40 protein-coding genes and 1 pseudogene are annotated in these 55,460 nt (G+C 71.2%); 13 read left to right on the forward strand and 28 right to left on the reverse strand.

Going from position 1 to position 55,460, the window contains the following annotated elements; genetic code table 11:
* Positions 1–108: 108 nt before the first annotated feature.
* The 7 genes from AB0P24_RS37915 to dxr all read right to left on the reverse strand — a co-directional run bounded on the left by AB0P24_RS37915 (position 109) and on the right by dxr (position 9,710).
* The gene (locus tag AB0P24_RS37915) at positions 109–1,815 is read right to left on the reverse strand and encodes a proline--tRNA ligase (RefSeq protein ID WP_365802185.1); all 1,707 of its coding nucleotides are present in this window, start codon (positions 1,813–1,815) and stop codon (positions 109–111) included.
* An 88-nt stretch (positions 1,816–1,903) separates the two neighbouring features.
* The gene (locus tag AB0P24_RS37920; protein WP_365802187.1) at positions 1,904–2,434 is read right to left on the reverse strand and encodes a GNAT family N-acetyltransferase; all 531 of its coding nucleotides are present in this window, start codon (positions 2,432–2,434) and stop codon (positions 1,904–1,906) included.
* Positions 2,435–2,579: 145 nt separating this feature from the next.
* Positions 2,580–3,428 (reverse strand): GNAT family N-acetyltransferase, encoded by an 849-nt coding sequence (locus AB0P24_RS37925; protein WP_365802189.1) that lies wholly within the window; start codon positions 3,426–3,428, stop codon positions 2,580–2,582.
* Positions 3,429–3,681: 253 nt separating this feature from the next.
* Positions 3,682–4,839, reverse strand: coding sequence for a flavodoxin-dependent (E)-4-hydroxy-3-methylbut-2-enyl-diphosphate synthase (gene ispG / locus AB0P24_RS37930; protein WP_181806674.1), 1,158 nt, complete (start codon positions 4,837–4,839; stop codon positions 3,682–3,684).
* 208 nt (positions 4,840–5,047) lie between these two features.
* On the reverse strand, positions 5,048–6,958 hold the full coding sequence (locus AB0P24_RS37935) for a recombinase family protein (RefSeq protein ID WP_365802191.1): 1,911 nt from the start codon (positions 6,956–6,958) through the stop codon (positions 5,048–5,050).
* A gap of 179 nt (positions 6,959–7,137) precedes the next feature.
* Complete coding sequence (locus AB0P24_RS37940) at positions 7,138–8,430, reverse strand: site-2 protease family protein (RefSeq protein WP_365802258.1); 1,293 nt, start codon at positions 8,428–8,430, stop codon at positions 7,138–7,140.
* A gap of 8 nt (positions 8,431–8,438) precedes the next feature.
* Positions 8,439–9,710 (reverse strand): 1-deoxy-D-xylulose-5-phosphate reductoisomerase, encoded by a 1,272-nt coding sequence (dxr, locus tag AB0P24_RS37945; protein WP_365802193.1) that lies wholly within the window; start codon positions 9,708–9,710, stop codon positions 8,439–8,441.
* A gap of 190 nt (positions 9,711–9,900) precedes the next feature.
* On the opposite strand from dxr, the gene AB0P24_RS37950 reads away from it, so the two are divergent.
* Positions 9,901–10,359, forward strand: a complete 459-nt coding sequence (locus AB0P24_RS37950; RefSeq protein WP_365802195.1) for a lamin tail domain-containing protein — start codon at positions 9,901–9,903, stop codon at positions 10,357–10,359.
* Between the two features lie 33 nt (positions 10,360–10,392).
* On the opposite strand, the gene AB0P24_RS37955 is transcribed toward AB0P24_RS37950, so the two are convergent.
* Positions 10,393–12,327 carry an acyl-CoA dehydrogenase family protein gene (locus AB0P24_RS37955; protein WP_365802197.1) on the reverse strand — a complete coding sequence of 645 codons (1,935 nt, stop codon included), beginning with the start codon at positions 12,325–12,327 and terminating at the stop codon, positions 10,393–10,395.
* Between the two features lie 724 nt (positions 12,328–13,051).
* Here AB0P24_RS37955 and AB0P24_RS37960 point away from each other — a divergent pair.
* The 3 genes from AB0P24_RS37960 (at position 13,052) to AB0P24_RS37970 (ending at position 17,503) form a co-directional block, all read left to right on the forward strand.
* Entirely contained in the window at positions 13,052–14,065 is a 1,014-nt protein-coding gene (locus AB0P24_RS37960) for a LacI family DNA-binding transcriptional regulator (RefSeq protein WP_365802199.1), read from the forward strand.
* 64 nt (positions 14,066–14,129) lie between these two features.
* Positions 14,130–16,190, forward strand: coding sequence for a TIM-barrel domain-containing protein (locus AB0P24_RS37965; RefSeq protein ID WP_365802201.1), 2,061 nt, complete (start codon positions 14,130–14,132; stop codon positions 16,188–16,190).
* A 125-nt stretch (positions 16,191–16,315) separates the two neighbouring features.
* Complete coding sequence (locus tag AB0P24_RS37970) at positions 16,316–17,503, forward strand: sulfotransferase (RefSeq protein ID WP_365802203.1); 1,188 nt, start codon at positions 16,316–16,318, stop codon at positions 17,501–17,503.
* A gap of 47 nt (positions 17,504–17,550) precedes the next feature.
* Here the strand turns inward: AB0P24_RS37970 and AB0P24_RS37975 are convergent, their stop codons facing one another.
* The 7 genes from AB0P24_RS37975 to AB0P24_RS38005 form a co-directional block, all read right to left on the reverse strand.
* Positions 17,551–18,264 carry a hypothetical protein gene (locus AB0P24_RS37975; RefSeq protein WP_365802205.1) on the reverse strand — a complete coding sequence of 238 codons (714 nt, stop codon included), beginning with the start codon at positions 18,262–18,264 and terminating at the stop codon, positions 17,551–17,553.
* A gap of 35 nt (positions 18,265–18,299) precedes the next feature.
* A complete protein-coding gene (locus tag AB0P24_RS37980; RefSeq protein ID WP_365802207.1) occupies positions 18,300–20,504 on the reverse strand; it encodes a glycoside hydrolase N-terminal domain-containing protein in 2,205 nt (734 codons plus the stop codon).
* The gene (locus tag AB0P24_RS37985; RefSeq protein ID WP_365802209.1) at positions 20,501–22,486 is read right to left on the reverse strand and encodes a beta-galactosidase; all 1,986 of its coding nucleotides are present in this window, start codon (positions 22,484–22,486) and stop codon (positions 20,501–20,503) included. Before AB0P24_RS37985 ends, AB0P24_RS37980 begins: the two co-directional genes overlap by 4 nt.
* The gene (locus AB0P24_RS37990) at positions 22,483–22,845 is read right to left on the reverse strand and encodes a hypothetical protein (RefSeq protein ID WP_365802211.1); all 363 of its coding nucleotides are present in this window, start codon (positions 22,843–22,845) and stop codon (positions 22,483–22,485) included. Before AB0P24_RS37990 ends, AB0P24_RS37985 begins: the two co-directional genes overlap by 4 nt.
* A gap of 259 nt (positions 22,846–23,104) precedes the next feature.
* Entirely contained in the window at positions 23,105–24,049 is a 945-nt protein-coding gene (locus AB0P24_RS37995; RefSeq protein ID WP_365802213.1) for a carbohydrate ABC transporter permease, read from the reverse strand.
* Entirely contained in the window at positions 24,046–25,086 is a 1,041-nt protein-coding gene (locus AB0P24_RS38000) for an ABC transporter permease subunit (RefSeq protein ID WP_365802215.1), read from the reverse strand. Before AB0P24_RS38000 ends, AB0P24_RS37995 begins: the two co-directional genes overlap by 4 nt.
* A 27-nt stretch (positions 25,087–25,113) precedes the next feature.
* On the reverse strand, positions 25,114–26,802 hold the full coding sequence (locus AB0P24_RS38005; protein WP_365802217.1) for an extracellular solute-binding protein: 1,689 nt from the start codon (positions 26,800–26,802) through the stop codon (positions 25,114–25,116).
* Positions 26,803–27,152: 350 nt separating this feature from the next.
* Between AB0P24_RS38005 and AB0P24_RS38010 the strand changes: the two genes are divergently transcribed.
* A complete protein-coding gene (locus AB0P24_RS38010) occupies positions 27,153–30,002 on the forward strand; it encodes a glycoside hydrolase family 3 C-terminal domain-containing protein (RefSeq protein WP_365802219.1) in 2,850 nt (949 codons plus the stop codon).
* Between the two features lie 157 nt (positions 30,003–30,159).
* On the opposite strand, the gene AB0P24_RS38015 is transcribed toward AB0P24_RS38010, so the two are convergent.
* The 5 genes from AB0P24_RS38015 to AB0P24_RS38035 form a co-directional block, all read right to left on the reverse strand.
* The gene (locus AB0P24_RS38015) at positions 30,160–31,608 is read right to left on the reverse strand and encodes an aldehyde dehydrogenase family protein (RefSeq protein ID WP_365802221.1); all 1,449 of its coding nucleotides are present in this window, start codon (positions 31,606–31,608) and stop codon (positions 30,160–30,162) included.
* A 169-nt stretch (positions 31,609–31,777) separates the two neighbouring features.
* Positions 31,778–32,275 (reverse strand): hypothetical protein, encoded by a 498-nt coding sequence (locus AB0P24_RS38020; protein WP_365802223.1) that lies wholly within the window; start codon positions 32,273–32,275, stop codon positions 31,778–31,780.
* A 31-nt stretch (positions 32,276–32,306) separates the two neighbouring features.
* Positions 32,307–32,642 (reverse strand): hypothetical protein, encoded by a 336-nt coding sequence (locus AB0P24_RS38025; protein ID WP_365802225.1) that lies wholly within the window; start codon positions 32,640–32,642, stop codon positions 32,307–32,309.
* Between the two features lie 36 nt (positions 32,643–32,678).
* Positions 32,679–34,244, reverse strand: a complete 1,566-nt coding sequence (locus tag AB0P24_RS38030) for a PucR family transcriptional regulator (protein ID WP_365802227.1) — start codon at positions 34,242–34,244, stop codon at positions 32,679–32,681.
* Positions 34,245–34,383: 139 nt separating this feature from the next.
* Positions 34,384–36,570 carry an ATP-binding protein gene (locus tag AB0P24_RS38035; RefSeq protein ID WP_365802229.1) on the reverse strand — a complete coding sequence of 729 codons (2,187 nt, stop codon included), beginning with the start codon at positions 36,568–36,570 and terminating at the stop codon, positions 34,384–34,386.
* 303 nt (positions 36,571–36,873) lie between these two features.
* Between AB0P24_RS38035 and gabT the strand changes: the two genes are divergently transcribed.
* A complete protein-coding gene (gabT, locus tag AB0P24_RS38040) occupies positions 36,874–38,208 on the forward strand; it encodes a 4-aminobutyrate--2-oxoglutarate transaminase (protein WP_365802231.1) in 1,335 nt (444 codons plus the stop codon).
* Between the two features lie 222 nt (positions 38,209–38,430).
* Positions 38,431–39,273, forward strand: coding sequence for a phosphatase PAP2 family protein (locus AB0P24_RS38045; RefSeq protein WP_365802233.1), 843 nt, complete (start codon positions 38,431–38,433; stop codon positions 39,271–39,273).
* Between the two features lie 191 nt (positions 39,274–39,464).
* Here AB0P24_RS38045 and AB0P24_RS38050 read toward each other — a convergent pair.
* The 7 genes and pseudogenes from AB0P24_RS38050 to AB0P24_RS38080 all read right to left on the reverse strand — a co-directional run.
* Positions 39,465–39,893 (reverse strand): annotated as a pseudogene (locus AB0P24_RS38050) (hypothetical protein); the annotation flags it as partial.
* Between the two features lie 93 nt (positions 39,894–39,986).
* Positions 39,987–41,414, reverse strand: coding sequence for an FAD-dependent oxidoreductase (locus AB0P24_RS38055; protein WP_365802235.1), 1,428 nt, complete (start codon positions 41,412–41,414; stop codon positions 39,987–39,989).
* Between the two features lie 30 nt (positions 41,415–41,444).
* Complete coding sequence (locus AB0P24_RS38060; protein WP_365802237.1) at positions 41,445–42,245, reverse strand: ABC transporter permease; 801 nt, start codon at positions 42,243–42,245, stop codon at positions 41,445–41,447.
* Positions 42,246–43,178, reverse strand: coding sequence for an ABC transporter permease (locus AB0P24_RS38065; RefSeq protein WP_365802239.1), 933 nt, complete (start codon positions 43,176–43,178; stop codon positions 42,246–42,248). It abuts the gene before it with no gap.
* On the reverse strand, positions 43,178–44,323 hold the full coding sequence (locus AB0P24_RS38070) for an ABC transporter ATP-binding protein (protein WP_365802241.1): 1,146 nt from the start codon (positions 44,321–44,323) through the stop codon (positions 43,178–43,180). The genes AB0P24_RS38065 and AB0P24_RS38070 overlap by 1 nt, the downstream gene beginning before the upstream one ends.
* A 7-nt stretch (positions 44,324–44,330) precedes the next feature.
* The gene (locus tag AB0P24_RS38075) at positions 44,331–45,566 is read right to left on the reverse strand and encodes a spermidine/putrescine ABC transporter substrate-binding protein (protein ID WP_365802243.1); all 1,236 of its coding nucleotides are present in this window, start codon (positions 45,564–45,566) and stop codon (positions 44,331–44,333) included.
* Between the two features lie 52 nt (positions 45,567–45,618).
* A complete protein-coding gene (locus AB0P24_RS38080; protein WP_365802245.1) occupies positions 45,619–47,154 on the reverse strand; it encodes a gamma-aminobutyraldehyde dehydrogenase in 1,536 nt (511 codons plus the stop codon).
* Positions 47,155–47,363: 209 nt separating this feature from the next.
* Between AB0P24_RS38080 and AB0P24_RS38085 the strand changes: the two genes are divergently transcribed.
* Complete coding sequence (locus AB0P24_RS38085; RefSeq protein WP_365802247.1) at positions 47,364–47,936, forward strand: NADAR family protein; 573 nt, start codon at positions 47,364–47,366, stop codon at positions 47,934–47,936.
* Between the two features lie 122 nt (positions 47,937–48,058).
* On the opposite strand, the gene AB0P24_RS38090 is transcribed toward AB0P24_RS38085, so the two are convergent.
* Positions 48,059–48,790, reverse strand: a complete 732-nt coding sequence (locus tag AB0P24_RS38090) for a DUF4190 domain-containing protein (RefSeq protein ID WP_365802249.1) — start codon at positions 48,788–48,790, stop codon at positions 48,059–48,061.
* Between the two features lie 37 nt (positions 48,791–48,827).
* Between AB0P24_RS38090 and AB0P24_RS38095 the strand changes: the two genes are divergently transcribed.
* The 5 genes from AB0P24_RS38095 to AB0P24_RS38115 form a co-directional block, all read left to right on the forward strand.
* Entirely contained in the window at positions 48,828–50,024 is a 1,197-nt protein-coding gene (locus AB0P24_RS38095; protein ID WP_365802251.1) for an adenosine deaminase, read from the forward strand.
* Positions 50,025–50,056: 32 nt separating this feature from the next.
* A complete protein-coding gene (locus AB0P24_RS38100; protein WP_365802253.1) occupies positions 50,057–50,752 on the forward strand; it encodes a glycerophosphodiester phosphodiesterase in 696 nt (231 codons plus the stop codon).
* 445 nt (positions 50,753–51,197) lie between these two features.
* The gene (locus tag AB0P24_RS38105) at positions 51,198–52,373 is read left to right on the forward strand and encodes a serine hydrolase domain-containing protein (protein ID WP_365802255.1); all 1,176 of its coding nucleotides are present in this window, start codon (positions 51,198–51,200) and stop codon (positions 52,371–52,373) included.
* Positions 52,374–52,593: 220 nt separating this feature from the next.
* On the forward strand, positions 52,594–53,322 hold the full coding sequence (locus AB0P24_RS38110) for a response regulator transcription factor (protein ID WP_365802260.1): 729 nt from the start codon (positions 52,594–52,596) through the stop codon (positions 53,320–53,322).
* Between the two features lie 350 nt (positions 53,323–53,672).
* Positions 53,673–55,460: NAD-dependent malic enzyme (locus tag AB0P24_RS38115; RefSeq protein WP_365802256.1), on the forward strand; the 1,788-nt coding region annotated here is incomplete at its 3' end.

The following is a 55,460-nucleotide window of genomic DNA, read 5'->3' on the forward strand; positions in this document are numbered from 1 at the left end:
ACCGATCACCCCCCCCACATCGCCACCACAGTTCGGTTATTGAGTGACGGGAGTACTTTGGTTTGATATGCGGATGTGTCCCGGGCGGCCGCCGCGGCGGGACTCGGGTCAGTTCGCGGTCAGGCGGGCGATCGCCTCGTCCACCGTGAGCTCCTCGCGCTCGCCGGTCTTGCGGTCCTTGAGCTCCAGGACGCCCTCGGCGGAGCGGCGGCCCGCGACCAGGATCTGCGGTACGCCGATGAGCTCGGCGTCCGTGAACTTCACACCCGGGGAGACCCCGGCCCGGTCGTCGACCAGGACGCGCAGCCCGGCCGCCCGCAGCTTCTCCGAGACGTCCAGGGCGAGTTCGGTCTGCACGGCCTTGCCGGCCGCGACGACGTGCACATCGGCCGGGGCGACCTCACGCGACCAGACCAGGCCGTGCTCGTCGGCGGTCTGCTCGGCGAGGGCGGCGACGGCGCGGGAGACGCCGATGCCGTAGGAGCCCATCGTCACACGGACCGGCTTGCCGTTCTGGCCGAGGACGTCCAGCTTGAGGGCGTTGGTGTACTTCTGGCCCAGCTGGAAGATGTGCCCGATCTCGATGGCGCGGTCCAGCTTCAGGCCGGTGCCGCACTTCGGGCAGGGGTCGCCGTCCTGCACGACGACGACGTCGACGAACTCGTCCACCTCGAAGTCGCGGCCGGACACCACGTTCTTGGCGTGCGTGCCCGCCTTGTTGGCGCCGGTGATCCAGGCGGTGCCGGGGGCCACGCGCGGGTCGGCGACGTACTTCACCTTCTCGCCGAGACCCTGCGGGCCGACGTAGCCGCGGACCAGGTCGGGACGGCCCGCGAAGTCCGCCTCGGTGACCAGCTCGACGCCGGCCGGGGCGAAGTGCTCCTCGACCTTGCCCATGTCGACCTCGCGGTCACCCGGCACACCGATGGCCACGATCTCGCCGTCGACCTTCACCAGCAGGTTCTTCAGCGTGTCGGAGGCCTGGACGCCGAGATACGCGGCGAGGGTCTCGATGGTCGGCGTGTCCGGGGTCGGGATCTCTTCGAGAGCGGGCACACCGGACGCGTCCACCGGCTTCAGCTCGTACGCGACCGCCTCGGTGTTGGCCGCGAAGTCGCAGTTCGGGCAGTCGGCGAAGGTGTCCTCGCCGGCCTCGGCCGGGGCCAGGAACTCCTCCGACTTCGAGCCGCCCATGGCACCGGCGGTGGCGGCGACGATGCGGTAGTCGAGACCGAGGCGCTCGAAGATCCGCTGGTAGGCCGCGCGGTGCAGGGCGTACGACTTCGCCAGACCCTCGTCGTCCAGGTCGAAGGAGTACGAGTCCTTCATCAGGAACTCACGGCCGCGCAGGATGCCGGCGCGCGGACGGGCCTCGTCCCGGTACTTGTTCTGGATCTGGTAGAGGATGACCGGCAGGTCCTTGTAGGAGGACGCCTGGTCCTTCACCAGCAGGGTGAAGATCTCCTCGTGGGTCGGGCCGAGCAGGTAGTCGCCGCCCTTGCGGTCCTGGAGACGGAACAGCTCGGCGCCGTACTCCTCCCAGCGGCCGGTCGCCTCGTACGGCTCCCGGGGCAGGAGGGCCGGGAGCAGCACCTCCTGGGCGCCGACCGCGTCCATCTCCTCGCGGACGATCCGCTCGATGTTGGACAGCACTTTCAGGCCCAGCGGCAGCCAGGACCAGATCCCGGCCGCCGTACGGCGGACGTACCCGGCGCGGACGAGGAGCTTGTGGCTGAGGACCTCGGCGTCCGCCGGGTCGTCACGCAGCGTCTTCGCCATCAACTGGGACATGCGTTGGACCGGTGCGTTCGCCATGGTTCTCGTACTCCTGCCGGAAAAGGTTGATGGCTAGGAGGTTAGCCGGGCTCGCTGTGCCGGTGGAAATCCGTTACCGGCGACGGGGTCACTTGCGGCGCAGCGGCAGGGGGGCGCCCATCACGGCGTACGGCTTGGGGGCGCTGGGGAAATACACCTTGCGGGCCAGGTCGACGTAGCCGAGGGAGTGGTAGAGGCCGCGGGCCGGGCTGTCGGTGTCGATCGCGGAGAGGATGGAGCGGGGCTCGGTGGCGTCGTCGGTGATGAGCGTGATCAGCCGGCGGCCGATGCCGCGGTTCTGGTGGCGGGGGTGCACGTGCAGTTCGGTGATGACGAAGGAGTCGTCGAGCCAGTCGGCGTTGCCCTGCGCGCGGAGGTAGGGCTCCACGACGGTGGACCACCAGTGGGTGCGGCTGTTCGGCATGCCGTAGACGAACCCCACGAGCCGGCCTTCGGCCGTGGCACCGAGGGCCCTCGCCCCGGGGTACTGCATGTGGCGGAGGACGATCTGGCGGCGGACCGCCACCTCGTCGGGGCCCAGGCCGAAGGCGATCGCTTGGACTGCCAGGGCCTCGTCCACATGGGTGGGGAGGTCCAGGGGGCCGATCACGAGGTCCATGGGGGGAGGGTACAGGGGCGGAGCGTCGCCGTCCGGGTGCGGGTGGGCCGGGGCTGGTCGCGCGCACGCGGCGGCAGCCGCATGTCGATACAGACCCGCGCCCCTTCGGGCGCGTTTCCCCTGGCGCCCTGCCAGAGAGGAACCGTCAGAACAGGACGCTCATGAACGCTCCGACCTCCTGGAAGCCCACCCTCAGATACGTCCTTCGCGCCGCCGTGTTGAAGTCGTTGACGTAGAGACTGACGACCGGGGCCACGTCGGCCAGGGCGTAGCGCAGCACCGCCGCCATTCCGGGGGCCGCCAGGCCCATGCCCCGGTACTCGGGGGCGACCCACACGCCCTGGATCTGGCAGGCCTCGGCCGTCGCCGCGCCGATCTCCGCCTTGAAGACGACCCTGCCGTTGTCGTCGAGCCGTGCGAACGAGCGGCCGGAGCCGACGAGTTCGGCGACCCTCGCCTGGTAGAGGAGGCCGCCGTCGCCGGCCAGCGGGGAGACGCCCACCTCCTCCGTGAACATCGCCACGCACGCCGGCATGATCGCCTCCATCTCGTCCTTGCGGATGCGGCGGACGTAGGGATCCGGGGCGATGTCGGCGGGCATCCGGTCGGTGACCATCAGGGGCTGGTGGCGGCGCACCTCGCGGGCGGGGCCCCAGTGCGGCTCCAGGAGGCGCCAGAGCTGGGCGGTGGCCTCGGCGGGGCCGACGATCGAGGAGCAGCGGCGGCCGGCCCGGCGGGCCCGGTCGGCGAAGGCGCGGATCGCGCGCGGGGTGGCGCAGATCGGGACCAGGTTGGCGCCGGCGTAGCAGAGGGACGTGAGCATGCCGTCCTCGTACCAGCCCCACATCTCGCCGCCGAGGCGCCAGGGGTCGAGGCCGGCCACCTGGACACGTGAGGTCACGAAGGCGTTCGCGACCGGCTCGCGGTCGAGTACCGCGAGCGCGGCGTCCAGGTCACTCGGTTCGAGCACCCGTGAGGTGGTCTGCGTCAACACGTGCGGGGCCTCACGCTGATGGGTTCTGCTGATCTCCGCACTGTACCTGCGGAAGCTTGGCCGCGCCGCCCCGTATGCAGTGAAGCGACCGTGAGCTGGGGTTCCGTAACGAGTCAGCCCCTCCGGCGTCCGAGGAGCGGGATCCAGGGGCGGCGGAGCCCCTGGGCGGGGGTGTCAGGGGCGGAGCCTCGTGAGGACGGGACGGGTGGGGGCGGCGGGGGCGCGGAAACCCGGCCGCCGCCCGAGGACGGTCTCAGCCCGCCACCGACACCGACGGCTCTCCCGACTCCGTGCCCGCCGCCTCCATCTGCTCGGCCAGCTTCATGGCCTCTTCGATGAGGGTCTCGACGATCTTGGACTCGGGGACCGTCTTGATGACCTCGCCCTTGACGAAGATCTGGCCCTTGCCGTTTCCGGAGGCGACGCCGAGGTCGGCCTCGCGGGCCTCGCCGGGGCCGTTCACCACGCAGCCCATGACGGCGACGCGCAGCGGCACCTCCATGCCCGTGAGGCCGGCGGTGACCTCTTCGGCGAGCTTGTAGACGTCGACCTGGGCACGGCCGCAGGACGGGCAGGAGACGATCTCCAGGCCGCGCTGCTTGAGGTTGAGGGACTCCAGGATCTGATTGCCGACCTTGACCTCCTCGACCGGAGGCGCGGAGAGGGAGACCCGGATCGTGTCGCCGATGCCCTGGGAGAGCAGGGCGCCGAAGGCGACGGCCGACTTGATCGTGCCCTGGAAGGCCGGGCCCGCCTCGGTCACGCCGAGGTGGAGGGGGTAGTCGCACTGGGCGGCGAGTTGCCGGTACGCCTCGATCATCACGACCGGGTCGTTGTGCTTGACGGAGATCTTGATGTCCCGGAAGTCGTGCTCCTCGAAGAGGGACGCCTCCCACAGGGCCGACTCGACCAGGGCCTCGGGGGTCGCCTTGCCGTACTTCTGCAACAGCCGGCGGTCCAGGGAACCGGCGTTGACACCGATGCGGATCGGGGTGCCGTGGTCCTTGGCGGCCGCGGCGATCTCCTTGACCTTGTCGTCGAACTGCTTGATGTTGCCGGGGTTGACGCGGACGGCGGCGCAGCCGGCCTCGATCGCGGCGAAGACGTACTTCGGCTGGAAGTGGATGTCCGCGATGACCGGGATCTGGGACTTCTTGGCGATGGTCGCCAGCGCGTCGGCGTCGTCCTGGGTGGGACAGGCGACCCGGACGATCTGGCAGCCGGAGGCCGTGAGCTCGGCGATCTGCTGGAGGGTCGCGCCGACGTCGGACGTACGGGTCGTGGTCATCGACTGGACCGAGACCGGGGCGTCACCGCCGACCGCCACGGAGCCGACCTGGATCTGCCGGCTTTTCCGGCGCTCGGCGAGCTTGGTCGGAACGGACGGCATGCCGAGAGAAATCGCAGTCATCTGCTGTGCAACCCCAAGTCGTGGATCTAGGTCCAGGCCCCGTCGTGAGCGGGTTCCAGGCTCCGAGATTACGGCACGGGGCTGAACGTAAGCACACGGCGGCACGACCATCCGTCCAATGGTGTCGCTGACAGCGGCGCCGGGCATGGCGGGCGCTCCAGAGGACATGATCTCTGGTTGAACGCCATGCCCAGCCCGCGTTGGGCTGTCAGCAGAGAGCTTCCGTGTCCAGGCCTGTGCGGATGGCCAGCGCGGGGGCCGCCTCATAGCCCAGGACCGGCGTGCCCTTGCCCTCCTCGTCGAGGAGCTTGACGATGTCCGGCCACACTCCATCGGCCAACCAGGTTCGTTGCCTCCACCGCACCTTCTCACGGTTGCCGAATCGCTCCGGAAGGTCACGCCACAGAATTCCGGTACGCAGACGGTGCAGCATCCCCGTGAGGGCTGCTTTCAGATCCAGCGGTGACCGAAAATGGTGCGCCCCGTACTTGGAACGGAGCAACTCCTCGATGCGGGCCCACCGACTGTCCGTGGGATCAGGGGGAACGGGTGTCCCCGTGCGCTCATGCCACTGCATCGTCAAGCACCTCGTCCCCTTCCGGTACCGGAACTCCGGGTCCGCGATGTCGACACGCACCTTGAGTGACTCCATCAGGCGACGTTGCTCGGAGGACGAAAGGGACCGGATGTCCGGAGCGGCCACTCCCAGAGCAGCTGTAAGCCGGGCGTCCCTGCCGTCTCGATCCTCCAGCTCCGCCAGCCAGTCCCGCGCATGGGCCAGGATCCGTTCGAAGACGTCCTTCTCCACTTCGAGCTGCCGCATCGCAGCGGCGATGACACGGCTGTGCGGTGCCTGGCACCGCAATTCGTCGAGTTCCTCCGCGCACTGCGCAACGAGCCATTCCAGCGACGTCACCCTCTCAAGGTGCCGGATCAGCTGCGTGTGTGCCTGGGCGGATGCCGGCAGTATCGGCCGACTGTGCAGTGGCATCGATGCCAGCAGGACATTCACGTGCCGCGCCACCTCTTCCTCGGCGTGACCGGCGTGCAGAAAGAGGCAGCCGCAGTGGGCAGCGGCGTTCAACCCCGAACAGCGATACGTCCGTACCCCGTCGTTGCTCCGGAAGCAACCGACGTAAGGCCGCCCGCATGGCCCATGGATTCGCCCGGTGAGCGGGTACTCCCCCAAGGGATTCCTGCGCGGCCGGGTCAGCTCGGCCAGCGCTCGCTGAAAGGCGTGGATCCTCTCTGCCGGCAGAATCGCAGGCAAGGGGATCACCACGCTCTCACCGTGCAGGGGGCGTCCGTCGTTGCCGAGCCGGGTGCAATGGCCGCCCCACTGCTGATCAGGACGCCGAAAGACGGCCTCTCCGAGAAACGCCGCGCTCTGCAACCGTCGGTGAAGGTTCACCACTGTCCAGCGCTTTCCGCTTCGAGTGGGAATCCCGCGTCCGTTCAGTTCCTCGGCGACGTCCGCCAGGGTGCGGCCGCCCTCGATCACAAGATCGGCCAGGAGCCGCACCACAGCTGCTTCAGCCGGATCGACTTCGAGAGCCGACCCGAAAGCGCCCTTCCCGCTGATTGTGTAGCCATAGGGGGCCGGGCCACCCGGCCAGCCGCCGTCAAGTGCCTTGAGCTGCCGACCCGCCTGGGTACGGGCGACGATTCGGCGGTAGTCCGCCTCCACTGCCTGCGCCAGCCGGTCGATGGTGAGCCATCTTTCAAGGCCGGCTTCCCTCAAAGACTCGACGCAGCACTCGACCCGAGCCCCGGCGTCTTCGATCTGCCAGATGCAGCGCCAGACGGCGGACTCCGTTCGTCCCAGACGGTCGAGGCGGTGAACCAGAACGACACCCACCCGGCCTTCGCCGATTTCCACGAGCAGTTCGTCGAGCCCAGGTCGCGAATCTGTCGAGCCCGATTCGCCGAGGTCTTCCCAACACCCCGCAAGCCGCCACGTCGACCGCTGCTCCACGAACATCCGAATGGCTTCGGCCTGAGCCGGAATCCCGTACCGCCCCCTTTGCTCCGCAGTCGAGACCCGCATGTAAGCGGCGACAGCGAGGGGCTCGGCGTCTCCGCCCTTGTCTTCTGCGCACGGCGCAGTACCTTGCTGCATGTCAGTCCCTTCGAGACTGGCCAGACCCCAGGGTGTTGGCGCACCGCTGGGGTCACCCATGAACAACAAGAACGTACGAAGTTCGCACTTACATCATGGGTGTAATTCGGGCCCTTCACTCGTGTGGGCTACACGAATGAAGGGCCCGAATTACATCCATGACAAGAAATGTCTTTTTCTCAGCTGATCTTGACCGGGTTAACTACATCCGCGACCAGGACCAAGAGGGTAAAGCAAACAAAGATCCCGGCCACCACATAAGCCACCGGCATCAGCTTCGCCACGTCGAACGGGCCGGGGTCCGGGCGGCGCAGCGCCTTCGCCAGGTTCCGGCGCAGCGACTCCCACAGGGCGCCCGCGATGTGGCCGCCGTCCAGCGGCAGCAGCGGGAGCATGTTGAAGAGGAACAGGGAGAGGTTGAAGCCGGCCACCAGCATCAGTGCCATGGCCAGCTGCTCGGTGGGCGGGATGTCCAGGGTGAAGATCTCGCCGCCGACGCGCGCCGCGCCGACCACGCCCATCGGGGAGTCCGGCTGGCGGGGGGCGCCGTCGAAGGCCGCGTTCCACAGGGCCGGGATCTTGCCGGGAAGACTGGCGATGGAGTCGACGGCCTCGCCGAGGCGGTCGCCCATCCAGGTCACCGAGTCGCCGAAGTCCTGGCGGACGATGCCGGTGGCGGCGCTGAAGCCGAGGAAGCCGGCGGTGACGTACTGGCCCGCGACGATCTGGCCGCTGGAGTCCTTCTTGGCGACCTGGTTGGTGGCGATCCTCGCGTGCAGGGTGACGTCCTGGCCCTTGCGGTCGACGACGATCGCGACCTCCTTGCCGGGGGTGGACCGGATCAGGTCGGAGAGCTGGTTCCAGCTGGTGGTCCGCACCCCGTTGAAGGAGAGGATCTTGTCGCCGGCCTTGAGGCCCGCGGCGGCGGCCGGGGAGGCGGCGTCGGTCTTCTTGCAGGTGTCGCGGTTCTCGCTCTGCGCGATCACGCACTGGGAGACCGAGCTGACCGTGGTGGTCTGCTGGCTGATGCCGAAGCCCATCAGGACCGTGAGGAACAGCGCCACCGCCAGGATCAGGTTCATGAACGGGCCCGCGAACATCACGATCACGCGCTTCCAGGGGGCGCGCGTGTAGAAGAGGCGGGTCTCGTCGCCGGGCTGGAGCTCCTCGAAGGCCGCCGAGCGGGCGTCCTCGATCATGCTGCGCCAGGGGGAGGTGGAGCGGGCGCTGATCCGGCCGTCGGCACCCGGCGGGAACATGCCGATCATGCGGATGTAGCCGCCCAGCGGGACGGCCTTGATGCCGTACTCCGTGTCGCCCTTGTGCCGCGACCAGATGGTCGGGCCGAAGCCGACCATGTACTGCGGGACCCGGATGCCGAAGAGCTTGGCGGTGGACAGATGCCCCAGTTCGTGCCAGGCGATCGAGACCAGCAGGCCCACCACGAAGACGACTATGCCGAGGATCATCATCAGGGCTGTCATGCACGCGCCTCCGCGGTCGCCATCTGCGCTGTCAGTTCCCGGGCCCGGACTCGTGCCCAGGTCTCCGCTTCGAGTACGTCCGGCACGGTGAGCGAAGTTCCCGTACGGGGGGTGCCGTGCTCCTCGACCACCCGGGTCACGGTCTCCATGATGCCGTTGAAGGGCAGCAGACCGGCCCGGAAGGCCTCGACGCACTCCTCGTTGGCCGCATTGAACACCGCCGGCGCGGTGCCCGCGAGCTCACCGACGTGCCGGGCCAGGTTCACGGACGGGAAGGCCTCGTTGTCCAGCGGGAAGAACTCCCAGGTGGACGCCGTGCTCCAGTCGAAGGCGGGCGCCGCGTCCGGGACCCGTTCGGGCCAGCCGAGACCGATGGCGATCGGCCCCCGCATGTCGGGGGGCGTCGCCTGCGCGATCGTGGATCCGTCCGTGAACTCGACCATCGAGTGGACATACGACTGCGGGTGCACGACCACCTCAATGCGGTCGAAGGGAATGTCGTAGAGGAGGTGCGCCTCGATGACTTCCAGCCCCTTGTTGACCAGGGTCGCGGAGTTGATCGTGATGACCGGTCCCATCGCCCAGGTGGGGTGGGCGAGCGCTTCCTCGACGGTCACCCGGGCAAGGTCGGTCCTGGTGCGGCCCCGGAAGGGCCCCCCGGAGGCGGTGACGACCAGTTTGCGGACGTCGGCCCGGGTCCCCGCCGCCAGCGACTGGAAGAGCGCCGCGTGCTCCGAGTCCACCGGGATGATCTGGCCGGGCTTGGCCAGCGCCTTGACCAGCGGGCCGCCGACGATCAGCGACTCCTTGTTGGCGAGCGCGAGGGTGCGGCCCGCCTCCAGGGCGGCGAGGGTGGGCGCGAGGCCGATGGAGCCGGTGACGCCGTTGAGCACGGTGTGGCAGTCGGAGGCGGCGACGTGTGCGGCCGCGTCGGGTCCGGCGAGGATCTCGGGGAGCGGTTCGCCGGGGCCGTACAGCGCCGTGAGCGCCTCGCGCAGCGCCGGTACGACGTCCTCGCGGGCGACCGCGACGGCGCGCACCCGCAGCCGGTGCGCCTGCTCGGCGAGGAGGGCGATCCGGCCGCCATGGGCGGACAGGGCGGTGACCCGGAAGCGGTCGGGGTTGCGCAGGACGAGGTCGATGGCCTGGGTGCCGATCGATCCGGTGGAGCCGAGGATCACCACGTCCTTCGGGCCGTCGCCCACGAGCGGGTCGTACACGAGGTGCGGGTCGGCGAGGGGTGCCGGACTGGCGGGACTGTCGGTCATCCCCCCATTGTGGCCGCATCCGGCGGGCGGGAGGACAGCGCGTCCCGCACGCGCGTGCCTTATCAGTCCTTGGTGTCGTATGGAGCGGAATTCCCTTTGTCGGGATCGCGTGAAGATCGTGTGATAACACTTCTGTCGGGCCGGCGGGGATGACCGGCCCGACCGGAAGACATCCTGGGGGGATCTCTCCATGCGTACTTCGCGCATACGCGCCGCCCTGCCCGCGCTCGCGGGCGCCGCACTGCTCACCGGCACCGTGCTCAGCACTCCGGCCCAGGCGGCCGGCGGCGTGACCATCTACCACGTCTGGTTCGACAGCCCGGGCAGTGACAACCGCTCCAACGCCAGCCTCAACGCCGAGTGGGTGCAGATCAAGAACACCGGCGGCTCGGCCGTCTCGCTGGGGGGCTGGGTCCTGAAGGACGCCTCCAACCACCGCTACGTCTTCAAGAACGTCAAGATCGGCGCCCACAAGACGATGAAGGTGCACACCGGCCGGGGCACGGACACCGCGTCGGACAAGTTCCAGAACCGCCGTGCCTACGTGTGGAACAACACCAGCGACACGGCGACGCTGACCAGGGCGAGTGGCGCCAAGGTCGACTCCTGTTCCTGGACGACGCGGGATCCGAGCGACAAGTACTGCTGAATCACTGCTCCAGCGGCCTCACCCTGGACGGCCTCACCCGAAGGGGCGGCGGACGTTCTCCCGCTGGGACGGCCCGGGGGTCGCGTCGGCGATCCACGGGCCGTCGCCCGACGGGTCGACGATCCCCCGCTCCAGCCATGCGAAGGAACCGCCGAGCACGCCCTTGACGACCTTGCGGTCCAGGTCGTCGGTGTTCGACCACAGGCGGTTGAACAGCTCGTCGACGCGGATGCGGGCCTGCCGGCAGAACGCGTCGGCGAGCAGGTAGGCCTCACGGCCGTGGTCGCCCTGGCGGCGCAGCAGTTCGGCGCGCACGCAGGCCGCGCTCATCGCGAACAGTTCGGCGCCGATGTCCACGACCCGGCCCAGGAAGCCCTGCTTGGTCTCCATCCGGCCCTGCCAGCGGGACATGGCGTAGAAGGTGGAACGGGCCAGTTTGCGGGCGTGGCGCTCCACGTAGCGCAGGTGCGGGGCGAGGTCCACGCCGTGCTTGAAGTCGCCGTACGAGGTGGGGAGCTGGCCCGGTCCCGCGACCAGCTTCGGCAGCCACCTGGCGTAGAAGACGCCCGCGTTCGCGCCCGCCCTCGCCTTGTCCTGGAGTGACTTGTCGGGGTCGATGAGGTCGCCGGCGACCGAGAGGTGGGCGTCGACGGCCTCGCGGGCGATCAGCAGGTGCATGATCTCCGTGGAGCCCTCGAAGATGCGGTTGATGCGCAGGTCGCGCAGGAGCTGCTCGGCGGGGACGGCGCGTTCGCCGCGGGCCTTCAGCGACTCCGCCGTCTCGAAGCCGCGGCCGCCGCGGATCTGGACCAGCTCGTCGGCCATCAGGCAGGCCATCTCGGAGCCGTAGAGCTTGGCGAGGGCGGCCTCGATGCGGATGTCGTTGCGGTTCTCGTCGGCCATCTGGGAGGACAGGTCGACGACCGCCTCCAGGGCGAAGGTGGTCGCCGCGATGAAGCTGATCTTGGAGCCGACCGCCTCGTGCAGCGCGACCGGCTTGCCCCACTGCTCGCGGACCGCCGACCACTCGCGGGCGATCTTCAGACACCACTTGCCGGCGCCCACGCACATCGCGGGGAGCGAGAGCCGTCCGGTGTTGAGCGTGGTGAGGGCGATCTTCAGGCCCGCGCCCTCGGCGCCGATGCGGTTGGCCGCCGGGACCCGGACCTGGTGGAAGCGCGTGACGCCGTTCTCGATGCCGCGCAGGCCCATGAAGGCGTTGCGGTTCTCGACGGTGACGCCCGGGGAGTCCGCCTCGACGACGAAGGCCGTGATACCGCCCTTGTGGTCCTCCGTCCTGGGCACGCGGGCCATGACGACCAGGAGGTCGGCGACCACGCCGTTGGTGGTCCACAGCTTCACTCCGTCGAGGACGTAGTCGTCCCCGTCCGGTACGGCGGTGGTGGCCAGGCGCGCCGGGTCCGAGCCGACGTCCGGCTCGGTGAGCAGGAACGCCGAGATGTCGGTGCGGGCGCAGCGCGGCAGGAAGGTGTCCTTCTGCTGCTGGGTGCCGAAGATCTTCAGCGGCTGCGGCACGCCGATCGACTGGTGGGCGGAGAGCAGCGCGCCGACCGCCGGGTTCGCGGAGCCGACCAGGGAGAGGGCCCGGTTGTAGTAGACCTGGGTGAGGCCGAGGCCGCCGTACTTGGTGTCGATCTTCATGCCGAGGGCGCCGAGCTCCTTGAGGCCGGCGATCACCTCGTCGGGGATGCGTGCCTCGCGCTCGATGAGCGCGGAGTCGATCTTCGTCTCGCAGAACTCGCGCAGCCGCGCCAGGAACTCCTCGCCGCGCTGCACGTCCTCGTCCGCGGGGAGCGGATGCGGGTGGATGAGGTCGAGCCGGAAGCGTCCGAGGAACAGTTCCTTGGCGAAGCTGGGCTTGCGCCAGTCCTGTTCCCGGGCGGCCTCCGCCACCTGGCGGGCCTCCCGCTCGGTGACGGTGGGTTTCTTGGTGGTGGGGGCGGACATTAAGGCTCACCTCGCCACAAAAGGGGTTGTTGAGGACCGTTCGTTACCGACCAGTGCTACTGGATCGTTGGTACCCGAAACGGGCCGCCCCCACCAGCCCTCGCGGTCCGATCGGCTGACGGGCCGACGGTCCCGACGCGTCTGTCAGCCGATGCTGACGGGGTACGACGCGGTGTCCCAGCCGGCCCGAACACCTGAAAACCTCGACTGCCGGACCCGATGCCGGAGAGGCACCTGCCACTGCTCGCCCGGCTCACCGGCGCCTGCGCCTGCGCCTGCGCCTGCGCCTGCGCCATGCCGATACCCTCGGCGGCGAGGCCCTGAAGGGGTGGGACCTCAGGACCTCGGCGCCGGACTCGATGCCGGAGCGGTGCCTGCCGTCGCCCACCCGGCCCACGGGCCTGCGCCACGGCGGCCCCCGCGGCGGCGGGTGCGACCGCGGCGGCCGGCCGTGTCTTCGCCGTCTTCGACCGGCGTGGTCTGCGGTGTTGCATGAAGGGGTCCTTCCGGGGGACGGTTCGGGGTACGACCCCTGTGACGGCCGTACGACCTCTTCGTGGCCGCCGCCCCTCCGGAGTGCCGAGCGCGCCTCATCAATTCGTTGTCGAAGCGCTTCGACAGCCTATGGACACCCACCCGCACTGAAGCTACTGTCGAACCACCCTCACTCGCCCTTGTCAGCAACGCGCACTGTCGAAGCGCTTCACAAAGCTTGGAGAGCTGGATGGTCACCCTCGCCGAGGTCGCCCAGCACGCCGGAGTCTCGGCGAGCACGGTGAGCTATGTCCTCAGCGGCAAGCGGTCCATCTCCACCACCACCCGGCAGCGGGTCGAGCAGAGCATCCGCGAGCTGGGCTACCACCCGAACGCGGGCGCCCGCGCCCTGGCCAGCAGCCGGTCGAACATCATCGCGCTGATGATCCCGCTGCGTACGGACATGTACGTGCCGGTGATGATGGAGATCGCGATCGCGGTGGCCACCACGGCCCGCCTGCACGGCTACGACGTCCTGCTGCTCACCGGCGAGGAGGGCCCGGACGCGGTACGCCGGGTCACCGGCAGCGGACTCGCCGACGCCATGATCCTGATGGACGTGGAACTGGAGGACGAGCGGCTGCCGCTGCTGAGGCAGACCGACCAGCCCTCCGTGCTCATCGGCCTGCCCGCCTCCACCTCCGGGCTGACCTGTGTCGATCTCGACTTCGGGGCGACCGGCGCGCTGTGCGTGGAGCACCTCGCGAAACTCGGCCACCGTGACATCGCTGTCATCGGCGAGGCCCCGGCCGTCTACGAGCGGCACACCGGCTTCGCCGAGCGCACGTTGGACGGTCTCCGGTCCCGGGCCCGGGAGCTGGGCCTCAGGGTGCTGCACCGGCCGTGCGAGGGCGGGTACGACGCGATGACCGCCACGCTGGCCCGGATCTTCGACGAGCGACCCGGTACCACGGGCTTCGTCGTCCAGAACGAGTCCGCGGTGGAGCCGCTGCTCGCGCTGCTGCGCCAGCAGGGCCGGGCCGTGCCCGAGGACGTGTCCGTGGTCGCGATCTGCCCGGACCAGGTCGCCGTCCAGGCCTCGGTACGGCTGACCTCGGTCGCCATCCCCGCCCAGGAGATGGGCCGGTACGCCGTGGAGCACCTGGTCGCCAAGCTGGACGGCCGGGGCAGTGACGAAGTCGTGCTGATCGCACCCGAGCTGACGGTACGGGCGAGTACGGGACCGGCGCCGGCCGGGTCCTGACCCTTTCGCAGTGCCCCGTCCCCCGGGGCACCCCTCTGTCTGCACTCCTCCAGGAGCACGTGACATGAATCAGCCTGCCGAAATCCAGTCCGCGGAGAGCCGGCCCAAGGTCAGCCTCGCGCAGTCCTCCCCCACCGTCGGCACGTTCCGCGAGCGGGACGGCGCCCTGGAGTGGAGCGGCCGTCAGGAGACGCTGCGCATCGAGCCGTGGGGTCCGGACGCGGTCCGGGTGCGTGCCCGGCTCGGCGGACCGGTCCTCGACGGTCTGCCCGGCGCCCTGCTCGACGACCGCCCGGCCGCCGAGTCGACGGTCAAGATCAGTGACGGCGAAGGCCAGTTGACGGTGGGGGCCCTCACCGTCGAGGTGAACGGCGAGGGCCTGGTCCGGTTCCTGCGCACCGACGACCGCTCGGAGGTCCTGGCCGAGGAGCGCGCCCACTTCTGGTGGCCCGGCCCGCGCCTGTACACCGCGGTCGGCAACGGCTACCACCGCCTGGAGCAGCGGTTCGCCGCCTACGAGGGCGAGAAGCTGTTCGGCCTCGGCCAGCACCAGCACGGGCGCCTCGACCAGAAGGGCCTGGTCCTGGACCTGGTCCAGCGCAACGCCGAGGTCTCGATCCCGGTCCTGGTCTCCAGCCGCGGCTACACGCTGCTCTGGAACAACCCGGCGATCGGCCGCGTCGAGCTGGCCGGCAACGGCACCCGCTGGGTGGCCGACTCGGCCCGCCAGCTCGACTACTGGATCACGGTGGGCACCCCGGCCGACGGGCAGCGCAACTACACCGCGGTGAGCGGCCGTACGCCGATGCTGCCGCAGTGGGCGGCGGGCTTCTGGCAGTGCAAGCTGCGCTACCGCACCCAGGACGAACTCCTCGCCGTGGCCCGGGAGTACAAGCGCCGGGGCCTGCCCATCTCGGCGATCGTGTGCGACTTCTTCCACTGGACCCACCTGGGCGAGTGGAAGTTCGACCCCAAGGAGTGGCCGGACCCGGCCGCGATGGTCCGCGAACTGGACGAGCTGGGCATCAGGCTGGTGGTGAGCGTCTGGCCGTCGGTCTCCCCGCTGAGCGAGAACCACCCGGTGATGGAGCAGCGCGGCTACTTCATCGGCACCCAGTACGGCCCGACGGCGCACGCCGACTGGCCGGACAAGGAGGTGGCGTCGACCGTCCAGGTGGCGTTCTACGACGCCACCAACCCGGACGCCCGCCAGTTCGTGTGGTCGAAGGTCAAGGAGAACTACCTGGAGCCCTACGGCATCACGGCCTTCTGGCTGGACGCCTGCGAGCCCGAGCTGAAGCCGGGCTTCCAGGAGAACCTGCGCTACTGGACGGGCCCCGGCCTGGAGGTCGGCAACAGCTACCCCGCCGAGAACGCCCGGACCTTCTACGAGGGCCTGCGGGCCGAGGGCGAGGAGGTCCTGACCCTCAACCGCTCGGCGTGGGCGGGCAGTCAGCGCTACGGCGCCGCGCTGTGGTCCGGTGACATCGGCACCGACTTCGCGACCCTGCGCCACCAGATCGCGGCCGGCCTCAACACCGCCCTGTCCGGTATCCCCTGGTGGAACACCGACATCGGCGGCTTCCACGGCGGCGACCCGGACGACCCGGCCTACCGCGAGGTGATGGTCCGCTGGTTCCAGTTCGGCGCGCTCTCCCCGCTGATGCGCCTGCACGGCTTCCGCGACCCGGGCATGCCGCTGGGCCCCGACATGACGGGCGGCCCGAACGAGGTGTGGTCGTACGGCCCGGAGGCCGGCGCGATCCTGGAGAAGTACCTGCGGCTGCGCGAGCGCCTGAAGCCGTACGTCCTCGACGTCATGCGGGAGGCCCACGAGGACGGTCTGCCGGTGCTGCGGCCGCTGTTCCTGGAGTTCCCGGAGGACCAGGCCGCCTGGGCGGTCGACGACGCCTACCTCTTCGGCCGTGACCTCCTGGTGGCACCGGTGCTGACGGCGGGCGCGACGGCCCGGACGACGTATCTGCCGGCGGGCGCCCGCTGGACGGACGCGTGGACGGGCGAGTCGTACCCGGGCGGTACGGCGGTGACGGTGGACGCGCCGCTGGACCGTATCCCGCTGTTCCTGCGGGACGACGCGAAGCTGCCGGTGGCGGAGCAGGAGTAGCCCGGCCGGATCACGACCCCTCTCGTTACCGGCCGGTAAATGTCTCAACTCGGCGGTGTGGGCGGATGGTTGGAGGGGGTAGGCAGTATCGCCTCCACTGTCCCCCCACGAAGGGTTCCGCTGCCGTGCCCATGGACCCGTTGCCCCTCACGCTCGCCAACCTGCTCCTGCGCCCCGGCTTCCGGGCCCGCCGCACTCCGGACCGGGCCTTCGACCGGCTGCTCGACGCCGCCGGGCCGGCGGCGGGCGACGAGCGGTTCACCGACGACTTCCGTCACCTGCTGCGCTGTTGGGCGGCGGCGGAGCATCTCACCCCGGTCGGCTGGCTCTCCGCGCGCGGACACGTCGGCCGGCATCTCGCCAACCGGGCCCGGATCCGCCGGCTGCTCGCCGAGCACCCCGAGATCGAGCGCGAGCCCGTCGAGAGACCGGTGTTCGTGGTGGGCCTGCCCCGCACCGCCACCACGCTCACCCACGGCATCCTCTCCCTCTCCGCGGACCACCGCTGCCCGCTGCTCTGGGAGTTGCTCACCCCGGACCTCGGACTCGCGCCCGAGGAACGGGAGAAGGCGATCACGACCGCCCGCCGTCTGGTCGGCGGCATCAACCTCTTCTCGCCGCGCTTCCGGCACATCCACAACCTGCGCCCCGAGGGCCCGGAGGAGTGCACCTTCGCGCTGCCGCACACGGTGATGCCGCTGTCCCAGGCGGTGATCCCCGAGTACCTGCCCTGGCACGAGAGCCATGACTTCGGCGCCGACTACCGCTACCTCAAGCAGATCTACCAGGTGCTCCAGTACGGCCGCCCGCGCCGCCGCTGGGTGCTGAAGTCACCGCTGCACCTGGAGAACCTGGACGCGCTGCGCGCGGTCTTCCCGGACGCCACCATCGTGTGGACGCACCGCGATCCGGCCACCGCCGTGGCCTCGTTCTGCAGCCTGGTCGAGCACGGCATGGCGGTGAACACCCGCCCCCTGGACCTGCACTGGATCGGCGCCACCTGGCTGGAGCTGCTGGCCCGCTCGGCCCGCCGCGGTCTCGCGGCCCGCACCGGCATCCCCCGCGAGTCACTCGTCGACGTTCCCTACTCTTGGCTGGGCGCCGACCCGGCCGCGGGCGCCCCGAAGCTCTACGCGGCCGTCGGCGCCCGCTGGACCGAGGCCGACGCGGCCCGCCTCCCGGCCGTCACCGCCCGCCCCAGGGGAACCCGCACCCACAGCTACGACCTGGCCCGCTACGGCCTGACCCGCGCGGACGTCGAGGCGGCCTTCGCGGACTACAACGCGCTGCGCGCCGAGGTCGACCGGGCATGACCGCGAAGGGGCCGGCCCCGCACCGCGGGCGGGACCGGCCCCGTTGCTCAGCTGCTGCTCACGCTCTCGCTGTTGACGGTGAAGTCCAGCCCGCCGGACGAGGACGTGATCTCGAAGCCGAACTGGAAGTCACCGATGGTGACGTTCCCGAACCAGCCCTTGGTGTCCTTGATCCACTTCAGGATCGGCAGGACGTTGACGGTGCCGGAGGACGAGTTCGAGGTGCGCACGAACGAGAAGACGTCGTTCGAGCCGTTGTTGCCCTTGTAGACGGTCCAGGTGTGGCCGCCCAGGGTCAGCGTGCCCTGCGAGGTGCCGAGCGGGCCGACGGCACCGGTGTGGTTCATCCAGAGCATGATCTCGTACTTGTAGCCCGTGTCCCAGATGTCGTACGACGTGTTGTACGCGCCGGACGACGGGACCGTGACGTTGTAGCTGGTGGAGAGCGAGGAGAGCGAGGTGATCGGCTTGCTGATCAGCGCCTTGGCGTTGGGGTAGGACTTGATGCCGCCGGTGTTGGGGTGGTCGGCCCAGACACCCCAGTTGGTACCGGAGTTGGCCCAGATGCACTGGCTGCCGGCGCCGGAGCCCCAGATGTCGTTGTAGAGGGTGTAGCCGTTCAGCGTGGTGTTGCCCCACTGGTCGCAGGAGCTCCAGACGGCGGCCGAGGCGGGGGCGGAGGCGAGGCCGACGGTCGCGCCGAGGGCGAGCGCGGGGGCTGTCAGGGCCTTGGCGATCCTGGCGAGCGTGCGTGTTGCCATGGTGTCCCTTCCATGGGTGGGGGGAGGTGCGGTGGCTACCACGTCCCCAGGGTGAGGACGTGGTCTTCTCCGGCGACGAGGTCGAGCGGCCGGGTGCCGGAGGAAGTCCACAGGTCGATGCGGAGCGTCCGGTGCGGTTTGAGGACGGCTCGCGCCCCTTGGGGGGTCCAGTCGAGGTCGAGTTCGGCTCCGAAGCGGGTGCGGATGCCGTGGAGGCGGCCCGTTCCCAGGGCGGCCGGTGGCGCCGGGAGCAGGACCAGGCGGTCCGGGGCCGACTGGACGAGGGCTTCGACGAGCACGGCGGGCAGGGTGTGCGCGGCGTCGGCGTTGTAGACGTCGCGGTGCGGGTAGTGGGCGCTCATCAGGGAGGCGTGGAAGAAGTCGCCGTCCAGGACCTGGGCGAGGGCGGCGGCGACCCGCGCGCCGTCCCGCAGTCGGGCCGCGATGAGCGCGTGGTGGAGGTGGCCGTGGGCCGAGTCGTTCTCGGCGCCGCGCAGTTCGAGCGCGCGGTGGGCGGCGGCCGCGAGCTCCGGGGTGTCGTACGGGGTGATCTCGTCGAGCGGCCAGACGCCGTAGAGGTGGCTGAGATGGCGGTGGTCGTAGGTGTCGTCGAGGCCGGGCCAGGCCCATTCGGCGAGCGCCCCGTCGGCGTTGGTGCGGTGCGGGGGCAGCCGGTCGGCGAGGGCGCGCCAGCGGTCGGCGTCCGGGCCCGGGTGGTAGTCGGCCGCGGTGCGCAGGGCGTGCCGGGCGGCGGAGAGGTCCATCGCGGCGTTGATCGCGCCCCAGCTCGCGTTCGCGGGCCGGTTCTCGGGCGAGTAGGAGGGCACGATCACGAGGTGGCCGTCGGCGTCGGTCCGGGTGAGGAAGTCCTCGTAGAACCGGGCGACTTCGGCCAGCGCCGCCGCCGTGCGGGGATCGCGCTCGCCGCGGGTCTCGTCGTGGTCGACGAGCGGCTTGAGCAGCCAGTCGGCGCCGGCCGTCCACAGGTGCAGGGGGTACTCGCGGCTGAAGTGGTAGGCCAGTCCCGAGTCGCCGTCGCTGTGCGCGGGCGCGACCGCGCCCCGGGCGCCGAACACCGCGCGGGCGTTCTCCCGCCAGTCCCCGAGCTGACGCTCGATCAGGGCGGCGCAGGCCTCGGTGACTTCGGGAAGGGCGGCCGCCGCGGCCGAGGCCGTCTGGAGGTTGACGTTGGCGTCGTTGGTGAAGGCGCCGGACCAGGCGGTGTCCCAGTCGCCGGTCCACAGCCCGGTCAGGCGGGGCGGATTGAGGCCGGAGGCGGAGAGCAGGTGGTAGCGGCCGGCGGCGAAGAGCCGTTCCAGGAGGGCGGCTTCGGCGGGCTGTTCGAGCAGCCGGGAGCCGGGGAGGGCGCGGGCGGCCGGGACGGCGGCCAGGTCGAGGGTGACACGGGTGTAGGCGGTGCGGTGCGGGACGAGGTGGCGGGCGAGCAGCGCGTCGTACGAGCGCTGCTCGGCGAGCAGGTCGCCGAGGTCGCGTGCCTCGGCGGTCACGTCGAGCTCGCCGGTGTGGCGGCGGACCCGGGTGAGGAGGAGGACGGACTCGGCGCCGGCGACGCGCACGCCCGGCGGGAGCAGGCCGGTGGTGCCGCCGGTGACGGCGACCAGGGTGACGCCGGTGTAGGCGCGGTCGCTGCCGGGATAGCGGGCGCGGAGGCTGAGCACGGCGCCCTCGGCGGTGCGCAGCGCGCCGTGGCCGACGCCCAGGCCGGGCGGGGCGCCGGGGAGCCGGTGGTCGAGGGCGATGTCGAGGTCGAGGCCGGCGGTGCCGGTGACCTGCTGCACGATCACGTCGTCCGCGCGGGAGACGAAGACCCTGCTGGTCCAGTCGGCGGCGGTGGCGGTGACCTCGCCGGTGGTGAAGTCGACGGAGCGACGGTAGCCGTCGGTCCGTCCCCGCGGCCTGCGCAGCCGGATCTGGAAGGCGGGGTGGAAGGGCTGGACCCACTGCAGCGGGCGGCCGTCGGTGAGACGCTCGGCGGCGTCCCGCTCCCCGGCGAGCAGCCTGTCCTGTACGTCGGCGAGTTCGGCCGCCAGGCGGGGCGGGCGGGCGTGTTCGCCGCCGTTCGGGCGGACGAGGGTGTGCTGGGTGACGATGACACGGTCGTCGTTCGGGTCGCCGAACACCAGGGCGCCGTGACGGCCGTTGCCGCTCAGGAAGGCGTCCTCCCAGCGGGCGGCCGGTGCGGGCTCCCAGGTGCCGTGGACGGGGCCGGTGGCGGTCATGGCGTGAGCACCGCCGCTCCGTAGCGGCCGAGGACGATCTCGTCCGTGACGCTCGTACCGGTCAGCAGATCTCGATGTGTTCCCATGACCGGCACCTTTACCTGATCACACCCGTGGTTGAACAGGAACAGCAGCTCACCCCGGCGTACCGCCTCGACACCCGTCGGCAGCCCGTCCAGCACCGGCCGGACCCCCGCCCCGGCGGCGATCCTGCCGAGCAGCGCCCGCAGCGCCTCCGGTTCCGGCAGCGTGGAGACGTACCAGGCGTGCCCGTTGCGCAGCACGGCCGGCAGCCCGTCGAGTTCGCCACCGCGGTACGGCACCGTCTCCGAGACGCCGGGCGCGGCCTCGATCTCCTCCGACCACAGGGTCCCCCGGAACCCCTCGCACGCGACGGTCTCCCCCGCGTCCAGCGGCCACCACTCGTGCAGGGTGCGGATGCCGAACAGCTCCCGCAGCCGTGCGTCCATGCCGCCGGGCCGGATCCGGTCGTCCTCGTCGGCGACGCCGGTCAGGAAGCCGCTGACCAGGGTGCCCCCGCCGCGGACGTAGGCGAGGAGGTTGTCGATCGCGGCGTCGGTGAGGAGGTAGAGCTGCGGGACGACGACCAGCTTGTAGGAGAGCAGGTCGTGTTCGGGGTGGGCGAAGTCGGTGGTGAGGTTCGCCTCCCACAGCGCCCGGTGCCAGGCGTGCAGGACGTCGGGGAGGTCCACCTCGGTGGAGAGACGGCCCTCGTGGGCACCGGCCCACCAGGAGTGCCAGTCGTGCAGGACGGCGATGTCGGCCCTGACATGACGGCCGATCACCTCAGGTCCCACGGCGGCCAGTTCGGCGCCGAGCTGCCTGACCTCCTGGTACGTACGGCCTTCCTCCCCCGCGTGGCTGATCATCCCGGAGTGGAACTTCTCCGCGCCCTGCCTCGACTGCCGCCACTGGAAGTAGCAGACGGCGTCCGCGCCCCGGGCCACCGCCTGGAGGGACCACTGGCGGTTGAGGCCGCGGGGCTTGGGGTGGTTCACCCCGCGCCAGTTGACCGGCCCGGCGGCCTGCTCCATGAGCATCCAGGGGCCGCGCGCCTGGGAGCGGGTCAGGTCCTGGACGAGCGCGCCGTGCTGGGGGCCGAGAGGATCCCGTGGGTCGGGGTAGAGGTCGACGGAGACGACGTCCTCCTCGGCCGCCCAGCGCCAGGCGTCCTGCCCGATCCACAGCGGCATGAAGTTGGTGGTCACCGGGATGTGCGGGGTGTGCCGGGCGACGATGTCCCGCTCGGCCGTGCAGCACTCCAGGAGCATGTCGGAGGTGAAGCGGCGGAAGTCCAGCACCTGGGTGGGGTTCTTCAGGTAGTGGGCGCGGCGCGGCGGCAGGATGCCGTCCCAGGTGTCGTAGCCCTGGCTCCAGAACGCCGTGCCCCAGGCGGAGTTGAGGGCGTCGAGGGTGCCGTAGCGCTCGCGCAGCCAGCGGCGGAAGGCGGCGGCGGCCTCGTCGCCGTAGTCGAAGGTGCAGTACTCGTTGTTGATGTGCCACATGGTGAGGGCGGGGTGAGCGGCGTAGCGTGCGGCGAGGTCCTCGGTGATGGCGGCGGCGTGACGGCGGTAGGTGGCGCTGGAGTGCGAGAAGTGCTGGCGGCCGCCCCACCACTCGGTGCGGCCGTCGGCGTCCCGGGGCAGGGTGTCCGGGTGCAGCCGCCCCAGCCAGGGCGGCGGTGACGAGGTGGGGGTGGCGAGGACGACGCCGATGCCGTTGCCGTGCATCAGGTCCATGAGCCGGTCCAGCCAGCCGAAGTCCCGCTCTCCCGGCCGTGGTTCGATTCTCGCCCAGGAGAAGACGCCGATGGTCACGGAGTTGACGCCGGCGGCCCTCATCAGCCGGACGTCCTCCTGCCAGGTCTCCTCGGGCCACTGCTCGGGGTTGTAGTCGCCGCCGAAGAGGATCCGGCCGCGGGTGGCGTCACCGAGCCCCGGCCGCTCGCGTCCGGCGGTCATCGGAGGGGGTCCCCGTACCGGATGCCGCGCCCGTCGGCGGCGGTCGCGCCCGGCTCCTTCCCGGCGATGACCGAGTGGGCCGCGACGTGCGCCCCGGTCCGCCGGTCGTCGCCCGAACACGCGCCGATTGCGTGATCGCCCCAGCCGGTGCGCACACCACAGGCCGGCTGGGCGGAGGCCTGTACGAGTCCCGTCGCGTCCCCGCACACGGGGTGCGCGAGGACGCCGGCGACGCATCGGGTGCCGGCGATCACCGCGTTGCGCCGGCGACACTCCTGCGGCCGGGGCTCGGCCGCGTGGGCGGTGAGGGCGGCGGTGGCGGTGCCGGCGCGGACGGTTGTGCGGCTCTGGGTGGGCATGGGGAACCTTCGGTGGGCGTGGGTTGGTAAGTGGTCCGGGGCGGGGGGCCGGGGGGGCGCTTACCGGCTCCGGCAGGGTGCCGCTGCGCCCACCCGTGCCGCCCTGGGGGCACCTCCCAGGCCCTTTGGGCACTGGGGGAGGCACGACTGCCCGCAGCTACGTTTTTTTTTGGGGGGCGCGGGGAACTGCGCGACCAGCCCCCCACCGGCCCGCACTCGCGCGACGCGCCCCCGCCGCCCCCTCAGCGGGCGACGTCGGCTACCCCTTCACCGCCCCGGTCAGCATGCCCTTCTTGAAGTGCTTCTGGACGAACGGGGACAGGACCGCCACCGGCAGCAGGGCCATCACCATCACCGCCATCTGCACCGCGAGTCCCGACAGCTCGCCCGTCTTGATCGCCTGTGCCAGCCCCACCGGGGCCTGCTGCTTCTGGACCAGCTGGATCATGACGTTCTGCAGGGGCATCTTGTTCTGGTCGTTGAGGTACAGGGACGCGTTGAACCAGGCGCTCCAGTAGCCGACCGCGTAGAACAGGGTGATCACGGCCAGCACCGCCCGCGACAGCGGCATGACGATCTGCCACAGGATGCGGAAGTCGCCGGCGCCGTCGATGCGGGCGCTGTCGGTCAGTTCCTGCGAGATGCCCATGAAGAACCCGCGCAGGACGAGGATGTTGAACACGCTCACCGCGCTCGGCAGGATCAGGGCGAGATAGCTGTCGGTCAGGCCCAGGGACTGGACCAGCAGGTAGGTCGGGATCAGGCCGGCGCTGAAGAACATCGTCGCCATCAGCAGCAGCAGGAACCAGCGGTGGCCGAGCGACCCGATGCGGGAGAGGCCGTACGCGCACAGCACCGACACGGTCATCGAGAACAGCGTGCCGACGAGGGTGATCAGGACGGAGATGACCGTGGCCCGGGTGACCTGGCCGCCGCTGAGGAGCTCCCGGTAGGCGACGAAGGTGATGCCCTTGGGGACCATCACCAGCCCGCCCGCCTCGTCGATGGTCCTGGCGGAGGACAGGCTGGTGACCACCACGATCCAGAGCGGGAAGAGGACGCCGAGGCAGGCCAGGGTCAGCACCAGGCCCTTGCCGGCGACGCCGGCTCTGGTCGGTTCCTCCTCCCACACCGGGCGGGACGGCGCGGCCCACCGGGACGGCGGCCGCTCCCGCACGGGCGGTTTGCCGATGACGGCGGTCATTTCTTGTACACCCCCTGCTCGCCCATGAGATGGGCCACCTTGTTGGCGGCGAGGACCAGTCCGAGGCTGACCACGCCCTTGATGAGCCCCGCGGCGGCCGCGTAGCCGAAGTCCTGGTTGCGGACGCCGTTCCACCAGACGAAGGTGTCGAGGACTTCCGAGGCTCCCGGTCCGACGGCGTCGCGCTGGAGAAGGATCTGTTCGAAGCCGACCGTCAGCGCGTCGCCCACCCGCAGGACCAGCAGCAGTGCGATGACCGGGCGCAGGGCGGGCAGCGTGACGTGCCAGATGCGGCGCCAGCGGCCCGCGCCGTCCATGGCGGCGGCCTCGTAGAGGTCCGGGCTCACGGACGCCAGCGCCGCCAGGAAGACGATGATCCCCCAGCCCGCGTCCTTCCAGACGCCCTCCGCCGTGACCAGGAACTTGAAGGTCGACGGGTCGGTCATGATGTCGAGGCCGTCGTAGCCGTGCTGCCGCAGCAACTGCGACAGCACGCCCGCGCCGCCGAAGATCTGCTGGAAGACGGAGATGACCAGCACCCACGAGAAGAAGTGCGGCAGGTACAGGACCGCCTGGGCGATCGCCCGTACCCGGGGCCGGACCACGCTGTTGATGAGCAGCGCGAGGCCGATCGGGATCGGGAAGAACAGCACGAGTTGCAGGAAGAACAGCACCAGGGTGTTCTTCACCGCGTTCCAGAAGGCGGAGTCGGCGAAGATCTGCTGGAAGTTCTCGACGCCCACCCACGCGCTGTGCAGCATGGAGACGATGCCGTTGTCGCTGACGTACGGGTCGTAGTCCTGGAAGGCGACGATGTTGCCGAGGATCGGCAGGTAGTTGAAGACCAGGAGCAGCAGGACCGCCGGCAGGGTCATCAGGATCAGGGCGCGGTCGCGTCTGAATCTCAGGCGCAGGCCGAGCTTCCCGGTCCGCACCCTGCTGCCCGTTCCGGTGGCGCCGCCGGACGCCACCGGAGTCCCCTGCGTACCGTCGTCGTCTGCCTCGGCCCTGCTGCGAGGCACCGTGCTGTGGGACACGGCCGTTCTCCTTGCCTCAGTGCCCGGTCAGCTCGCCGAACCGCTGTCGTCGAGCAGCTTCTGGTACCAGTCGCGCAGCTTGTCGCCGCCCTTGCTCTTCCAGTCCGAGACGGCCTGCTGCATGTCACTGATCTTCTTGCGGCCGCGGGTGATGTCGTCTTCGAGGGTCTCGAAGTTGTCCATGAGGTTGGTGTAGCGGGTCGGCTCGGTGATCATCTGGCCGAAGAAGCTGGACTTCCTGGTGAAGGAGCCCATCCGCTGCTGCCACTCCACCTGGGCCTTGGCGACGTCGGGGAAGTCGGGGTGGGCGATGGTGGCGGCGGGGCTCGCGACCATGACGTAGGCGTTGATGACCTCGTTGTTGCCCCGGGTGGTCTTGGTGGGCACGCCGTCCTTGACGGTGTAGTGGGTGCCCTCGACGCCGTAGTTGGTGGCCATGTACTCCTTGGTGCCGTACGGCGCGGCCGTGACGTTGGCGACGGCCAGCACGTCGTGGATCACGGACGGGGAGGCCTTCTTGTTGACGAAGGCGAAGATGCCGGCCGGCTGTTCGGCCCAGACCTGCGGGTTTCCGCCGTCGTGGCCGTAGACGTCCATGCCCCAGATCTTGAAGTCCGGGTTCTTGGTGGCCTGTTCGGCGGTGCGGCTCCACCACTGGCTGATGTCGTTGGGGTAGATCAGGAACTCGCCGGCGGCGAACTTGGGTCCCGGGTCCGGGGCGTTCTTGCCCAGCATGGCGTCGGGGTGCACGACCCCGGCGGCGAAGAGCTTGCGGGCCCACTCCAGCGCTTCGAGGTACTCGTCGGTCTCGATGCGGTTGATCAGCTTGCCGTCGACGAGGTTCCAGCCGAGCGGCTTCTCGCTGCCGGACAGGACGCCGAACATCTGCCAGGCCGTCCACTTCATGTCCATGCAGGCCCAGCGCTTGGCCTTGGCGTTGGTGATCTCCTTGGCCAGGGAGAGGAACTCGGCGGCCGAGCGCGGGACGTCGTAGCCCTCCTTGTCGAAGACGTCCTTGCGGTAGAGGGGCACGATGTTGGTGACGTACGACGCCGGCATCGGCAGTCCGCGCAGCTTGCCGCCGAAGATGCAGCGCCGCCAGGCGTCGGTCGGGATGGCGGCGAGGTTCGGGTAGTCCTTGACCTTGTCGCCCGACAGGTACGGGCCGAGGTCGGCGAACTTGCTGATGATGGCGGTGGGGATCTTGCCGCCCATGTTCCAGTTCGGGATGACCACGACGTCCGGGACATCGCTGGAGGCGAGGACCGCGCCGAGCTTCTGGTCGTAGGTGTTGCCGTCCTGGTTCTGCCACTCGACGTCGACGCCGATCATGTCGTTCATCGCGTTGTAGTAAGGGTTGTCCTGCTTGGGCGGGGAGCCCCAGAACGGCGACATGATGGTGACCTTGCCGCCCTTGCCGAGCTTCTTCGGGACCGAGGTCTTCAGGGTCGCCAGGTCGAGCTTGCTGGTGAAGCCGATCGCCGAGCCGTTCTTCGACGGGATGTCCGGGGCCACCACGTTGTTGGCGACGTAGGCCGGCAGCAGCTTCTTCGCGTCCTTGCCCGACGAGGAGCCCCCTCCTGATCCGCTGTCCGACGCCCCGCAGGCGGCGAGCAGCGGCATCCCGCCGGCCACCGCTGCGGTGGCGACTGCCGTGGAGGCGAGGAAACTTCTCCGGCTCGGCCCGGAGGGGGCGGAAGCGGCGTTCGGCGTCATTGCGTCAACCCTTCATGGCGCACCAGGACACCCGGCGGTGGCCGTCGGCTGCGGTGTCTCGAGTGGAACTGGCTGAGCTGAAGCGGTGCTCCGACCCGTGCCACGCGTCCCTGGAAGGAACCGGACGGTCTGTTCGACTAGTCGAAGCGCTTCGATGTTGCTGCGAGGTTAAGTGAACACCCGGGGGTGCACAAGGGTCGCTCCCAAGATTCCTCCGTGGTGCGGACCATGACCTGTTCGTATGCGCCACTTGAAATATCGGTGAGCGTCTCTTGACACCCGCCCCTGTACGCAATGAGCATCGAAGCGCTTCGAAAGGCCTCGCCGCTCCATCGCAAGGGGAACCGCACGTGACCGCAAAAACGCCGCCCGCGCCGCCTTTCCGCGATCCGCACCTGCCGTTCGCGAAGCGCATCGACGATCTGCTGGCGCGGCTCACCCTGGACGAGAAGGTCGCCTTCCTGCACCAGTTCGCACCGCCCGTCGAGCGGCTGGGCATCGCCGCGTTCCGCACCGGCCAGGAGGCCCTGCACGGGGTGGCCTGGATGGGGCCCGCGACGGTGTTCCCGCAGGCGGTGGGGCTCGGCGCGACCTGGAACCCGGATCTGGTACGGCGGGTCGGCGAGGCCGTGTCCAAGGAGGTCCGGGCCATGCGGGCCCGCGACGACCGGGTCGGCCTCAACGTCTGGGCGCCGACGGTGAACCTGCTGCGCCACCCGCTCTGGGGGCGCAACGAGGAGGGCTACTCCGAGGACCCGAAGCTCACCTCCGCCATCGCCACCGCCTACACCCGCGGCCTGCGCGGCGACCACCCGGTGTACTGGCGCACGGCCCCCGTCCTGAAGCACTGGCTGGCCCACAACAACGAGACGGACCGGGCCACTTCCTCCTCCTCGGTGCGCCCGCGGGTGCTGCACGAGTACGACCTGCGCGCCTTCCGGGAGACCGTGGAGGCGGGCGCGGTGGCCGGGGTGATGCCCGCGTACAACCTGGTCAACGGCCGCCCCAACCACGTCTCCCCGTACCTGCGCGAGCAGTTGCGCACCTGGACCGGCGAGGAGCTGCTGGTCTGCTCGGACGCCGGCGCGCCCAGCAACCTGGTCGATCACGAGCACTACTTCGCCACGCACGAGGAGGCCACCGCGGCCGCCCTCCTCGCCGGGGTCGACAGCTTCACCGACCACGGCACGGACAGTTCGGTCATCGTCGCCCGGATCCGGGGCGCCCTGGCACAGGGCCTGCTGACCGAGGCCGACATCGACACGGCCGTGCGCCGCCAGCTCTCGGTCCGTTTCCGCCTCGGCGAGTTCGACCCGGACGACGGCCCGCACCTGAACACCGCCGAGTTCGACACCCCGGCCCACCGGGCGCTCGCCCAGGAGGCGGCCGAACAGGCGGTCGTCCTGCTCAAGAACGACGGCGACCTGCTGCCGCTCGCGGCCGACGCCCGGATCGCCGTGGTCGGTCTGCTCGCCGACGAGTGCAAACTCGACTGGTACAGCGGCACCCTGATCCACCGCTCCACCCCGCTGGAGGGCCTGTACGAGCGGTTCGGCGCGGAGCGCGTGGAGTTCGCGGAGGGCGTGGACCGGGTCCGGCTCAGGCTCGCGGACGGCACCTTCCTCCAGGTGCCGACCGCCCCCGAGGCCGCCGACGAGGTGCGCGGCGCGGCGGGCGCCCTGGATCCGGCGCTGCTCGCGGGCCGCACCGATCTGCCCCCGCTGACCACCGGCACCACCGGCACCGAACTCGCCCTCGCCGACTGGGGCGAGGGGGTGCTGACGCTGCGCGCCCCGGACGGCCGCTATCTCTCCGTCGCCGAGGACGGCTTCGTCCGTGCCGCCGCGGACCAGCCCGGCGGCTGGGTCGTCCAGGAGACGTTCCGCCTGGAACCCCACGAGAACGGTCACCTCCTCAGACACCTCGGCACGGGTCGCCATGTCTCGGTCGCCGCCGACGGCGTGCGGGTTGCCGAGGAAGCCGAGGAAAACGCCTCGGTCTTCGAACTGATCATCGCCGAGCGGGGTGAGGACGCCGTGACCAGGGTGGCCGCCGCGGCCGACGTGGTCGTGGTGGTCGCGGGCAACGACCCGCACATCAACGGCCGCGAGACCGAGGACCGTACGACCCTGGCCCTGCCCCCGCACCAGGAACGCCTCCTGCGTGCCGCCCGCGCCGCGAACCCGGACACGGTGCTGGCGCTGGTGTCGTCGTACCCGTACGCGGTGGACGTGGCCCGGCTGCCCGCCGTGCTCTGGACGGCCCACGGCGGCCAGGCGGCCGGCACCGCCCTCGCCCGGGTGCTGGCCGGCGACGTCTCACCGGCCGGCCGGCTCCCGCAGACCTGGTACGCCTCCGACGCCGACCTGCCCGGCCTGCTCGACTACGACGTGCTGGGCGCCCGCCAGACGTACCTCCACTTCGAGGGCACCCCGCTCTTCCCGTTCGGCCACGGCCTGTCCTACGCGTCCTTCTCCTACGCGGACCTGGCCACCGAGGTGGCGGACGGAACGCTCCGCGTCTCCTGCACGGTCGCCAACACCGGCGACGTACCGGCGGACGAGGTGGCCCAGCTCTACACCCGGGCCGTCGAACCGTCCTCGCCGCGCCCGCGCCGCGAACTCCTCGCCCACCGCAGGATCACCCTGCGCCCCGGCGAGCGGGCCGGTCTGACCTTCGACGTACCGCTCCGCGCCTTCGAGTTCTGGGACGTGACGCGGGACGGCTGGCGGCTGGAGCGCGGCCCGTACGCCGTGCTGGTCGGCGCGTCCTGCGAGGACGTCCGGCTGCGTACGACCGTGGTCCTGGAGGGCGAGCCGGCGGCGCCGCGGCCCGCCGCCGGACACGGCCTGGCGGCGGCCGGCTTCGACGAGCAGTCGGGCATCGCGATCGTGGACCGCACGAGGACGGAGGGCGACGCGGTCACCCCCGAGGACGGCGGTTCAGGCGAACTCGTCTACCGCAGCTGCGACTTCGGCACCGGGGTCACGGCGGTGACCGTGCGGGTGGCGGGTTCGGGCACGCTGGAACTCTCCCTGGACGGCGGCCCGTTGCTGGCGGCGCTGACGCTCGCCGAGCCGACGCCGGATCCGTACACGTACACCTCGCTCACCGCCGGCATCGTCGCCGAGGGCGTCCAGGACGTCCGCATCAGACTGCGCGGCCCGCTGCGGCTCGCGCACGTCGGCTTCTCCGGTTGAGGGTCCGGAGCGGCCGGCACGAGGCAGGGGCCCGGCACCGGAAGGCATCCGGTGCCGGGCCCCTGCGTGAAGACAGGGCCCGTCGACTGGAGACGGCCGCAGCCCCCGCACAGCGGGCTGCGGCCGTCCCGGCACGCTCGGACCTGTCCGTGGCAGGTCAGAGGGCGAGGCCGGTGAGGACCAGGACGCGCTCGTAGGTGTAGTCGTCCATCGCGAACCTGACACCCTCGCGGCCGACGCCGGACTGCTTCACGCCGCCGTACGGCATCTGGTCGGCGCGGTAGGAGGGGACGTCGCCGATCACGACACCGCCGACCTCGAGGGCGCGGTGGGCGCGGAAGGCGAGCTGGAGGTCGTGGGTGAACACGCCCGCCTGGAGGCCGTACTTGGAGGCGTTGACGGCGGCGAAGGCCTCGGCCTCGCCGTTCACCTTCTGCACGGTCAGGACGGGTCCGAAGACCTCCTCGCAGGAGATGGTGGTGTCCTCGGGGACGTCGGTGAGGACGGTCGGCGCGTAGCTGGCGCCGTCGCGGTCGCCGCCGGTGACCAGGGTGGCGCCGGCCTCGACGGCCTCCTTCACCCACGCCTCGACCCGCTCCGCCGCCGCCTCGCTGACCAGCGGGCCGACGTCGGTCCTGTCGTCGGCGGGGTCACCGGTGACCTGGGCCTCGACGGCGGCGACGATGCGCGGCAGGAGCCGGTCGTAGACGGCGGCGTCGGCGATGACCCGCTGCACGGAGATGCAGGACTGGCCGCCCTGGTAGTTGGAGAAGGCCGCGATGCGGGTGGCGGCCCAGTCGAGGTCGGCGTCGCTCGCGTAGTCGCCGAGGACGACGGCCGCGCCGTTGCCGCCGAGCTCCAGGGTGCAGTGCTTGCGGGGCACCGAGTCCATGATCGAGTAGCCGACCTTCTCGGAACCGGTGAAGGAGATGACCGGGAGACGCTCGTCCTGGACGAGGGCGGCCATCTTGTCGTTGGCGACCGGGAGGATCGACCAGGAGCCGGCCGGGAGACCGGTGGTCTCGGCCAGCAGGTCGCCGATGATCAGGCCCGACAGGGGCGTGGCCGGGGCCGGCTTCAGGATGATCGGCACACCGGCCGCTATCGCCGGGGCGATCTTGTGGGCGCACAGGTTGAGGGGGAAGTTGAAGGGCGCGATGCCGAGGACGACGCCCTTCGGGAACCGGCGGGTGAGCGCGAGGCGGCCCTGACCGCCGAGGTCGGTGTCGAGGCGCTGGGCCTCGCCGCCGTTGAAGCGGCGGGCTTCCTCGGCCGCGAACCGGAACACGGACACGGCGCGCCCGACTTCCCCTCGGGCCCACTTGATCGGCTTGCCGTTCTCGGCGGAGATCAGCTGGGCTATCTCCTCGGCGCGCTCGGCGAGACGGCGGCTGACGTGGTCGAGGGCGGCGGCGCGTACGTGGGCCGGGGTGGCGGCGAACTCGTCCCGTACGGCGTACGCGGCGGCGACGGCTTCCTCGACCTGGGCGTCGGTAGGCACGCTGACCTTGCCGACGAGACGGGCGTCCCACGGGTTGGTGACGTCGAAGGTGGCCTCGCCGGTGACCTGGCGGCCGGCGAGCCAGAAGGCGGTGGTGGAAGTCATGTCGGTCCCGGCCCTTCCGTGTTTCGGGGTGTGCTGTCCTTGGTGTTCGGGTCCACGGTAGGGCGGGAGCCGCCGGGGAGCTTTTGTCCTGGCCGTACGGGTGCGGGGCGGCGGTACGCCGGTTTGGCGTGGTGGGGGGGGCGGCGACAGCAGCTCGGCGGGAAGCGGATCAGGACTGGGTCTGGCGGACGGCCGCGGTCAGGGCCTCCCGGAGGCGGTGGCCGGCGGGATCGTCCCCGGCCGGAACGTGGTAGGCGGCGCCTTCCGGGAAGCGTGACCAGTGGGCCCACACCGAGAATCCGGAGTCGAGTACCTGGTCGCGGGCGCCCGACGGGAGCCGTGGGTGGCCATGCGTTCTCATGGTGGACAGCGGTGCGGACAGCACGGTGGTGCCGCGGTGCTCCCCGTGGGTGAGCACGACGAGGTGCCGGGCGGTGAGCACGGCGACGCTGACCGATTCGGCGTCCCTGTCGGCGCTGCCGGTGAGTCTCGCGAGCAGGCCGTTGCGGTAGAGCCGGCGGCTGCGCGTGCGGCAGCACAGCACGGTGTCCCACGGTTCCGGCAGTCCGTACTCCTGGACGTGCGAGGAGATCGCCGTGCGGAACGCCGTGGGGAGCTGTGGGTAGGGCACTTCCTCGCTGCTGCGGTCGTAGAGCTTCTTGGTCATGTCGTCCTCCCTGGTACGCGGTCCGCCGCGGTCATCCGGCGGGCGGGAGGGTGCCGTCACGCAGCCACCGGGCGCCCTGGCGGCTCAGCATCACCCAGTCGCCGTCGGCGCCGGCGTCGAGGTCGTCCACCAGGATCATCCGGTGCCGCAGCCACGCCACCGCCTCGCTGATCGCCCGCATCGCCTCCGGTGCCTTGCGGTAGTCCCGGCGGATCCGCCGCACCCAGTTCTGCACGCTCGGCGAGCTGTCCCCCGGCTTGATCAGATCGTTCAGGACGCTGCGGGCCAGGGTCTCCAGCGGCAGGGCCGCCATCTGCTCGGCCGAGAGCGACGAGAGGGCGGGCGCGCGCCCCGGTATGCCTGTCATGGGCAGGAAAATAGCCCAAAGATCGGCACGTCGGGGTTACTCCGCCGATGTCGCCTTGAGGGCCAGCCACAGCTCCATGCGGACGTCGGGGTCGTCCAGGGACCGGCCGAGGATCTCCTCGACCCGCCGCATCCGGTAGCGGAGCGTGTGGCGGTGGACCCCGAGGTCGGCCGCCGCCGCGTCCCACTGACCGTGCCGCGAGAGCCATGCCCGGAGGGAAGCGACGAGGTCTCCCCTGCCGGTCGCGTCGTGCTCGTACAACGCCCGCAGCAGACCGTCGGCGAACGCCTTCACCGCGTCGTCGGCGAGCAGGGGAAGGACCGAGCCGGAGGCCAGCTGGTCGTGCTCGACCAGCGTCCGGCCCCTGCGCCGGGCCACGGACAGCGCCTGCTCGGCCTGTTTGTAGGCGGCCGCCGCGGCGATCGGGCCGGACGGGGCGGAGAGGCCGACGACCAGGTCGTCGGGCTCCGCGGCCGCCTGCTCCCGCACCGCCCGCGCCGCCTCCCGCGTGGCCGCGTACTCGGCGCACGCCGCCACCGCCGCGCCCCCGTCCGCGGCCAGCACCACCAGCCGCTCCCCCTCGGGCACCACCAGCACCGCCTCCCCGGCACGGGCCGCGGCCGACTCCACCGCCTCCGTGAGGCCGGCCAGCAACTCGCCTCCCGCGTCCGCGACGACCATCCGGAACGGGGCGTCGAGCAGGCGCCCGTACAGGTCCCCGGCGACCGCGCGCGCGTGGTCCGGTTGCCCGGCGAGCAGCATGCGCAGCACCGCCGCCCCGACCCGCTGCTCGGCCGCGTGGAGGGAGCGGGAGCGTTCCGTCGTGAGGGTGAGCAGCGCGATGGCGGAGTGCACGGCATAGCGCTCCGCCGTGCCGAGCGCCGACGCCGTGCCGACCGCCAGGGCCGCTCGCGGGCGGCGGCCGGTGCCGAGCGAGTGGAGTTCCACCCGGTCCTCGTTGTCGGGGCCGCCGACCACCGAGGACGCCGGTGCCGGGCGCTCCCGCAGGCGCTCCACCTCCGCCGTCAGGCGGGCCGCCCGGCGTCCCGCCCACTCCGGTGCCGTCGCGACGACCGCGCCGGACGCGTCGTACAGCGCCGCCCAGCCGTCCACCTGTGCCGCGAGCGCGGTGAGCAGCCCCTCCGGGCCGGCGTTCAGCGCCTGCCTGGTCAGTTCGCGCTGGGCGGCGAAGCCCGCCGTCACCGCCCGGTACTGGTCGGCCGCGATCGCCGCCGAGACCGCCTTGCTGATGGCGAGGAAGGGGGTGCGGCGCGGTACCTCCAGCAGGGGCAGTCCCTCGTGTTCGGCCGCGTCGACCAGGGCCTTGGGGATCTCGTCGTAATTGACCCCCACGGCGAAGCCGAGGCCCACCACACCGGCTCCCACCAGACGCTTCACGTACTTGCGCATCGCCTGCGGATCCTCCGCGTCCAGCTTCAGCGCGGTGATCAGGAGCAGTTCCCCGCCCTCCATGTACGGCACCGGATCGGCGAGTTCGCTGACATGGGCCCAGCGCACGGGCACGTCGAGGCGGTCCTCGCCCGCGCGCACGGTCAGTTTGAGCGCGGAGTGGTGGACGAGCGAGGCGAGCGTCGGTGGCATGAGGCCGTCAGGTCTTCTCTTCGGTCGTGAGCGTCGCAGGCGCCGTGGGCGTCGTGGCCAGGGCGGCGTCCTTTGGCCGTCTCGTATGAACGGTCTCTGTCGATTCTGCCTCACTGTACGGTCACGTGCGGCCCGGTGTTCAGAGCCGGCCGCCGCTCCTGAGGTCCACCAGCAGCGGGGGCGCGTGCTCGCCCTTGACCGTCGTCAGGGAGAGGACCGCGTGGCCCGGTGGCACGCCGTGGGCGAGCTCGGAGGCCGACCAGCGCTCGCGCTCCACCTGCCGGACGGTGACCGCCCGCGCCGTGGGCGCCTTGCCGGTGATCACCCGGCGTACGACGTGCAGCGCCTTGCCCGCCGGGGTCTCCGCGATGATCTGGCGGTCGGTGACGTCCCGGGCCTCGGTCCACTCCTTGCCCCAGACCTCGGCGAAGTCCTGCCCGTCCCAGGGGGTGAGTCCGGCGAAGGCCATCCTGCAACCGGTGGCGCCCAGGAGCGGGCCGCGCAGCGGGCGGGGTACGTCGTCCAGGGTGCGCAGGGTCAGCGCGACGCCCGCGTTGGCGGAGCGCAGGCGCTGGATGGCGCGGACCGCCTCCGGGGTCACCACGCCCGTCGCGTCGTCCAGGAGCAGGCAGGAGAAGAGCGAGCGGTCCTCCCGTACCGACACGGTCGCGGTGAACTGGGCGAGCACCAGGCGGGCCAGGATGCGGGAGGCGTCCGCGTGGCCGCGCTCGGGCAGGTCGATGCGGACCCGGACCGGGTGGTCGAGGGCCTTGAGGGAGAAGGGGCGGGACCGGCCGGAGGTGTCGAAGAAGCCGGCGAAGGCCGGGCGGTCCAGGAGGGCGATGCGGTCGGCCAGGACCCCGCCGACGTCCCCCGGCTGTCCCATCTGGCGCTCCCGCGCGTCGAGTTCGCGCAGCAGCGACTCGTGACCGGTCTCGGTCAGCCCCGTGCGGAGCGCGGCGAGCGGGCCGGGGGCGCCGTCGAGGAGCCGGCGGAGTTCGGGGACGGAGGGGAAGCGGCCGTGCACCGCCTTGAACGGGCCGATCAGCTGCGCGAGGACGGTGGTGGAGCGGCGGCTGTCGCTGCCGGGGTGCGGGTCGGCGAGGTCGCCGACGAGGGCCTCGGCGAGTATGGCGGCGGCCTCGTCGGGGTCGGTGGTGCCGCCGTACAGGTCGAGGTCGTAGACGGACTCGGGGTGGGCGATACGGACGACGACGTCGTAGGCGTCGGCGGGTCCGAGGCCGGCGCCGGCCGCGCCGACGACGACCACGGAGGCGCGGCCGGCGAGGGCGTGCAGGCAGAGTGACTCGGCGAGCGGGCGGACCAGGCTGCCGGTCTTGCCGGTGCCGGCCGGCCCGACGGCGAGCAGGGAGGTGCCGAGCAGTTCGGGGCCGAGGGCGAGGCCGGCGCCCCGGTACTGGTAGGGGTTGCGGGGGTCGTCGGCCGTGGTGCCGAGCCGGACCTGGCCGGTGAACAGGTCGTGGCGGGCGTGCCGGGCGGGCAGGTCGCGTTCGCCGGAGGGGTGCGGGCAGGCGGCGGCGCCGTCCTTGACCACGGCGGCGGTGAAGGTGGCCATGCTGTGCCGGCCGCTCCGTACGCCCTGCCAGGCGCGGGCGATCCGGGCGTGGTCCACGTCCCGCATCAGCCCGCTCCGCGCCTCCCCGGCAAGCCGGTCGGCGGCCTCGGGCGCTCCGGCGGCACGGAGGTGAGGCCACTGGGCGGGGTCCTCCTCCGGCGCCGGGGGCTCCAGCCGGGTCAGCGCGGGCCTGAACCGAGGCGCCACGAACCGCCGCCACACCTCGCCCCAGCGGCCGAGCCTGCCCACCACGAGCATGATGGTGAGGGCGACCAGGTAGGTGTACCCCTCGTAGATGAAACGGCTCGCGGTCGGTGAGATCGTGGCGTTCTGGCCCTGCCATGAGGCGGGAAGAAGCAGTTGGAGCGGCAGCCCCCACCACGCCCCCAGATAGCCGTGCGTGAGCAGGGACCAGACCAGCCAGCCCACCAGGAAGGCGATCAGGGCGCCGCTGAGCAGTTGCCGTGTGGGCAGTTCCTCGGGCTCCCGTTCCGCCCGCGGCCGGTACCCGATCCGCCACACCCCCGGCGCCGCCTCCGGCCTGGGCGCCCGCAGCCACGTCAGGAACGCCGAGCCGTCCGGCAGCGGCGGCACCGTCGGCGGTGCCGTCGGGCGCGGGGGCACCGCGGGCGCCTCGACCGGCATCGCGGGCACCTCGGTGGGCGTCGCGTCCGCGTCCCGTGGCCCCGCCGGTCGCGGCACAGGATTCGCATGCGTACGCCGCGTGTCCCGCGTCCCGTCGCTGTCCATCGCTCTCGCTCCCTGACCAGCCGTTCCGTCCACCGTCAGCGGCCAATCTAACGCCCTTACAAGGGGAGTTCACCGCTTACGCGGCCGAGGAGCGGTGAAGGCCGGACACCGGGCGCCCGACCCCACTATGTCCATCACGGACAACAACACTCCCCGACAACGCCCACATGGAGCATGCCCACCTCTCACAGCCAGCCCTAGCCTGCGAAGAAAGAAGGAAAGCGTCCGAAAACGCACCACCGGAGCAACCGAACGGAACGCGCCCGGCACGCATCGGTTCGCACCACTCATCAGGGAGCCCCCATGACCGCACTTCCGCAGGAGCGCCGCGTCGTCACCGCCATCCCCGGCCCGAAGTCGCAGGAGCTGCAGTCCCGCCGTCTCGCCGCGGTGGCGCAGGGGGTGGGCTCGGTGCTGCCCGTCTTCACCGCGCGCGCGGGCGGCGGCATCATCGAGGACGTCGACGGCAACCGCCTCATCGACTTCGGTTCCGGCATCGCCGTGACCTCCGTCGGCGCCTCCGCCGAGGCCGTCGTACGCCGGGCGAGCGCCCAGCTGGCCGACTTCACCCACACCTGTTTCATGGTCACCCCGTACGAGGGCTACGTGGCGGTCGCCGAGGCCCTCGCGGAGCTCACCCCGGGTGACCACGCCAAGAAGTCCGCGCTGTTCAACTCCGGCGCCGAGGCCGTCGAGAACGCCGTGAAGATCGCGCGCGCCTACACCAAGCGCCAGGCCGTCGTCGTGTTCGACCACGGGTACCACGGGCGGACCAACCTCACGATGGCGCTGACCGCCAAGAACATGCCGTACAAGCACGGCTTCGGTCCGTTCGCCCCCGAGGTGTACCGCGTGCCGGTCGCCTACGCCTACCGCTGGCCGACCGGCCCGGAGAACGCCGGCCCCGAGGCCGCCAAGCAGGCCATCGACCAGATCAGCAAGCAGGTCGGCGCCGACAACGTCGCCGCGGTCATCATCGAGCCGGTGCTCGGCGAGGGCGGCTTCATCGAGCCGGCCAAGGGCTTCCTGCCGGCGATCCGGCAGTTCGCCGCCGACAACGGGATCGTCTTCGTCGCGGACGAGATCCAGTCCGGGTTCTGCCGGACGGGTCAGTGGTTCGCGTGCGAGGACGAGGGCATCGTCCCGGACCTGATCACCACGGCCAAGGGCATAGCGGGTGGTCTCCCCCTCGCCGCCGTGACCGGCCGCGCCGAGATCATGGACGCCGCGCACGCCGGCGGCCTCGGCGGCACCTACGGCGGCAACCCGGTCGCCTGCGCCGGTGCGCTCGGGGCCATCGAGACCATGAAGGAACTCGACCTCAACGCCAAGGCGCGGCAGATCGAGGCGATCATGAAGCCCCGCCTCACCGCCATGGCCGAGAAGTTCGACATCATCGGCGACGTCCGCGGCCGGGGCGCGATGATCGCCATCGAGCTGGTCAAGGACCGCGCCACCAAGGAGCCGAACCCGGAGGCCACCGCGGCCCTCGCCAAGGCCTGCCACCAGGAGGGACTGCTGGTCCTGACCTGTGGCACCTACGGCAACGTGATCCGCTTCCTGCCTCCGCTCGTCATCGGCGAGGACCTCCTCAACGAGGGCCTCGACATCGTCGAGCAGGCCTTCGCGCGGATCTGAGCCACAGGCTTCTCGCCGTCGGCACAAAGGAGATCGAACCCGCGTGCCACCACCGCCCCGCCCCTCCCACCTGGCGTGATGTGGGGGGCTGGGGCGGCGCTCGTCAGGCCGTGTGAAGAAGGTGTGCGAGGTGCATGGCGGGACGCGATTCCGCCTGTCGCCGCACCGGCCCCTGCCGTAGGTTCTACCCAGATGAGAGATACACCCCGCCCACGGGGGACTGTGGGCGATTTCAGGACGGGGCCTCCCCAGCTTCGACCTGGTCGTGCCCTCGCGCACACAACCGGTGCCTCCGGCCCCGGATCTCCTCACCGATCGGACAGCCGCCCGCCCCAAACCCCCCGGGGCGCGCGGCATTCCGATCCGGACGGCCGCCCCGGAACCACCCCCCCTGTTCCGGGGCGGCCGACCTCCTTCCTCCACTTTCCCCTTGTGGGACTCCTGGGACTTCTGGGCCTGCCGGCCCTTCTGTTCGCGCTGATCACCTGGCAGGTCGTGGCCCACGGCCCCCTGCTCCGCCTGGACAGCCGCCTGAGCAGCGCACTCGTCCACCCGGACCGGTTCTCCGAGCTTCTCGCCGACCTCGGGAACGTGCAGATCGCGGTCCCGGTCCTGGTGCTCGTCATCGGCTACGTCGCCTGGCGCGGCCGAACCGCCGGTACAGACCGCTGGTGGCTGCCGCCCACGGCCGCCGCCGTCCTGATGGCCCTGGTCCCGGCGATCATCGTGCCGCTCAAGGACTGGACCGCCCGCCCGGGCACTCCGGTGGTGCCCCCGGCGGTCGGCTACTTCCCCTCCGGCCACACGGCGACGGCGGCGATCGCGTACGGCTCCGCGACCCTGCTCCTCCTCCCCTGGCTCGTCTCCGCCGCCGCCCGCCGGACCGCCGCCGCCGGCTGCGCGGCACTCGTCCTCGGCGTCTCCTACGGCCTGGTCCGCCGCGGCTGGCACTGGCCGCTGGACGTGGTGGCCAGCTGGTGCCTGGCCACTGTCCTGCTGACGGCACTGGGACTGCTGCTCACCCGAAACACGCGTCGGAGTTCACCCCCACCGCCAGCTGCCTGAGGTCGCCCTCGGGCCCGCGGACCACGGCGAATCGTCCTGCCCCGCCCCTGTCCGCCCCTTTCCGTCCCCGCCCGTCCCCGCCCGCGCTCCGCGGACGCGCCGCGTAGAGCCGCGGGGAACCTCGCGAACAGCCCCCGCTCACCCGCGCCCGGCCGACCCCCTCGCGCGAACGGCGCCTCGCCGTCGGCCGGCCCCGCCGCCGCCTCATGCATGGCGAGCTCCAGCAACGCCGGATCCGTCAGCGTCCCCGACCCGTCCGGCACCACCAGCCACCGCACCCCCTGCGTCGCCCGCCCGGGATACGGCACGACGATCCAGGTGCCGGCACCCGCCGTGCGGATCCCCGTGCCGAGCCAGCGGGCGGCCGTGCCGGGCGGCACGAAGAAGCCCACCCGGTCGTCCCCGAAGTCGACCAGGACGGGCCCCGGCCGGTCGAGGACGCGGGTGAGCACGTCGAGGGTCGGATATCCGAGCGCACTCGGCAGGATCAGTACGTCCCAGGCCCTGCCGGCAGGCAGCAGCGCGATCCCCAGCGGGTCGCGCTCCCATTCCCGGCGGCAGGCTCTGGGGTCCGGTGCGACGGATGCCAGCCACTCGACCGCCGTCTGCGCCTCAGTCATCAGAAGACCTCCCCAGCTCACGCGTGGACGCGGGCGTCGCGTCACGGAGAGAGAGGGAGGTCTCCCGGGAGCATTACGCGGGTTTCGCCGGGCTCAGCTGTCGAAGCCGAGCCCCAGCCGGTCCATCGCCCGCAGCCACAGGTTGCGGCGGCCGCCATGGGCGTCGGCGCGGGCCAGCGACCACTTGGTGAGCGCGATCCCGGTCCAGGCGAACGGCTCGGGCGGGAACGGCAGCGGCTTCTTGCGGACCATCTCGAGCCGGGTGCGCTCGGTCTCCTCCCCGGCCAGCAGGTCCAGCATCACGTCGGCCCCGAAGCGGCTGGCGCCGACGCCGAGGCCGGTGTAGCCCGCCGCGTACGCCACCTTCCCCTGGTGCGCGGTGCCGAAGAACGCCGAGAAGCGGGAGCAGGTGTCGATGGCGCCGCCCCAGGCGTGCGTGAAGCGGACGCCCTCCAGCTGCGGGAAGCAGGTGAAGAAGTGCCCGGCGAGCTTGGCGTAGGTCTCCGGGCGGTCGTCGTACTCACGGCGCACCCGGCCGCCGTAGTGGTGGATGGCGTCGTAGCCGCCCCACAGGATGCGGTTGTCGGCCGAGAGGCGGAAGTAGTGGAACTGGTTGGCGGAGTCGCCGAGACCCTGCCGGTTCTTCCAGCCGATCGCGCCGAGTTGCTCGGCGCTGAGCGGCTCGGTCATCAGGGCGTAGTCGTAGACCGGCACGGTGTAGGCGCGGACCCGCTTGAGCAGGTTCGGGAAGATGTTGGTGGCGAGCGCGACCTGCCGGGCGCGGACCGAGCCGTACGGGGTGCGTACGGCCATGCCGGCGCCGTACACCCGCAGGGCGAGGGCGGGTGTGTGCTCGTACACCCGGACGCCGAGGGCGAGGCAGGCCCGCTTGAGGCCCCAGGCGAGCTTGGCCGGGTGCACCATGGCCACGCCACGACGGTCGTACAGGCCCGCCTCGAAGGTGGGCGAGGCGACCTGCTCGCGCACCGCGTCGGCGTCGAGGAACTCGATGCCGTCCGCGAGGCCCTGCCGCTCCAGTTCCTGGTGCCAGTCGCGCAGCGCCCAGGCCTGGTAGGTCTCGGTCGCGACGTCGATCTCGCCGGTGCGTTCGAACTCGCAGTCGATGCCGTGCCGGGCGACGGCGCCCTCGATCTCGTCGAGGTTGCGCCGGCCCAGCTCCTGCAGTCGGTGGATCTCCTCGGGCCAGCGGGCGAGGCCGTTGGGCAGCCCGTGGGTGAGGGAGGCGGCGCAGAAGCCGCCGTTGCGGCCCGAGGCGGCCCAGCCCGCCTCGTGGCCTTCCAGCAGGACCACATCGCGCCCGGGGTCGCGCTCCTTGGCGTTGAGCGCGGTCCACAGTCCGCTGTAGCCGCCGCCGACGACCAGCAGGTCGCAGGTGTCGGCGCCGGTCAGCGCGGGCTCGGGGTGGGGCTTGCCGGGGTCTTCCAGCCAGTACGGGACCGGCTGTGCTTCGGAGAGAGACCTGGTCCAATTTGCCTGACGGCTCATGGCGCTCGGGGCCATGATTTCAACTCCCTACGGATTCGTCTGGGGTTATGCCTTTTGCCTGGTGCGGCGGTTGGTGATGAGCATCGAGGTCAGGACGAACAGCACGGCGACCAGGAACATGGCCGTACCGATGACATTGATCTGGACGGGGGTGCCGCGCTGTGCCGAACCCCAGACGAACATGGGGAAGGTGACGGTGGAGCCCGCGTTGAAATTGGTGATGATGAAATCGTCGAAGGAGAGCGCGAAGGAGAGCAGCGCGCCCGCCGCGATTCCGGGGGCCGCGATGGGGAGGGTGACCCTGAGGAACGTCTGCGCCGGTCCGGCGTACAGGTCCCGGGCGGCTTCCTCCAGGCGCGGGTCCATCGACATCACGCGCGCCTTGACCGCGGTGACGACGAAGCTGAGGCAGAACATGATGTGGGCGATCAGGATGGTGTAGAAGCCGAGCTGCGCGCCCATGTTGAGGAACAGGGTGAGCAGCGAGGCCGCCATGACGACCTCGGGCATCGCCATCGGCAGGAAGATCAGCGAGTTGACGGCACCGCGGGCGCGGAACCGGTAGCGGACCAGCGCGAAGGCGATCATCGTGCCGAGCACGGTGGCGCCGATCGTCGCCAGGGCGGCGATCCGGAGGCTGATGGAGAGCGAGCCGCACATGTCGGCGACGCCGCACGGCTGCTTCCAGGCGTCGAGCGAGAACTGCTGCCATTCGTAGTTGAAGCGCCCCTTCGGTTTGTTGAAGGAGAACACCGTGACGATGACGTTCGGAAGGAGAAGATATCCGAGGGTCAGCAGTCCCGCGATGACGACGAGATTCTTCTTGAGCCAGTTGACGAAGGGCATTTAGACCAGATCCTCCGTCCCGGACCGGCGAATGTAGATGGTGACCATGGCGAGGATCGCGGCCATGAGGATGAAGGAGAGCGCGGCCGCTGTCGGATAGTCGAGAATCCGCAGGAACTGCGTCTGGATCACGTTTCCGATCATGCGGGTGTCGGTCGAGCCGAGGAGTTCGGCGTTGACGTAGTCACCGGCCGCCGGGATGAAGGTCAGCAGCGTGCCGGAGACCACGCCCGGCATCGACAGCGGGAAGGTGACCTTCCGGAACGTCGTCCACGGCTTGGCGTACAGGTCGCCGGCGGCCTCGTGCAGCCGTCCGTCGATCCGCTCCAGCGAGGTGTAGAGCGGCAGGATCATGAACGGCAGGAAGTTGTACGTCAGACCGCAGACGACGGCGAGCGGTGTGGCCAGCACCCGGTCGCCCGCCGTCCAGCCGAGGAAGTCCGTGAGGCTCAGTATGTGCAGCGAGTTCAGGGCGTGCACGACCGGGCTGTTGTCGGCCAGGATCGTCTTCCAGGCCAGGGTGCGGATCAGGAAGCTGGTGAAGAACGGCGCGATCACCAGGATCATGATCAGGTTCCGCCAGCGTCCGGCGCGGAAGGCGATCAGGTACGCCAGCGGGTAGCCGAGCAGCAGACACAGCACCGTCGCGGCGGCCGCGTAGAAGACGGACCTGAGGAACTGCGGCCAGTACTCGCTCAGCGCGTCCCAGTAGGTCGCGAAGTGCCAGGTGACCTTGTAGCCCTCTTCCAGGGAGCCCGTCTGGACGGACGTGGACGCCTGGTAGATCATCGGCAGGGCGAAGAAGACGACCAGCCAGAGGATGCCGGGCAGCAGCAGCCAGTAGGGAGTCCACCTGCCGCGCTTGCGCGGGGGCTTCGCCGTCTCGGGTTCGGCGGGCGCCAGGGGCGGGGGCGCCTCGGAGAGCGTGGCCATCAGGCGGCCTCCTCCTCGGTGCCGGCGTCGATGTCCTGGGCGGCGTCGAGGCCGAAGGTGTGGGCCGGGCTCCAGTGCAGGACGACGTCGGCGCCCGGCACGAGCCGGCCGTCGCGTTCGACGTTCTGCACGTACACCGCGAATTCGTCGCAGACCGGGCTGTCGATGACGTACTGCGTGGAGACACCGATGAAACTGGCGTCGACGACCTTGCCGGTGATCCGGTTGCGGCCCTCGGGCACCGATCCCGCGTCGTCCGCGTGGCTGAGGGAGATCTTCTCGGGCCGGATCCCGACCAGCACCTTGCCGCCGGTCGTGGTCGGCGCCGAACATCGTGCCTCGGGCAGCACCAGCTTCCCGCCGCCGGCCTTCAGGACGATGTCGTCCCCGTTCTTCGTGTCGACCTCGGCCTCGATCAGGTTCGAGGTGCCGAGGAAGTTGGCCACGAAGGTGGTGTTCGGGTTCTCGTAGAGATCGGCCGGCGAGCCGAGCTGCTCGACGCGCCCCGCGTTCATCACGGCGACCGTGTCGGCCATGGTCATGGCCTCCTCCTGGTCGTGCGTGACGTGGATGAAGGTGATGCCGACCTCGGTCTGGATCCGCTTGAGCTCCAGCTGCATCTGACGGCGCAGCTTGAGGTCGAGGGCGCCGAGCGGCTCGTCCAGGAGGAGCACCTTGGGGTGGTTGATGAGTGCCCGTGCCACCGCGACCCGCTGCTGCTGGCCGCCGGAGAGCTGGTGCGGTTTCTTGCGCGCCTGCTCGCCGAGCTGGACCAGCTCCAGCATGTCCTCGACCTGCTTCTTCACGCTCTTGATGCCGCGCCGGCGCAGACCGAAGGCGACGTTCTCGAAGATGTCGAGGTGCGGGAAGAGGGCGTACGACTGGAAGACCGTGTTCACCGGCCTCTTGTACGGCGGCAGATGGGTCACGTCCTGGTCGCCGAGGTGCACGGTGCCGCTGGTCGGCTCCTCCAGCCCCGCGATCATGCGCAGGGTGGTGGTCTTGCCGCAGCCGGAGGCGCCGAGGAGGGCGAAGAAGGAGCCCTGCGGCACGGTCAGGTCCATGGGCTGGACGGCGGTGAAGCCGTTGTCGTAGGTCTTGCCGATGCCGGTGAGGCGGACGTCGCCGCTGCTGTCTGTCGTCATGGTGTCGTCACGCCCCTGTGAGCTTCGCGAACTTCTGCTGGTAGGCCGTCTCTTCCTTCGAGCTCAGCGAGCGGAAGGCGTGGGACCTGGCCTGCATGGCCTTGTCGGGAACGATCAGCGGGTTGCCGGCCGCCGACTTGTCGATCTTGGCAAGGTACGGCTTCACGTCCGCGACCGGGCTCACGTAGTTGATGTACGCGGCGAGTTCGGCGGCCGGCCCGGGCTCGTAGTAGTAGTCGATGAGCCGCTCGGCGTTCGTCTTGTGGCGCGCCTTGTTCGGGATCAGCATGTTGTCGGTCGACGTCATGTAGCCGCTGGCCGGGATGACGTAGGAGACGTCCGGGTTGTCCGCCTGGAGCTGGACGATGTCACCGGCCCAGGCGACACAGGCGGCCAGGTCGCCCTTGCTGAGGTCCGAGGTGTAGTCGTTGCCGGTGAAGCGGCGGATCTGGCCCTTGTCGACGGCCTTCTGCAGGCGGGCGATGACCGAGTCGTAGTTGTCGTTGGTGAACTTCGCGGGGTCGATGCCCATGTCGAGCATGGTCATGCCGATGGTGTCGCGCATCTCGGTCAGCAGGCCGACCCGGCCCTTGAGGGCGGGGTTGTCGAGCAGGTCGGAGACCGACTTCACCTCGACGCCGTTCAGCGCCTTCTTGTTGAAGGCGACGACCGTCGAGATGCCCTGCCAGGGGTAGGAGTACGCCCGGCCCGGGTCCCAGTCGGGGCTGCGGAACTGGTCCGACAGGTTGGCGAAGGCGTGCGGCAGGTTCGACGCGTCCAGCTTCTGGACGTAGCCGAGCCGGATCATGCGGGCGGCCAGCCAGTCGGTGAGGACGATCAGGTCCCGGCCGGTGTCCTGGCCGGCGGCGAGCTGCGGCTGGATCTTGCCGAAGAACTCGTCGTTGTCGTTGATGTCCTCGGTGTACTTGACCGTGATGCCGGTCCGCTTGCGGAACGCGTCCAGGGTGGGATGGTTCTTCCCGCTGTCGTCGACGTCGATGTACTCCGGCCAGTTGGAGAAGTTGACGACCTTCTCCGTGGCCGAGTGGTCGTCGGCGGAGACCCCGCCCTGGGACTTGCCGGCCGCGGGGATGCCGCAGGCGCTCAGCGCCCCGACGCCGCCCACCGCGAGCGCGCCGCCCAGGAACGACCGGCGGGCCAGGGCGGCCCGGCCGGAGCGGAGACTGCGCCGCATGGCGGCCACTTCGACCGGGGTCGGGCGGTCGGGCTCGTACTGCCTCATACGCTTGCTGCCCTTTCGGGAAGGGGGCCGTGACGAACGGCCGAAGAGGTGACTATCGGTCCCCGAAGATCGTGCGGTGCCAGTCCTTCCGCGACACCGCCGTATTGTCGAACATAACGTGCTTGACCTGGGTGTACTCCTCGAACGAATACACCGACATGTCCTTGCCGAAGCCGGACGCCTTGTAGCCGCCGTGCGGCATCTCGCTGATGATCGGAATGTGGTCGTTGACCCACACGCACCCCGCCTTGATCTCGCGGGTCGCCCGGTTCGCCCGGTAGACGCCGGTGGTCCACGCCGAGGCGGCCAGACCGTAGGGGGTGTCGTTGGCCAGCCGGATGCCCTCATCATCACTGTCGAACGGCAGGACGACCAGCACCGGACCGAAGATCTCGGACTGGACGATCTCGCTGTCCTGCGGCGCGTCGGCGATCAGGGTGGGCCGGTAGTAGGCGCCGCTCTTCAGCTCCCCCTGCGGCGCCTCACCGCCGGTCACCACGCGCGCGTAGCCGCGCGCCCGCTCCACGAACCCGGCGACCCGGTCCCGCTGGGTGTGCGAGATCAGCGGCCCGAGGTCGGTACCGGGAGCGAACGGATCCCCGAGCCGCACGGTCTCCATCAGCGCCGCCGTCCGCTCCACGAAGGCCTCGTAGAGCGGCCGCTGCACGTAAGCGCGCGTGGCGGCGGTGCAGTCCTGCCCGGTGTTGATGAGCGCCCCGGCCACGGCCCCGTGCACGGCCGCCTCCAGGTCGGCGTCGTCGAACACCACGAAGGGAGCCTTGCCGCCGAGCTCCAGGTGCAGCCGCTTGACGGTCGCGGTCGCGACCTCGGCGACCCGCTTGCCGACACCGGTGGAGCCGGTGAAGGAGGTCATGGCGACGTCGGGGTGCCCGACGAGGTGCTCACCGGCCTCCTTCCCCGTCCCGGTGACGACGTTGACGACCCCGTCGGGGATACCGGCGAGGGTGGCCGCCTCGGCGAAGAGAAGCGAGGTGAGCGGGGTCAGCTCGGCCGGCTTCAGCACGATGGTGTTGCCGGCGGCGATCGCCGGGAGGATCTTCCAGGCGGCCATCTGGAGCGGATAGTTCCAGGGCGCGATCGACCCGACGACACCGATCGGCTCCCGGCGGATGTACGACGTGTGGTCACCGGAGTACTCGGCGGCGGCCTGCCCCTGCAGATGCCGGGCCGCCCCCGCGAAGAACGCGGTGTTGTCGATGGTCCCCGGTACGTCGAACTCGCGCGTGAGCTTCAGCGGCTTGCCGCACTGGAGGGACTCGGCACGGGCGAATTCCTCGGCGCGGTCGGCGAGCACGGCGGCGAACCGGTGCAGCGCGTCGGACCGCTCGCCGGGGGTGGTGGCGGCCCAGCCGGGGAAGGCGTCCCGGGCGGCGGCGACGGCCCGGTCGACGTCCTCGGTACCGGCCAGCTCGTACGTGTACACGTCCATGCCGGTGGCCGGGTCGACGACGGCGTGGGTACGGCCCGACGTGCCCTTGGCGAACCGTCCCGCGATGTACTGCGCGCCGCCGGCGAGCCGCTCCTGCGCGGGGAAGGTCTCCGGGGTGGCTGTGCCCGGGTTGTCCATGTCGCTTCTCCTCCGCCGTCACCCCGCCCCGAGGGGCGGGTGGCGTAGCTCCAGCTGGATTTGACTGCCGATCCTGACAGAGCAGAAGGAGTGCAACAAGTGATTCCGTTGTTGCCTTTTGGTTAAGCGACGGAATCTGTCAACCAGGTGTCGAGCCGACACCGAAAAGGCAGGACGGAGTGTCAGTGGTGCCTGCCAGACTGGCGTGCATGGCGGAGATCGATTCTGCGGAGGCCCTGATGAGGGCGGTCCAGGCGGGGGCCAGGATCAGGTACCTGCACTTCTGGGGACACCGGCCGAGGCCGGACGGGCGGGTGTCGGCGAGCTGCCTGAGCCAGTGGTGGCCGTCGCGCTTCGTGGTCGACGGTGTGGAGTACGCGACCGCCGAGCACTGGATGATGGCGGGGAAGGCCCGGCTCTTCGGGGACGCGGAGGCGGAGCGCGCGGTCCTGGCGGCGAAGCACCCCGCGGAGGCGAAGAAGGCGGGCCGGCTGGTCCGCGGCTTCGACGAGGAGACATGGCGGCGGGAGCGCTTCGGGCTCGTGACCGAGGGCAGCGTGCACAAGTTCGCCGCCGACACCGGGCTGCGGGACTTCCTGCTGGGCACCGGCGACCGGGTCCTGGTGGAGGCGAGCCCGGTGGACCGGATATGGGGCATCGGCCTGACGGCGACGGACGCGGGGGCGGCGGATCCGGGCAGGTGGAGGGGGCTGAACCTGCTGGGGTTCGCGTTGATGGAGGCGCGGGAGCGCCTGGCGGCCAAGGGGACCGGTTCCGCCTGAGAGAGGCGCGTGGATTCAGCCCGACGGAACCGGCCCTGCCCCCGAGGGGCGCGGGGCTGTCGACATGCGGCTCCGCCGCGTGGGCGCGAGCAGCCCCGCCATCGGCAGCCGGACAACGGCCGCTAGGGGGTCCCCTGGCTTCCCGCCACCACGATCAAGGTGATGAACGCACCGGCGAGCACCAGCCCCGCCGACCCGCAGATGATCCCGGCCAGCGCCTGCCCGCCGTTCGTGGCCTGACCTCGGGTGACCCGGGCCCGCCCGATCGATCCGAGCACGATCGCCAGCACCCCCATCACCAGCGCGACCGGCGCCAGGCAGAACCCGACCGCACTGATGATCCCCGTCACCATGGCGGCCGTCCCCAGCCCGTTGTCGGGCATCGGCTGCATCCCGGGCCAGCCGCCGTAGCCCCCGGGCCCGCCCGGGTACGGCGGAAGCGGCTGGCCGGGATAGCCGTACCCCGGCACCGGAGCGCCGCCGGGACCAGGGGCGCCGGGATGGCCGTACGGGAGGGGCCCCGGCCCGTTCGGGGCGATCGGCGGTGGCGGCACCGCCGCACTGGGCGGCTGCTGCGCCGCGGGAGGGGCGTAGGGGTTGGGCGACGGCGCGGCGGGATCCGGTGCCGCGAAGGGGTTCGTCCGCGGGGCCGGCCGCGGCGGGGAGGGCGCCGCGAAGGGGTTGGCCCAGCCCTGCGGCGGCGTGGTCGCGGAGGCGTCCGGCCCCGGTATCGCCGCGGCCGTCCGCTCGTCGTGAACCCCCGGCGGCACCGACACCGGCCCCGGCTCCTGCGCCCCGGCGCCCTCCCCCTTGTCCAGCCGTACCTTCGGAGCCTTCGGCGCCTCGTCAGCCATCTCGCGATGTCCCCTCTCCCGCGCGCATGCCGCCGTCATGTTACGGCCCGGCCCCACACCGGCCCCCGGCCCGGCCTACGATGACCCCGGATCACCGATCAGCCGATCACCGCGCAGGGCCCCGCGGCCGTACCCCGCCGCAGGCGGCCCGCGCCGTTCCGGGGAGGAACCCTTGACCGACCGCCACACCGACCCCGCCGCGCTGCGCGACGTGCACGCCTTCATCGCCGGACTGCCCAAGGCCGAACTGCACGTCCACCACGTCGGCTCCGCCTCCCCGCGCATCGTGTCGGAACTGGCCGCCCGGCACCCCGACTCCAAGGTCCCGACCGACCCCGAGGCGCTGGCCGACTACTTCACGTTCACGGACTTCGCCCACTTCATCGAGGTCTACCTGTCGGTGGTCGACCTGATCCGCACGCCCGAGGACGTACGGCTGCTCACCTACGAGGTGGCCCGCGATCTGGCCCGCCAGCAGGTGCGCTACGCCGAACTGACGATCACCCCGTTCTCGTCCACCCGGCGCGGCATCGACGCGCGGGCGTTCATGGACGCGATCGAGGACGCGCGCAAGGCGGCGGAGGCCGAGTTCGGCACCGTGCTGCGCTGGTGCTTCGACATCCCCGGCGAGGCGGGTCTGGAGTCCGCCGAGGAGACGGCACGGCTGGCGACCGACGACCGGATCCGCCCGGAGGGCCTGGTCTCCTTCGGTCTCGGCGGCCCCGAGATCGGGGTGCCCCGGCCGCAGTTCAAGCCGTACTTCGACCAGGCGATCGCGGCCGGCCTGCGCTCCGTTCCGCACGCGGGCGAGACCACCGGCCCCGGCACGGTCTGGGACGCGCTGACCCACCTGCGCGCCGAGCGGATCGGGCACGGCACCAGCTCCGCGCAGGACCCGGAGCTGCTCGCCCACCTCGCCGAGCACCGCATCGCGCTGGAGGTGTGCCCGACCTCCAACATCGCCACCCGCGCGGTCCGCACCCTCGAAGAGCACCCGATCAAGGACTTCGTGGACGCCGGTGTCCTGGTCACGGTCAACTCCGACGACCCGCCGATGTTCGGCACCGACCTCAACAACGAGTACGCCGTCGCCGCCCGCCTCCTCGGCCTCGACGAGCGCGGCCTCGCGGACCTCGCGAAGAACGCGGTGGAGGCGTCCTTCCTGGACCTGTCGGGCAAGACGAGGATCTCGGCCGAGATCGACGCGTACACGAAGGCGTGGCTCGCCCCCTGACGGCCCCCGCGGAGCCCTGAGACCATGGGCTCATGCAGACCGTGACCGCCGTGGCCCACCGCGGCGACCCCTATCGCTTCCGCGAGAACACCCTCGACTCCCTGCGTTCCGCGCTCCGCCGGGGCGCGGACGCGGTGGAGATCGACGTCCGGCTCACCCGCGACGGCGTTCCCGTCCTCCTCCACGACGGCACCCTCAAGCGGTTGTGGGAACACGACCGCCCGCTGAGCGCCCTGTCGGCGGACGAGGTGCGCGGCCTCACCGCGGGCGGTGTCCCGACCCTCGCCGAGGCGCTGGCGGCGACCGAGGGCAGCCGGGTGATGATCGACCTGCCCGGGGACCCGAGCGAGCGGGCGGTGGCGAGGATCGTGGCGGTGGCCCGGGAGTGCGACGCGACGGACCGCGTCTACTACACGGGGGACGCCGTCGCGATGCTGGCGGTCCGGGCGGCCGACCGGTCCGCCGAGATCGCGCTGACCCGCACGACCCTGGCGCCGACCCGCCCCGCGCTCCTGGAAGCGATCCGCCCCCGCTACCTCAACTACCGCTTCACCCTGCTCGACCGCGCACTGGCCGAACACGTCCACCGCAGTGGCTGTCTCGTCTCGTGCTGGACCCCGGACACCCGGCGCTCGTTGCGCCGTCTGCTGGACCTGGGCGTCGACTCGATCACCACCAACAGGGTGGACGCGCTCAACGCCGTGCGTGGCGTCGCGACCGGCTTCTGAGGCACCGTCGCCGGATCACTCGGCGTCTTCCGCGTCACGCACCGCGGCCCGGGCGCCGAGTCCGTCCCGTCGTCCCGCACCAGCCCCTGCCGAATCGACCCCTGCGCAGGCCCGTACAGCACGTCCTTCTCCACCGCGTCCCATGACGACGGGAAGACGCGCACCCCGTGGTCGGCCCCCGCTCGTGCACCGCGAAACGTCACGCGGCCGTCCACGCAGCAGGAGCAGTGGTACTCGTTCTCCCGCATCTGCTGAGCCCGGAGATCCAACACCGCCCGCCGGCAGTCGGCCCCTAGGGATGATCCCCGTCAAATCCCCTGTGTTCAGCGGTAGTTGCTGGGGGACACCTCAGGGGCGCACGCCCTCCTCGCCGACGATCCGGCCGGCCGCCGTGTCCCCGGAGGATGTCCGGGTCCCTTCCCCTCCCCTCCTCTGGAGCTCACGCATGCGTGCCCACCCCCGGAGCACCGCCCTCGCCGCCTCCCTCGCCTTGGCCCTCGCCGCCGGGCCGCTGGCCGCGCCCGCCTTCGCCGCAGCCCCGACCCCAGCCCCAGCTGCCACCCCCGCCGCTGTACCGGCCTATGTCGGCCCGGACGCCGAGGCGCTGCGTGCCGCGATCGCCGGACTGCCGGACGCGGACGCCACCGCCGCGCTGGTCCGGGTGGGCGGCACCGACGGCGCCTGGCGGGGCAGCGCGGGCGTGCACGACCTGGCGAGCGGCCGGGCGGCGGACCCGGACGCCCGTTTCCGGGCCGGTTCGACGACCAAGGTGGTGACGGCGGCGGTCGTGCTGAAACTGGCGGCACAGCACCGCGTCGACCTCGACACGCCCGTCCAGCACTACCTCCCGGGCCTGTTCACCCGGGCCTTCCGACCCATCTCCGTAAGGGAGTTGCTGAACCACACCAGCGGCATCCGGGCGGGCGACGGCTGGGGCGACTCCTTCGAGGCGCAGTACGCACACCGCTTCGACACGCTCACCCCGGAGCAGGTCGTGCGGTCGGCGGTGGCAAAGGGACCCGAGTTCGCGCCGGGGACGCAGCAGGACTACCTCAACATCAACTACACCGTGCTCGGGCTGCTGATCGAGAAGGTGACCGGGCGGTCGTACGCCTCGGTGGCCGAGCGGCTGGTCCTCCGCCCGGCCGGGATGCGGGACACCTGTTTCCCCGGCACCGACCCGCGGATCAGCGGCCCGCACAACCACGGCTACCAGAAGGTGACGAAGGCCGACGGGACGACGGAGTTCGTGGACGTCACCGAGTGGAACCAGACGGACCGGTTCGCGGCAGGCGACATGATCTCCACGACAGCCGATCTGGAGCGGCTGCTCACCTCCCTCTTCCGGGGACGGATCGTGCCGCCGGGACCGCTGCTGGAGGAGATGTTCACGGTACCGGCGGGCATCGAGGGCGCCACCTACAGCGCCGGGCTTCAGCGCTTCGCGTACGAGGGCCGGGTGTACTGGGTCAAGTCGGGCTCCCGGTACGGCTACAGCGCCGTCATCGCCGGCACCCGGGACCTGAGCCGAACCCTCGTCTACTCCGTCAACGCCACCGACGCGAAGGGCGAGGACACGAACCCGGTCGCCGAGCGAATCGCACGCGCCGCCCTCAAGTAGGCCGGCGCCCAGATGTCCCGGTCCCGCTCCACCGCCCGGCCACGACCACGCGGGACCTTGACCACGGCGCGCAGGCCGTGCGGCTCGCCGCCGAACCGCGGCCCGGTGTGGTCCTCATGGACGTCGGGTCGCCCCCCTCTCCCGGCGCGGCGGTTCCAGGCGTAGCATGTGAACGAAACTGTTTCGTTCACGGAACGGACCTCGCATGGAGAAGACAGGCATGGTCTCCGTACTCGTCGTCAACGACCAATCCCTCCAACGCCTCGCCCTGCGTATGCTCCTCACCGCCGAGCCCGGCCTGACGGTCGTCGGGGAGGCGGCGGACGGGGACGAGGCGATCCGTGCGAGCGCCGCGCTCCGCCCCGACGTCGTCCTCATGGACAGCGGACTGTCCGGGGCGGACGCCCTCGACACCATCCGGCGCATCGCCCGCCCGGCCGCCCGGACCCGCACCCCCGCCCCCGCCCCCGCCCCCGCTCCCGCTCCCGGCTTCAGCGGCGAGGCGGCGGCCGCCTCCCGGGTCCTGATGCTGACCGCGGCCGAGCGGGAGGCGGACGCCTGGGCGGCCCTGCGAGCGGGTGCCGGCGGCTTCCTGCTCAACGACGCCGACCCGGCCGAACTGACCGCGGCCATCCGGGTGGTCGCGGCCGGCGACGCCGTCATCACGCCCGGGCTGACCCGCGCGCTCATCGACGCCGTCCGCCAGCAGCACACCGTCCGCCCCCTCCCCCGCGCCTCGGGGCCCGGCGCCCTCACCGGCCGCGAGCGCGACGTCCTCATCGCCGTGGCGGCCGGCTGGACCAACGCCGAGATCGCGCAGTGGCTGTCCATCGCCCCGACCACCGTGAAGACCCATGTCAGCAACGTCCTCACGAAGATCGGCGCCCGGGCCCGGGTGCAGGCGGTGACCTTCGCCTACGAGTCGGGACTGATCCGGCCGGCGGCCTGAGGCGCGCCGGGCGACGGCGACGGCGACGGCGGCAGGAGGGTGACGGCGACGCGGGCCGCAGAGGAGTCCTGATACACCACCGGGAATCCGTGAAACAGCCAGGTGTCGCGGGACTCATGCGCGCAGCTGATGGATCATCCTCTTTCCAGCTTTCCAGGTCTCCTGGTTTCCAGGTCTCCTGGTTTCCAGGTCTCCAGCCATTGGACGCACGCATGCCCGTCGGCCAAGGGTCGCAGGCGTCACGCGTCCGGTCAGGAAGCACCTCAAAGCGGCCCGCAGCCGGCCGGAAGCGACTGGGAGCGGCCCGGACGCGATCCTGGAAGCGATACGGAAACGGCAAGGAGCCGAACATGACGACCAAGTGGAATGCCGCCGGAAGGCGCATCCAGACCACCGCCCGCGGCCGTGCCGTGCTCTCCCAGCCCCGCCTCAACCGGGGCACCGCCTTCACTCCCGAGGAACGGCGGATGCTGGGCCTGGTGGGCCTGGTGCCGCCGGCCGTGCTGACCCTGGAACAGCAGGCCGAGCGGGCGTACCAGCAGTACGCGGCGCAGCCGACCGACCTGGCCAAGAACGTCAACCTCACCGCGCTGCACGACCGCAACGAGGTGCTCTTCTACCGCCTGCTCTGCGACCACCTCGACGAGATGCTGCCCATCGTCTACACCCCGACCGTCGGCAAGGCGATCCAGCGCTACAGCAACGAGTACCGGCGCCCGGCCGGTGTGTACCTGTCGGTGCACGCCCCGGAGGAGATCGAGGGCGCGCTCGCGGCCGCCGGCCTCGGACCGGACGACGTGGACCTGATCGTCGCCACGGACGGCGAGGCGATCCTCGGCATCGGCGACTGGGGCGTGGGCGGCATCGACATCTCGGTGGGCAAGCTCGCCGTCTACACCGCCGCCGCCGGCATCGACCCGGACCGCACCCTGGCGGTCATGCTGGACGTGGGCACCAACCGTCAGGAGCTCCTCGACAACCCGCTCTACCTCGGCAACCGGCACCCGCGCGTGGACCGGGAGACGTACGACGCCTTCATCGACGCCTACGTCACCACCGCCCGCCGGCTCTTCCCGAACGCCCTGCTGCACTGGGAGGACTTCGGTCCCGCCAACGCCCGCCGCATCCTGGAGCGTTACCGCCCGACCGAGTTCACCTTCAACGACGACATCCAGGGCACCGGCGCCGTCAACCTCGCCGCCGTGCTCTCCGGAGTGAAGGCCAGCGGGGTCCCGCTGCGCGACCACCGGGTCGTGGTCTTCGGCGCGGGCACCGCCGGCATCGGCGTCGCCGACCAGTTGCGGGACGCCATGGTCGCCGACGGGCTGACCGCCGAGCAGGCCACCGCCCGCATCTTCGGCGTCGACCGCCACGGCCTGCTCACCGAGGGGCAGCGGGACCTGCGCGACTTCCAGGTCCGCTACGCCCGCCCGGCCGCCGAGGTCGCCGGCTGGCAGCGGGACGAGACGGTGGGCGGCATCGCACTGGCCGAGGTCGTCGCGCGGGTCCGGCCGACGGTGCTGATCGGCACCTCCGGACAGGGCGGCTCCTTCACCGAGGAGATCGTCCGTGCGATGGCCGCCCACGCCGAGCGCCCGATCATCCTGCCGATGTCCAACCCGACGGACCTGGCCGAGGCGGTCCCCGCCGACCTGCTGGCGTGGACCGACGGTCGCGCCCTGATCGCCACCGGCAGCCCGTTCCGGCCGGTCGAGCAGGACGGGGTCAGGTACCTGATCGGGCAGGCCAACAACGCGCTGGTCTTCCCCGGCCTGGGCCTCGGCGCGATCGTCGCCCGGGCCACCCGGATCACCGACGGCATGCTGGTCGTCGCCGCGCACGCCGTCGCCGGGCAGACGGACGCCGACGGCCCCGGCGCGCCGATCCTGCCCCTCACCGACCAGTTGCGCGAGACCTCGGTGGCGGTCGCCGTGGCGGTGGCCCGGGCCGCGGCCGCCGACGGGGTGGCCGGCACGACCGTCGACGACTCCGTCGAGAAGCGGGTCAGGTCCGCCATGTGGCAGCCGGTGTACCTGCCCGTCGCCCACACGCTGCCCGAACAGAACGCCGTGGAGGTCGCGTCCCGTTACCTCCCCGCAAAGGCGGTCGGCGGCGACTGGTTCGACGTCATCCCGCTG

This window comes from Streptomyces sp. NPDC086519 (genome assembly GCF_040686075.1).
GTDB lineage: Bacteria > Actinomycetota > Actinomycetes > Streptomycetales > Streptomycetaceae > Streptomyces > Streptomyces shenzhenensis.

Coding starts and splice junctions, on each gene's coding strand:
- AB0P24_RS37915 (WP_365802185.1), bottom strand. CDS start 1,815: ATGGCGAACGCACCGGTCCAACGCATGTCCCAGTTGATGGCGAAGACG.
- AB0P24_RS37920 (WP_365802187.1), bottom strand. CDS start 2,434: ATGGACCTCGTGATCGGCCCCCTGGACCTCCCCACCCATGTGGACGAG.
- ispG (WP_181806674.1), bottom strand. CDS start 4,839: ATGACTGCGATTTCTCTCGGCATGCCGTCCGTTCCGACCAAGCTCGCC.
- AB0P24_RS37935 (WP_365802191.1), bottom strand. CDS start 6,958: ATGCAGCAAGGTACTGCGCCGTGCGCAGAAGACAAGGGCGGAGACGCC.
- AB0P24_RS37940 (WP_365802258.1), bottom strand. CDS start 8,430: ATGATGATCCTCGGCATAGTCGTCTTCGTGGTGGGCCTGCTGGTCTCG.
- dxr (WP_365802193.1), bottom strand. CDS start 9,710: ATGACCGACAGTCCCGCCAGTCCGGCACCCCTCGCCGACCCGCACCTC.
- AB0P24_RS37950 (WP_365802195.1), top strand. CDS start 9,901: ATGCGTACTTCGCGCATACGCGCCGCCCTGCCCGCGCTCGCGGGCGCC.
- AB0P24_RS37955 (WP_365802197.1), bottom strand. CDS start 12,327: ATGTCCGCCCCCACCACCAAGAAACCCACCGTCACCGAGCGGGAGGCC.
- AB0P24_RS37960 (WP_365802199.1), top strand. CDS start 13,052: ATGGTCACCCTCGCCGAGGTCGCCCAGCACGCCGGAGTCTCGGCGAGC.
- AB0P24_RS37965 (WP_365802201.1), top strand. CDS start 14,130: ATGAATCAGCCTGCCGAAATCCAGTCCGCGGAGAGCCGGCCCAAGGTC.
- AB0P24_RS37975 (WP_365802205.1), bottom strand. CDS start 18,264: ATGGCAACACGCACGCTCGCCAGGATCGCCAAGGCCCTGACAGCCCCC.
- AB0P24_RS37980 (WP_365802207.1), bottom strand. CDS start 20,504: ATGACCGCCACCGGCCCCGTCCACGGCACCTGGGAGCCCGCACCGGCC.
- AB0P24_RS37985 (WP_365802209.1), bottom strand. CDS start 22,486: ATGACCGCCGGACGCGAGCGGCCGGGGCTCGGTGACGCCACCCGCGGC.
- AB0P24_RS37990 (WP_365802211.1), bottom strand. CDS start 22,845: ATGCCCACCCAGAGCCGCACAACCGTCCGCGCCGGCACCGCCACCGCC.
- AB0P24_RS37995 (WP_365802213.1), bottom strand. CDS start 24,049: ATGACCGCCGTCATCGGCAAACCGCCCGTGCGGGAGCGGCCGCCGTCC.
- AB0P24_RS38005 (WP_365802217.1), bottom strand. CDS start 26,802: ATGACGCCGAACGCCGCTTCCGCCCCCTCCGGGCCGAGCCGGAGAAGT.
- AB0P24_RS38015 (WP_365802221.1), bottom strand. CDS start 31,608: ATGACTTCCACCACCGCCTTCTGGCTCGCCGGCCGCCAGGTCACCGGC.
- AB0P24_RS38020 (WP_365802223.1), bottom strand. CDS start 32,275: ATGACCAAGAAGCTCTACGACCGCAGCAGCGAGGAAGTGCCCTACCCA.
- AB0P24_RS38025 (WP_365802225.1), bottom strand. CDS start 32,642: ATGACAGGCATACCGGGGCGCGCGCCCGCCCTCTCGTCGCTCTCGGCC.
- AB0P24_RS38030 (WP_365802227.1), bottom strand. CDS start 34,244: ATGCCACCGACGCTCGCCTCGCTCGTCCACCACTCCGCGCTCAAACTG.
- AB0P24_RS38035 (WP_365802229.1), bottom strand. CDS start 36,570: ATGGACAGCGACGGGACGCGGGACACGCGGCGTACGCATGCGAATCCT.
- gabT (WP_365802231.1), top strand. CDS start 36,874: ATGACCGCACTTCCGCAGGAGCGCCGCGTCGTCACCGCCATCCCCGGC.
- AB0P24_RS38055 (WP_365802235.1), bottom strand. CDS start 41,414: ATGGCCCCGAGCGCCATGAGCCGTCAGGCAAATTGGACCAGGTCTCTC.
- AB0P24_RS38060 (WP_365802237.1), bottom strand. CDS start 42,245: ATGCCCTTCGTCAACTGGCTCAAGAAGAATCTCGTCGTCATCGCGGGA.
- AB0P24_RS38065 (WP_365802239.1), bottom strand. CDS start 43,178: ATGGCCACGCTCTCCGAGGCGCCCCCGCCCCTGGCGCCCGCCGAACCC.
- AB0P24_RS38070 (WP_365802241.1), bottom strand. CDS start 44,323: ATGACGACAGACAGCAGCGGCGACGTCCGCCTCACCGGCATCGGCAAG.
- AB0P24_RS38075 (WP_365802243.1), bottom strand. CDS start 45,566: ATGAGGCAGTACGAGCCCGACCGCCCGACCCCGGTCGAAGTGGCCGCC.
- AB0P24_RS38080 (WP_365802245.1), bottom strand. CDS start 47,154: ATGGACAACCCGGGCACAGCCACCCCGGAGACCTTCCCCGCGCAGGAG.
- AB0P24_RS38085 (WP_365802247.1), top strand. CDS start 47,364: ATGGCGGAGATCGATTCTGCGGAGGCCCTGATGAGGGCGGTCCAGGCG.
- AB0P24_RS38090 (WP_365802249.1), bottom strand. CDS start 48,790: ATGGCTGACGAGGCGCCGAAGGCTCCGAAGGTACGGCTGGACAAGGGG.
- AB0P24_RS38095 (WP_365802251.1), top strand. CDS start 48,828: ATGTTACGGCCCGGCCCCACACCGGCCCCCGGCCCGGCCTACGATGAC.
- AB0P24_RS38100 (WP_365802253.1), top strand. CDS start 50,057: ATGCAGACCGTGACCGCCGTGGCCCACCGCGGCGACCCCTATCGCTTC.
- AB0P24_RS38105 (WP_365802255.1), top strand. CDS start 51,198: ATGCGTGCCCACCCCCGGAGCACCGCCCTCGCCGCCTCCCTCGCCTTG.
- AB0P24_RS38110 (WP_365802260.1), top strand. CDS start 52,594: ATGGTCTCCGTACTCGTCGTCAACGACCAATCCCTCCAACGCCTCGCC.